Annotated in this window: 54 protein-coding genes (1 of these 54 cut by a window edge); 38 read left to right on the forward strand and 16 right to left on the reverse strand. The window is 38.7% G+C overall.

Translation table 11 applies throughout. The annotated features are described in order from the left end of the window. The 23 genes from B9T28_RS06405 to B9T28_RS06515 form a co-directional block, all read left to right on the forward strand. On the forward strand, positions 1-431 hold the 3' portion of the coding sequence (locus B9T28_RS06405; RefSeq protein WP_086203120.1) for a DUF2280 domain-containing protein. The gene continues 31 nt to the left of window position 1, outside the view; 431 of the gene's 462 nt are visible here — the last part of the coding sequence; its start codon lies beyond the left edge, outside the window; the stop codon is at positions 429-431. Further along, a complete protein-coding gene (locus B9T28_RS06410) occupies positions 431-1,885 on the forward strand; it encodes a phage terminase large subunit family protein (protein WP_086203121.1) in 1,455 nt (484 codons plus the stop codon). The genes B9T28_RS06405 and B9T28_RS06410 overlap by 1 nt, the downstream gene beginning before the upstream one ends. Next, the gene (locus B9T28_RS06415; RefSeq protein WP_086203122.1) at positions 1,882-4,110 is read left to right on the forward strand and encodes a portal protein; all 2,229 of its coding nucleotides are present in this window, start codon (positions 1,882-1,884) and stop codon (positions 4,108-4,110) included. The genes B9T28_RS06410 and B9T28_RS06415 overlap by 4 nt, the downstream gene beginning before the upstream one ends. Before the next feature lies 1 nt (position 4,111). Beyond that, positions 4,112-4,924, forward strand: coding sequence for a hypothetical protein (locus B9T28_RS06420; protein ID WP_086203123.1), 813 nt, complete (start codon positions 4,112-4,114; stop codon positions 4,922-4,924). Between the two features lie 12 nt (positions 4,925-4,936). Then, positions 4,937-6,169: a P22 phage major capsid protein family protein gene (locus B9T28_RS06425; protein WP_086203124.1), complete on the forward strand. Its 1,233-nt coding sequence runs from the start codon at positions 4,937-4,939 to the stop codon at positions 6,167-6,169. 63 nt (positions 6,170-6,232) lie between these two features. Then, positions 6,233-6,718, forward strand: a complete 486-nt coding sequence (locus tag B9T28_RS06430) for a hypothetical protein (RefSeq protein ID WP_086203125.1) — start codon at positions 6,233-6,235, stop codon at positions 6,716-6,718. A 2-nt stretch (positions 6,719-6,720) separates the two neighbouring features. Further along, on the forward strand, positions 6,721-7,335 hold the full coding sequence (locus tag B9T28_RS06435; protein ID WP_086203126.1) for a hypothetical protein: 615 nt from the start codon (positions 6,721-6,723) through the stop codon (positions 7,333-7,335). Next, a complete protein-coding gene (locus tag B9T28_RS06440) occupies positions 7,328-9,289 on the forward strand; it encodes a packaged DNA stabilization protein (protein WP_086203127.1) in 1,962 nt (653 codons plus the stop codon). Before B9T28_RS06435 ends, B9T28_RS06440 begins: the two co-directional genes overlap by 8 nt. 37 nt (positions 9,290-9,326) lie before the next feature. Further along, positions 9,327-9,527 carry a hypothetical protein gene (locus tag B9T28_RS15215; protein WP_086203128.1) on the forward strand — a complete coding sequence of 67 codons (201 nt, stop codon included), beginning with the start codon at positions 9,327-9,329 and terminating at the stop codon, positions 9,525-9,527. Continuing rightward, on the forward strand, positions 9,524-10,156 hold the full coding sequence (locus B9T28_RS06450; protein ID WP_086203129.1) for a hypothetical protein: 633 nt from the start codon (positions 9,524-9,526) through the stop codon (positions 10,154-10,156). The genes B9T28_RS15215 and B9T28_RS06450 overlap by 4 nt, the downstream gene beginning before the upstream one ends. After that, positions 10,153-11,121: a hypothetical protein gene (locus B9T28_RS06455; RefSeq protein WP_086203130.1), complete on the forward strand. Its 969-nt coding sequence runs from the start codon at positions 10,153-10,155 to the stop codon at positions 11,119-11,121. The genes B9T28_RS06450 and B9T28_RS06455 overlap by 4 nt, the downstream gene beginning before the upstream one ends. Before the next feature lie 115 nt (positions 11,122-11,236). Continuing rightward, on the forward strand, positions 11,237-11,707 hold the full coding sequence (locus B9T28_RS06460; RefSeq protein WP_086203133.1) for a hypothetical protein: 471 nt from the start codon (positions 11,237-11,239) through the stop codon (positions 11,705-11,707). Beyond that, positions 11,704-12,660: a hypothetical protein gene (locus tag B9T28_RS06465; RefSeq protein ID WP_086203135.1), complete on the forward strand. Its 957-nt coding sequence runs from the start codon at positions 11,704-11,706 to the stop codon at positions 12,658-12,660. The genes B9T28_RS06460 and B9T28_RS06465 overlap by 4 nt, the downstream gene beginning before the upstream one ends. A gap of 12 nt (positions 12,661-12,672) precedes the next feature. After that, on the forward strand, positions 12,673-14,082 hold the full coding sequence (locus tag B9T28_RS06470; RefSeq protein ID WP_086203138.1) for a hypothetical protein: 1,410 nt from the start codon (positions 12,673-12,675) through the stop codon (positions 14,080-14,082). A gap of 38 nt (positions 14,083-14,120) precedes the next feature. Beyond that, the gene (locus B9T28_RS06475) at positions 14,121-14,828 is read left to right on the forward strand and encodes a hypothetical protein (RefSeq protein WP_143222599.1); all 708 of its coding nucleotides are present in this window, start codon (positions 14,121-14,123) and stop codon (positions 14,826-14,828) included. Positions 14,829-14,946: 118 nt separating this feature from the next. Then, complete coding sequence (locus B9T28_RS06480) at positions 14,947-15,609, forward strand: glycoside hydrolase family 24 protein (RefSeq protein WP_086203142.1); 663 nt, start codon at positions 14,947-14,949, stop codon at positions 15,607-15,609. 2 nt (positions 15,610-15,611) lie between these two features. After that, complete coding sequence (locus B9T28_RS06485; protein WP_086203145.1) at positions 15,612-17,807, forward strand: hypothetical protein; 2,196 nt, start codon at positions 15,612-15,614, stop codon at positions 17,805-17,807. A gap of 34 nt (positions 17,808-17,841) precedes the next feature. Beyond that, positions 17,842-18,750, forward strand: coding sequence for a phage baseplate protein (locus B9T28_RS06490; protein WP_086203147.1), 909 nt, complete (start codon positions 17,842-17,844; stop codon positions 18,748-18,750). A gap of 43 nt (positions 18,751-18,793) precedes the next feature. Beyond that, complete coding sequence (locus B9T28_RS06495) at positions 18,794-19,072, forward strand: phage holin family protein (RefSeq protein ID WP_086203149.1); 279 nt, start codon at positions 18,794-18,796, stop codon at positions 19,070-19,072. Further along, the gene (locus B9T28_RS06500; protein ID WP_086203151.1) at positions 19,072-19,656 is read left to right on the forward strand and encodes a lysozyme; all 585 of its coding nucleotides are present in this window, start codon (positions 19,072-19,074) and stop codon (positions 19,654-19,656) included. The genes B9T28_RS06495 and B9T28_RS06500 overlap by 1 nt, the downstream gene beginning before the upstream one ends. A gap of 247 nt (positions 19,657-19,903) precedes the next feature. After that, positions 19,904-20,428 carry a Panacea domain-containing protein gene (locus B9T28_RS06505; protein WP_086203154.1) on the forward strand — a complete coding sequence of 175 codons (525 nt, stop codon included), beginning with the start codon at positions 19,904-19,906 and terminating at the stop codon, positions 20,426-20,428. A gap of 21 nt (positions 20,429-20,449) precedes the next feature. Next, positions 20,450-21,523: a hypothetical protein gene (locus B9T28_RS06510; RefSeq protein ID WP_086203156.1), complete on the forward strand. Its 1,074-nt coding sequence runs from the start codon at positions 20,450-20,452 to the stop codon at positions 21,521-21,523. Positions 21,524-22,115: 592 nt separating this feature from the next. Further along, positions 22,116-22,700, forward strand: coding sequence for a hypothetical protein (locus B9T28_RS06515; RefSeq protein ID WP_086203158.1), 585 nt, complete (start codon positions 22,116-22,118; stop codon positions 22,698-22,700). 149 nt (positions 22,701-22,849) lie between these two features. Here the strand turns inward: B9T28_RS06515 and ruvB are convergent, their stop codons facing one another. From ruvB to B9T28_RS06530, 3 genes are all read right to left on the reverse strand, one after another. Further along, entirely contained in the window at positions 22,850-23,854 is a 1,005-nt protein-coding gene (gene ruvB, locus B9T28_RS06520; RefSeq protein WP_086203160.1) for a Holliday junction branch migration DNA helicase RuvB, read from the reverse strand. An 18-nt stretch (positions 23,855-23,872) separates the two neighbouring features. Beyond that, positions 23,873-24,475, reverse strand: a complete 603-nt coding sequence (gene ruvA / locus B9T28_RS06525) for a Holliday junction branch migration protein RuvA (protein ID WP_086203162.1) — start codon at positions 24,473-24,475, stop codon at positions 23,873-23,875. A gap of 136 nt (positions 24,476-24,611) precedes the next feature. Beyond that, complete coding sequence (locus B9T28_RS06530) at positions 24,612-25,952, reverse strand: deoxyguanosinetriphosphate triphosphohydrolase (RefSeq protein WP_086203164.1); 1,341 nt, start codon at positions 25,950-25,952, stop codon at positions 24,612-24,614. Between the two features lie 240 nt (positions 25,953-26,192). Here B9T28_RS06530 and thiE point away from each other — a divergent pair, with 240 nt between their 5' ends. Both thiE and hemL read left to right on the forward strand, forming a co-directional pair. Next, on the forward strand, positions 26,193-26,813 hold the full coding sequence (gene thiE / locus B9T28_RS06535; protein WP_086203166.1) for a thiamine phosphate synthase: 621 nt from the start codon (positions 26,193-26,195) through the stop codon (positions 26,811-26,813). A 60-nt stretch (positions 26,814-26,873) separates the two neighbouring features. After that, the gene (gene hemL / locus B9T28_RS06540; RefSeq protein ID WP_086203169.1) at positions 26,874-28,172 is read left to right on the forward strand and encodes a glutamate-1-semialdehyde 2,1-aminomutase; all 1,299 of its coding nucleotides are present in this window, start codon (positions 26,874-26,876) and stop codon (positions 28,170-28,172) included. A gap of 285 nt (positions 28,173-28,457) precedes the next feature. Here the strand turns inward: hemL and B9T28_RS06545 are convergent, their stop codons facing one another. Next, positions 28,458-29,159 (reverse strand): YidX family protein, encoded by a 702-nt coding sequence (locus tag B9T28_RS06545; protein WP_086203171.1) that lies wholly within the window; start codon positions 29,157-29,159, stop codon positions 28,458-28,460. A 232-nt stretch (positions 29,160-29,391) separates the two neighbouring features. On the opposite strand from B9T28_RS06545, the gene B9T28_RS06550 reads away from it, so the two are divergent. Both B9T28_RS06550 and rapA read left to right on the forward strand, forming a co-directional pair. Then, a complete protein-coding gene (locus B9T28_RS06550; RefSeq protein ID WP_086203173.1) occupies positions 29,392-30,036 on the forward strand; it encodes an RluA family pseudouridine synthase in 645 nt (214 codons plus the stop codon). Between the two features lie 144 nt (positions 30,037-30,180). Continuing rightward, a complete protein-coding gene (gene rapA, locus B9T28_RS06555; protein WP_086203175.1) occupies positions 30,181-33,018 on the forward strand; it encodes an RNA polymerase-associated protein RapA in 2,838 nt (945 codons plus the stop codon). 67 nt (positions 33,019-33,085) lie between these two features. Here rapA and B9T28_RS06560 read toward each other — a convergent pair whose 3' ends face one another. The 3 genes from B9T28_RS06560 to fabR all read right to left on the reverse strand — a co-directional run bounded on the left by B9T28_RS06560 (position 33,086) and on the right by fabR (position 35,466). Beyond that, a complete protein-coding gene (locus tag B9T28_RS06560; protein ID WP_143222600.1) occupies positions 33,086-33,349 on the reverse strand; it encodes a hypothetical protein in 264 nt (87 codons plus the stop codon). A gap of 66 nt (positions 33,350-33,415) precedes the next feature. Further along, positions 33,416-34,432: an AI-2E family transporter gene (locus tag B9T28_RS06565; protein WP_086203430.1), complete on the reverse strand. Its 1,017-nt coding sequence runs from the start codon at positions 34,430-34,432 to the stop codon at positions 33,416-33,418. A 335-nt stretch (positions 34,433-34,767) separates the two neighbouring features. Then, positions 34,768-35,466 (reverse strand): HTH-type transcriptional repressor FabR, encoded by a 699-nt coding sequence (fabR, locus tag B9T28_RS06570; RefSeq protein ID WP_086203180.1) that lies wholly within the window; start codon positions 35,464-35,466, stop codon positions 34,768-34,770. 140 nt (positions 35,467-35,606) lie between these two features. Here fabR and B9T28_RS06575 point away from each other — a divergent pair, with 140 nt between their 5' ends. Both B9T28_RS06575 and B9T28_RS06580 read left to right on the forward strand, forming a co-directional pair. Continuing rightward, positions 35,607-36,671, forward strand: coding sequence for a ferredoxin reductase (locus B9T28_RS06575; RefSeq protein ID WP_086203183.1), 1,065 nt, complete (start codon positions 35,607-35,609; stop codon positions 36,669-36,671). A gap of 14 nt (positions 36,672-36,685) precedes the next feature. After that, positions 36,686-37,780: a fatty acid desaturase family protein gene (locus B9T28_RS06580; protein WP_086203185.1), complete on the forward strand. Its 1,095-nt coding sequence runs from the start codon at positions 36,686-36,688 to the stop codon at positions 37,778-37,780. 159 nt (positions 37,781-37,939) lie between these two features. Here B9T28_RS06580 and B9T28_RS06585 read toward each other — a convergent pair whose 3' ends face one another. Together B9T28_RS06585 and B9T28_RS06590 are read right to left on the reverse strand one after the other, a co-directional pair. Continuing rightward, positions 37,940-38,536 carry a phosphatase PAP2 family protein gene (locus B9T28_RS06585; RefSeq protein ID WP_086203431.1) on the reverse strand — a complete coding sequence of 199 codons (597 nt, stop codon included), beginning with the start codon at positions 38,534-38,536 and terminating at the stop codon, positions 37,940-37,942. Positions 38,537-38,672: 136 nt separating this feature from the next. Continuing rightward, a complete protein-coding gene (locus B9T28_RS06590) occupies positions 38,673-39,377 on the reverse strand; it encodes an SIMPL domain-containing protein (protein WP_086203187.1) in 705 nt (234 codons plus the stop codon). Between the two features lie 469 nt (positions 39,378-39,846). Between B9T28_RS06590 and B9T28_RS06595 the strand changes: the two genes are divergently transcribed. From B9T28_RS06595 to B9T28_RS06630, 8 genes are all read left to right on the forward strand, one after another. After that, positions 39,847-41,220, forward strand: coding sequence for a diaminobutyrate--2-oxoglutarate transaminase (locus tag B9T28_RS06595; RefSeq protein ID WP_086203190.1), 1,374 nt, complete (start codon positions 39,847-39,849; stop codon positions 41,218-41,220). After that, the gene (locus tag B9T28_RS06600) at positions 41,220-42,752 is read left to right on the forward strand and encodes a pyridoxal phosphate-dependent decarboxylase family protein (protein WP_086203192.1); all 1,533 of its coding nucleotides are present in this window, start codon (positions 41,220-41,222) and stop codon (positions 42,750-42,752) included. The genes B9T28_RS06595 and B9T28_RS06600 overlap by 1 nt, the downstream gene beginning before the upstream one ends. Positions 42,753-43,139: 387 nt before the next feature. Beyond that, complete coding sequence (locus B9T28_RS06605) at positions 43,140-44,156, forward strand: substrate-binding domain-containing protein (protein ID WP_086203194.1); 1,017 nt, start codon at positions 43,140-43,142, stop codon at positions 44,154-44,156. A 108-nt stretch (positions 44,157-44,264) separates the two neighbouring features. Further along, positions 44,265-45,644: a phosphate ABC transporter permease subunit PstC gene (pstC, locus tag B9T28_RS06610; RefSeq protein ID WP_086203197.1), complete on the forward strand. Its 1,380-nt coding sequence runs from the start codon at positions 44,265-44,267 to the stop codon at positions 45,642-45,644. Next, entirely contained in the window at positions 45,641-47,035 is a 1,395-nt protein-coding gene (gene pstA, locus B9T28_RS06615; protein ID WP_086203199.1) for a phosphate ABC transporter permease PstA, read from the forward strand. Before pstC ends, pstA begins: the two co-directional genes overlap by 4 nt. Positions 47,036-47,050: 15 nt before the next feature. After that, positions 47,051-47,962, forward strand: coding sequence for a phosphate ABC transporter ATP-binding protein PstB (gene pstB / locus B9T28_RS06620; protein ID WP_086203202.1), 912 nt, complete (start codon positions 47,051-47,053; stop codon positions 47,960-47,962). A gap of 167 nt (positions 47,963-48,129) precedes the next feature. Continuing rightward, the gene (sohB, locus tag B9T28_RS06625) at positions 48,130-49,092 is read left to right on the forward strand and encodes a protease SohB (protein WP_086203205.1); all 963 of its coding nucleotides are present in this window, start codon (positions 48,130-48,132) and stop codon (positions 49,090-49,092) included. Positions 49,093-49,242: 150 nt separating this feature from the next. Beyond that, complete coding sequence (locus B9T28_RS06630) at positions 49,243-49,761, forward strand: DinB family protein (protein ID WP_086203207.1); 519 nt, start codon at positions 49,243-49,245, stop codon at positions 49,759-49,761. A 42-nt stretch (positions 49,762-49,803) separates the two neighbouring features. Here B9T28_RS06630 and B9T28_RS06635 read toward each other — a convergent pair whose 3' ends face one another. The 7 genes from B9T28_RS06635 to B9T28_RS06665 form a co-directional block, all read right to left on the reverse strand. Continuing rightward, positions 49,804-50,847 (reverse strand): NAD(P)H-dependent flavin oxidoreductase, encoded by a 1,044-nt coding sequence (locus B9T28_RS06635; protein WP_086203210.1) that lies wholly within the window; start codon positions 50,845-50,847, stop codon positions 49,804-49,806. 263 nt (positions 50,848-51,110) lie between these two features. Beyond that, positions 51,111-51,812: a VIT1/CCC1 transporter family protein gene (locus B9T28_RS06640; protein ID WP_086203212.1), complete on the reverse strand. Its 702-nt coding sequence runs from the start codon at positions 51,810-51,812 to the stop codon at positions 51,111-51,113. 140 nt (positions 51,813-51,952) lie between these two features. Further along, a complete protein-coding gene (locus B9T28_RS06645) occupies positions 51,953-52,594 on the reverse strand; it encodes a DUF2238 domain-containing protein (RefSeq protein ID WP_086203215.1) in 642 nt (213 codons plus the stop codon). A 105-nt stretch (positions 52,595-52,699) separates the two neighbouring features. Next, positions 52,700-54,088, reverse strand: a complete 1,389-nt coding sequence (gene purB / locus B9T28_RS06650; RefSeq protein ID WP_086203216.1) for an adenylosuccinate lyase — start codon at positions 54,086-54,088, stop codon at positions 52,700-52,702. A gap of 56 nt (positions 54,089-54,144) precedes the next feature. Continuing rightward, positions 54,145-54,876, reverse strand: coding sequence for a high frequency lysogenization protein HflD (gene hflD / locus B9T28_RS06655; protein ID WP_086203217.1), 732 nt, complete (start codon positions 54,874-54,876; stop codon positions 54,145-54,147). A gap of 30 nt (positions 54,877-54,906) precedes the next feature. Continuing rightward, positions 54,907-56,043 (reverse strand): tRNA 2-thiouridine(34) synthase MnmA, encoded by a 1,137-nt coding sequence (gene mnmA, locus B9T28_RS06660; RefSeq protein WP_086203432.1) that lies wholly within the window; start codon positions 56,041-56,043, stop codon positions 54,907-54,909. A 4-nt stretch (positions 56,044-56,047) separates the two neighbouring features. Continuing rightward, the gene (locus B9T28_RS06665; protein ID WP_086203218.1) at positions 56,048-56,533 is read right to left on the reverse strand and encodes an NUDIX hydrolase; all 486 of its coding nucleotides are present in this window, start codon (positions 56,531-56,533) and stop codon (positions 56,048-56,050) included. 303 nt (positions 56,534-56,836) lie between these two features. Between B9T28_RS06665 and B9T28_RS06670 the strand changes: the two genes are divergently transcribed. Further along, on the forward strand, positions 56,837-57,052 hold the full coding sequence (locus tag B9T28_RS06670) for a hypothetical protein (RefSeq protein ID WP_086203219.1): 216 nt from the start codon (positions 56,837-56,839) through the stop codon (positions 57,050-57,052). The last annotated feature ends 619 nt before the right edge of the window (positions 57,053-57,671 follow it).

A 57,671-nucleotide genomic window follows, 5' to 3' on the forward strand; every position in this document is an offset into this window, starting at 1 on the left:
TTATAGTTCAAGCTCTTGCATGCCGTGACACCCCTCAAGAAGTTGCGGAACTTGTTAAGCAAGAATACGGAGTCAAAATTGAACGCTCACAAGTAGCTTTATACGATCCAACTAAAGCAGCAGGGAAAAATCTTTCTAAAAAATTCATTGAGCTTTTTAATGAAACACGTAAGAAATTTGATGAGGGTCTGATTGATATTCCAATCGCAAATAAACATTACCGCATGAGAAAGTACGACAAGCTCCTTGAAAAAAATGCAAAAAACACCGTGATGTCACTTAGTATTCTCAAACAGGCTGCTGAGGATATAGGTGGGAAGTATACCAATCGGCAAGAGATTACTGGTAAAGATGGTCAGCCATTAATGAGTATTTCTGATGCTGAATTGGACAAGAGAATTAAAGAGGCTGAAGCCAAAGCGAGACAATAATGACTAGAGAAGAAAAAATAGCTTATTTAGCATTATTGGAAGAAAAAAACCGCAGGGATGAAACGTATCAATACAAGCATTTTGGTGAAAAACTTTACCCATTTCAGCGCGATTTAGTTCAGTCCACATCTAATTATTCACAAGTCATGCTTATGGCTGCAAACCGTGTCGGCAAAACGATGACAGGCACGTACATCGATACGATGCATGCCCTTGGTCATTATCCAGATTGGTGGGATGGACACACGTTTAATCACGCGCCTTTAATTTGGTTGCTTGGTTATTCAGGTGAAAAGATTCGAGATTTATTACAAGCGCCTATCTTTGGTCGTCGTATCGAGAATGAGTGGAGAGGTGGGTTGATCCCGCCTGAGTATATTCTTGAGCATGAATCAATGACTGGCACACCGAATGCTATGCGTACCGTATATGTGCGTCATGGTGGTGGCGGTGATGTTCAATATCAAAGCTCTAAAGTTCAGTTATGGTCATATTCGCAAGGCCAACACGCTTTAATGGGTGACTCAGTTGATTGGTACCATATTGATGAAGAACCAAGAGATCAGCAGATTTTCCCACAAGTCTTAGTTCGTACAGCAACAGGTGATCAGGGGCTTGGTGGTCGGGGTATTTTGACATTTACACCTGAAAATGGTCGTACTGAGTTGGTTGTTCAATTCATGGATACACCATCAAAAGGGCAGAAGTTAATTACAGCAGGTTGGGATGATGCACCACACTTAACAACTGAAGTTAAAGAGACGCTTTTAGCTTCATTTCCTGTACATCAACGTGATATGCGAACCAAAGGTATTCCAATGCTCGGTCATGGTCGTATTTACGATCTGAGTGAGGATTTTGTGACATGCGATCCATTTGATATTCCTGACCATTGGAAGGTGATTGATGGTATGGACTTTGGTTGGGATCATCCTCAAGCGCAAATTCAGTTAGCTATTGATATGGATACTGAAACAATTTATGTGACACATGCATGGAAGCAAAGGCATGTATCTCCAAATGATGCTTGGGGCGCAACTAAGTTTTGGTCGAAAGATGTACCTACGGCATGGCCTTTGGACGGATTGCAAACTGAAAAAGGTTCAGGAAAACAGCAAAAGGCTTATTACAAAGATGCTGGGTTCAAAATGCTGAATGAGCATGCAACATGGCCAGATGGTTCAAATGGTGTAGAGGCGGGATTATTTGAAATACTTGACCTTATGCGAAAAGGTAAATTTAAGGTATTTAAAGGCTTGAGAGTTTGGCTTGATGAGTTTTTACAATATCACCGCGATGAAAAAGGGCGAATCTCCAAGACAGGCGATGATGTTTTGGATGCAACGCGCTATGCATACATGATGAGACGATTTGCGATTTCAAAAGGATTGGTTGGGAAATCAAAAACCAAATCTCCACCTCCACCACTTGCAACAAGGACAACATTGTCATGACAGATAAGACAGAAAAAGACACTGATATTCTTGAGCGTGTGCGTACGTTGTGCGACGAAGCGGAGGATTATTGGCAAGATAATTACAAAATGGGAAAGGATGATCGTCAGTTTGTGACCATTGATAAAGAGCAATGGAGCGAAAAAGACCGTAAATCTCGTGAAGCTGCAAACATCCCAACTTTGACCTTTAATGTGCTTCGGACGTATTGCAAACAGCAAATCAATTCAGCTCGACTCAATCGACAGCAAATCAAAGCTGAACCAGTCGATGATATTGCAGATCCAGCGGTTGCAAAAATCTTTAACGGATTACTCCGTGATACTGAAATTACCAGTGGTGCGGATAATGCTTATGATGCAGCGGTGGAGGGGGTGGTTTACGGTGGAATAGGTTTCGTCCGTATTCATGTTGATTATGTTTCTCCTGATAGCTTTCAGCAAGAACCTAAAATACTCACCATTCACAATCCAGACTCTGTTTTTCTAGATCCATTGAGTAAAGAATTAGACGGCTCTGATGCTCGTTATGTGGTTATTAAAACTTGGCTACCAAGAGCAGATATTATTGATCAGTATGGTGAGGATGCTGTAAGTGATTTTGATGATTCAACTCAAAATAGCGACTGGCTTAATCATGCTGATAAAACGGTATGTGTTGCTGAAATGTTTGAATTGCAACGTAAATCCAAAACACTATATTTGTTAGTGGATGGCACAACGACCTACGATGAACCCAAAGATCCATCACTGATTGAGAATCAAAGGGAGAGCTACGAGGAAAAATGCTGGTGGTATAAACTGACTGGCTCTAAGGTTTTAGAGAATCGTGAATTTATTGTACCGATGATACCTATCATCCCTGTATATGGTGATGTGACATGGGATGGTGAGAAACGCTATGTCTATTCAATGGTGCATTTTGCGAAAGATCCTCAAAAGCTTTATAACTTCTGGAAGTCGTCAGAAGCGCAACAAATTTTAGAAGGGTTGCGTAAGCAATATCTAATATCGGTTGAAGCTTCTCGTGATTTAACTGAATGGGCCAATCCTAACAATTATCAGGTATTGCGCTATAACCAAATTAATGATGAAAGTAATTTACCCTTAGCTCCACCTCAACAATTACCTGCATTGACTGCGCTCAACGGCATTTTAAATGCAGCAGATGGGGCAAAACAAAGCATTGAGCAGATTCTTAATATGCAACCTGCAGCGATGGGGAGCGATGAAAGAGGATTATCAGGTAAAGCAATTGGTATGTTGCAACAACGTGCAGATGTTAGTCATTTTCACATCACTGATAATTTGAATAAATCGCTTGCTCAAGTTGGGCGTGTGCTGATTGGGATTTATCAAAAAGCATATTCAGTGCAAATGGTAAAACGTATCACAGGTGAAGATAACAAGACGGAACGCGTGCAGATTAATGCGCCCGCACCGATGCAACAGGACGGCAAACAGATTGACGGCATTATTGATGGCATTTTGAATAACTTAACGGTTGGTCGTTATGATATTCGTATGTCGACTGGCCCAAGCTTTATTAGTCAACGTCAAGAGAATAAGCAAGCACTTACAGAGTTATTGCAATTTGTTCCACAGATCGGTCAAGTCGCACCAGACTTACTGCTTAAAGCGTTTGATGATGGCAATATGCTTGAAGATATTGTTGAGCGTATCAAAAAATCACTAGATCCTAGATTAACGCAAGAAGGTGAGGGTGATTCGCAAGTGCAAGCTGTTGTGCAACAGTATCAGCAACAAATGCAGCAGCTTCAGCAAGCATTACAACAAGCTCAAGCACAAGTTGAAGATAAGAACGCGGAACGTCAAGCTAAGTTTGAGATTGAGAAACTCAAAGCAGAAACAACACTTGCAGTAGCTCAAATCAATAATGTAGCTAAAGCTGAACTTGAAGAGCTAAAAGGTGCAATCAATTTGATTCTGCAACACATGCAACCACCTGAAGAATGGCTTGATACAAATTCCCAGAATCAGTCACCACCACCCGAACAACAGTTTCATGAAGAACCGCCACCAGGCGGTTTTTTTACGCCTGAAGAAGCGCAACAGCAAATGCCTGATCAGCAAATGTTGGGGCAACAGGCACAGCAACAAAATAACGCACCCAATGACGGCCAGTTTGGGATAGATGCGCAAAACATGGCTGTAGATGAACAAAATTCCGAACTTGACGGTTTTCAAGGCATAAGTGAGCAATGATATGGAAAATATAGAGCAATCAGCAGAACAGACCGAATCAACCGCAGCACCTATTGAAGCAGAGCAACCGCCTGAACAAACTGAAGGTAATGGTGAAGGTGGAAGTGAGGTTGAATTAACAGAAGAACAGCAAGCTGAAGCCACAAAAAAGGCTGAGGAAGAAAAAGCCGTTCATCGTCAAAAAACCATTGATCAGCGCTTTGCAAAACTGACTTGGGAGAAGAATGAAGCAATTCGTGAAGCCCAAACATTACGCGAAAAATACGGAACTGCTGAACATAAAGAGCTTAAAGCACCTGAACTGCATGATTTTGAGTCTGTTGAAGATTATGCGAATGCTTTGTCAAAGTATCAGCAAAGCAAAGCTGAGCAAGACTATAACAGTCGTTTTGAACGGCAACGTAGTGAACAGTTGCGTCAAGCTCAAGCATTGACGCTTTCTAACGCAGAAGCTGAATTTAAAAAGACGCATGCAGATTATGTGCAAGTCGTTCAGTCATTAGTGCATCTAAGCGGGGGAGAATTACCCGAACAGCTCAGTATTGCTGTATTAGAACTTGGTGATGCGGCACCTGCAGTGCTTTATGAAATTGGTAAAGACCCTGTTGATTTTGTTGAATTACTCAATATGTCACCTATGCATCAATTGATGAAAATTGGTGAAGTCCGTGCATCACTCAAAAACATTCCTAAAATCCCAAAAACCCCCAATGCTCCTGCGCCAGTGACTCCACCAAAAGGTGGGGCAAACTCAAAAAAAGATCCGTATAAAGGCTCTGATGATGAGTTTCTGCGTAGTCGTGGCTTAGCTTAAGGTAATTAAAATATGACTGGAAATAAAGTTTTAACTCATGATGTTGTAGCAAAAGAAGCTGCGGCAATGCTGATTGAAGAATCGGTATTTATCAAATCGATCAACCGTGGCCGTGAACAAGAATTCGAAAAAGATAAAGCCGGCTATAAAGTGGGTGAGTCAGTACGAATCAAGATTCCACCCATTCCTATTGTGACTGAAGGTAAAGAATATAGCAGTGAAGATGCGAGTTTAAACGCGCAAGAATCATCTCGCATTTTGAAAGTAGACACTCAAAAGCATGTCTCTTTGCAATTTGGGGCTGCTGAACAAGCCTTAAATTTGACTCAATTCAAAGACCGCTTTCTAAAGCCTGCAATTCAATCATTAGCCACGGATCTTGATGCAGACTTATTAAAACGTGCAATTGTGACCGTCAATAACGGTACTTTGATTGGCGCAAATGAAGCCTCACCTTTAGCTCCTTTTGGTCGCGCTCGTGAAATGCTTGCACGCTCATTAACACCTACAGCGGGTCGTATTGCATTACTGTCATCTGAATTTACCAATGGCATTGTTGATACCTCAGGTACTTTATTTAATCCCAATGCTGAAATCGCCAAGCAATATAAAGAAGGCTATGTGGGTCGTGCGCGTGGTTTTGACTTTGTGGAGTCAGAGCATATTTATCGTCAAGAAAATGGTAAGACATCTGGCATTACCGTGAATGGTGCAGGTCAAACAGGCGGTACATTGACCGTGGGTGGTTTGTCCAATGGTGATGAAATCAAAGCAGGTCAAGTATTTACATTGACAGGCGTTGAAATGTTGCATCCATTGACCCGTAAGTCTTACGGAAAATTGATGCAGTTTGTTGTACTTGAAGATGTGACTGCAGGTGGAGCGACAGCAACTTTAAAAATCTATCCTGAAATTACACCCAATGCGATTGGTGCTAATAAACAAGCCAATGCAAATGTATCCGCATCGGCATTGAATGGGGTTGCACTCGCGTTTATCGGTGGTGATGATGATGTAATTGATCAAGCGCTTTGTTATACCAAAGATGCATTTAGCGCTGCCTTTGTCCCGTTAAAGGTACTTGCAGGTTGTGAGGGCTATGCATTCAACACCGAAACCATGGCATTGCGTGTGCAAACAGGTGGTAACTGGGTCAGCGATTATGAAGGGACACGTATCGATGTTCTTTATGGTTTTACCATGGTCCGTGGTAATCATGCGGCTCGTATTGGTCGTATCGGCTAATCAATCAAATCGATGACAACACATGCCCCTGAAATGGGGCGTTGTCATTTTTGGAGTATATAAATGCGTGAATTTCCAAAAATGCTGTATTTGGGTACAACCCAAGCGCATCAGCATGAAGTTGCACAAAATCAGGATCATGAAGCTGAGTTACGTGAACTCGGTTTCGTTGATTTTGCTGAATTGGCAGATGAAGTAAATCAAACTGAAGACTACATCAAAGATATGAGAACAGGTAAGCCTAAAACTGTTCTTCAAGGCGACTATGATCAGGTGCTCGCAGAACGTGATCAATTCAAAGCTGAAAATGATGACCTCAAAGCCCAGTTACATCAAGAGCGTGAAGCTAATCAGCAGCTGCAGCAAATCATTGACTCTTATCAGCCTGAGCCAACAATACAAGCTCAAACAGTTGCAACAGATTATAAGGATCTAACCTCAGATCAACTTCGTGTAATGCTTGATGAAAAAAAGATTAAGTATTTAGCGCGTGACAATAAAGACACGCTGATTGATTTGTTGACTCAACCCACTAAGACAGAAGAATAATCATGAAAGTCCGTGAACTTGTCCACGCCTCCGCACGTATTATTGGCATCGTTGCTTCAGGTGAAAACATGACTGATGCCGAATTGAGTGATGCAGTATCTGCTTTAAATATGTTGTTGGGGCAATGGTCAGCTTCACGTGATTATGTGTATTCAACGCAAGACATCGTTGTTCAATTGGATAATGGCAATCACTTTTATGAAGTTGAAGCGAATCTAATTTCTAACGAAGCCAAGCTTGATGGCCAAGATATACGTATCTATCGTGATATTGCTCAGAATACACCTGCAAACGCTATCACCTTTAAGAAAATACTCAATGGTTATGAGCTAAATATTCCGCAAAAAATAACAGGGCAATTAACGATTCAATCTTTGATTTGTCCTCAATTTCCACTCAAAGCGCTTGATGATATTACAGTACCAGATGAGTATTTCCGCGCAATTAAATACGCTTTAGCAATTGAGCTTGCTCCTGAATATCAATTACCCATAACAGCAGATATTCAAATGCAGTATCAACAAGCCATGCGGATTATGCATCGGGCGCAATCAACTCCAACGCCTGTCAAACCTGATCCAGTCATTATGGGTATTAGTCGAGGACGCTATGATTAAACTTCCTTTGGTTGGTCCCGCATATAAAATGCAGTCTCAAAGCATTAGTTGCCAAAACTGCATTAATTGGTATCCGCAGACGATTGAATATCCAAACGGTTCAAGGGTGGCAGCATTGATGCCTACGCCTGGTCTAAAAAAGATATTTACGGGTGATGTAGCAGCGACTCGTTGCCTGTATGTTCTATCAAATGGTGCATTGCTGGCCGTGATAGGTAAAAAGCTATATCACAGTAAAACAAATAAATTTGATTTAACGGAAGTTGGGTCGATTAGTGCATTAGGCACTGTGCGAATTGCAGATAACGGTCAAGTGGCATTGATTGTAAATGGTACCTATGCTTATGTACTTGATCTAAAAAAATTAGAATTAACGCGTTTGTCGGGTTCAACCATTCCACGCTCAACCCATGTCTTATTCTTAGATGGGCGCTTTGTTGTGAATAAAGCCAATACAGGGCAATTTTATTGGTCTGATTTATACAGCACAAAAGTGAATGCATTATCTTATGCAACGGCTGAATCAACCCCTGACAACATTACTGCAATTATTAATTTTAATCGTGAGTTGTGGCTATTCGGTGCGCAAAGTATTGAGCGATATTATGGCACTGGATCAAGTAATTCACCTTTTTCTAGGCTATCAGGCGGTGCAATGTCTTTTGGTTGTCTTGCTCCTGACAGTATTGTTTCCTTAGCGACTGGTGTGATTTGGTTGGGGGTGAGTGAGTTTGGTGGCAATCAAATTGTGATGAGTGGAGGTGGTATTCCTGAGCGGATATCGACCCATGCACTGGAAGAAGAAATCTCTGCATTGACCAAGACTGCTGATGCTTTAGCTTATGCCTATCAAATTGAAGGGCACGTTTTCTATGTGATTTCGTTCCCGTCCGCTAATGTGACCTATTGTTTTGATGTATCGACAGGGCTTTGGCATCAACGCTCGTTTACCAATCCTCAAGGATTACATGAGCGTCATAGATCTCAGCATCATGCTTATTTTAATAATATGCATATCGTTGGAGATTATCGAAACGGCAAACTATACCAACTCGATAACAATACATTCACCGATGATGGTGAATTGATTTTAAGAGAAAGAACAGCTCAAGCGGTAATTACTGACAAAAAAATGACTCGTTTTAGTAAATTGGAAATTGTGTGCGAAACAGGGTTTGGTACTGAAGTGATTAAGAATATACCTAATCCTGAGCCCGTAGGATGTGAAGGTTCAATCTCAACATGCACAATTGGTACTCTTACAAATGGCGGTTATTACAAAATTTTTGTGAATGATGTTGAGATTTTAGAATCAAATAGGTTGTTTAGGGGGGGGGATTGGGCTAGGTCTTTATCTAAAATATTGAAAGATGAGTTTAATGTAGTTCTATTACCACTTAGATTAGATTTAAGTGTATCAACTGATCCTTTTTTTAATGATGTTGAAAATGGACGTTTTGAAAATAGAAATAATAGTTATGTCAAAATTAGAATTGTGACTATTGATGCTTCAGCTATTAATCAGCAATTTGAACCTTTAAACGGTTCAATGCAACTCACACCTAGACCAGAAGAAGGGGCTTCTTTTTGTTTATCTCCGTATAAATTTGTTCCGATTTCATGTACTGGCGCAACACAAAGCATTGTATTTAATCCTAGCCCCGAATTTACGGGGGAGATCGACTGGACAATTGAGTTTGATGGAAAAACATATAATTTAGGTAAGGTATGGCAAGGCGACATTATTGGTCAAATGCCTGATGATATTGCTAGTAAAATTAGAACGGATTGGGATGGTTTTTGGTCTTTAGATAATCTTACATCTGAGCCGCATCGTTTTAAATTAACGCCAATGCCTAAACCACCTTTTGATCCAGTACAAGGTTGGACCAATAATCAATCACTGGTGATTGAAGCAGATGGATCATTTTCTTTCTGTCTAGCAGGAATTTAGCCACCTTCGGGTGGTTTTTTATTGTCGGGAGAAAAGTATGGAACCACTTTTACAGCTGAATTGGTCAGATGATAACGGCCACACTTGGTCTGATACTCGCCTGATCCCACTGGGTAAAAAGGGAGAATATCGTAAGCGAGTTATAGCTCGTAGACTTGGCTCAGGTGTAGATCGTGTCTTTCGTATCCGTTGCTCAGAACCGATTAAGATCGTCATCATTGAGGGATTATTAGAATGAATCAAGGTATCCCTACACGTGACATGATGGTCAATCAAAATGGTCAGATTACTGCAATCTGGCTTATTTTTTTTGAACGACTCTATTCGATCTATTCGAATGCTAGTGAAGGCAATGCTGAAGCGTTTATACAGATCAAAGAAATCGCAAATCAGGCGCTTGAGCTTGCCCAACAAAATCAATCTACTCATGATTCTCAGCAGAAACAAATCGAAAAATTACATAAGCTCGTTACTGATTCGGTAGCTGGTTTTGCTACAACTCAGGATCTTGCAACGAGCAACAAGCGAATTGATCAAACTGAACATGATATTCAGCAATTGCAAAAAGCTTTGGAGAAGTTGAAAGCCACTTTGAAAGATTCTCAAAAAGAAACCAAAGATAAACTTTCAAACCTGCAAGAACAAATAAATAACATCACCCTGAACTATATTCTTGAAGCACCTATTGATGGCAAAACCTATGGGCGCAAGGACTCAGACTGGTCTGAAATCGTGGTAGTGAATCTATCATTTCCATTTTTTTTGTCTGATGGTGTACGTCAAAACATTCCACTCACAAGTGATTTTCAGTTGCCATTTTTCTTGTCTGACGGCACACAACAAAACATTCAAATGGTGGTAATATGACAATTCCCTTAAAACATAGACCCGATGGTTTAGGTGAGTTCGAGAACGGTGATAAATTAGCATATGAATTTGGGGGGACCAATTCAAACTCACTGGCTGAAGCTCAAGAAAATTTAGGGATCAATGCCAAAGCGAGTCTTGAGTATGTGGACAACGGCTTAGATACAAAGCTAGATAAAATTGATTATATTCAGCACTTTCGGGGGGTGTTTAGCAGCTTTGCCGCACTCACAGCAGCACTACCAATCGCACTCGATGGTGACTATGCTCATATTGACAGTGGTAGTGGTTTTGATCGAATGGTTGCTATATTTGATACCGATGATAGTACGTGGAAAGTCAGTGCTGCGAATGTTGGTGCGAACACAGACGAAGTGCCAGAAGGATCAATCAATTTATATTTTAAATCCAAACGTGTTTTAGATACTCCCTTAACGGGCTTAACTAATCAGCCTGCGATGGAGCTTGCTGCAACGGATAAAATTTTAGAAGCCATTGGAAAATTACAGGCTCAGATTCATACAAAAAGTAATGCAGGGCCAGTTGAGTGGGTTGATGCTGTAAATGTCTTTAAAGCAGGAACCTTAAATGCATTGGTTTTAAGTGCCACAGTGAATGGTACGGTTGTGCCTCTCCAATTTGCAAAAATAAATGGGATGCTTTGGATTAAGGGGTGTTTCACTACAAATACAACTGTGGATGCAAATAGGTACTACGGTGAATTAATAGATTCATACAAAATACAAGCATATAAAGTTGGATCGCAAACTGAAGCTGTACCCATTAACACAGAGAGTTTAACCACCACAAACACAGGGCGTATGTATATCCGTTCTTCTGCAGTTTTATTAAATAGTTCAGATGCGAGTTCAGTGACACAAGGGTTTAGATTGGCCACAGGTGATCTTGCGAACAACTTATCTTATAAAATCTTTGGATGCCTTGGGGTGTTAGTTACACTTTAAACACTTAGCCTGAACATATTTTATAAAGTGCCAATACCACTTAAATAACATACGAAATCGCCAACTTAATGCTGGCGATTTTTTATTTTCTAAAAGCAATAAGTAGGAGTTAACTGTGGATTTATTCAGTTCTTTAACTGGTTCAGATGTAGCTCAATCAACCCAAAATGAACCACTCGACTATTTCAAGAAGGCACTTGAACTGCAAAAACATCTGCTTGAATTTGAACAAGTGGATATTCCAGTAGAGCATCATTTTGCACCAGGTAATTATGCGCGTGAATGCTTTTTACCTGCAGGTTCAGTGGTAATTGGAAAGGTACATCGGCATGCACACGTGAATGTCATTTCCAAAGGCAAGGTAACGGTTGCAACGTCAGAGGGTATCCGTGATTACGAAGCGCCAATCACCTTTATTAGTGAACCCGGAACCAAGCGTGCTTTGATCGTTCATGAAGATACTGTTTGGACGACGGTACATCCAACAGATACGCAGGATCTCGCATTGATTGAATCTGATGTGATTGTCCCTGAAAGTGAAGTTGAAGCATTTATATTAAGCTTGAATCAGGAGAAAATCGCATGACATGGGTAGCAGCAGGAACAGCCGCGGTATCGATTGGTAGTAGTCTGTATAGTGGGAATAAGGCAAAAAAGGCGGCACAGCAAGCAGCTGCAGCCCAAGCTGCGGCAGCAAATAAAGCAGCAGGTCTTCAAAGCGAAGCATTCACTAACTCAGGAAAATTACAATCAGATGCAGCTTTAAAAGGCTCAGGGCTATTGAGTCAAGGGTATCAGGATTCAAACCGCAATTTAACAGAAGGGTATGGACAAGCTAACTCGACATTAACCAGTGGTTTAAATTCTGCACTAAAATTTCAACAACCTTATGCCAACTTGGGTACGCAGGCGAGTGGGTTGCTGTCAAAAGGTTTAGAGGATGGCAGTTTGACACGTGGTTTTAATATGTCAGATTTTAATGCTGATCCCGGTTATGCATTCAGAAAGCAGCAAGGTATGGATGGGATTCAATCGAGTGCTGCAGCAGGTGGTGGCTTGCTCAGTGGTGCAACCCTTAAAGCCTTAAACGGCTACAACAGTGATCTTGCAAGCCAAGAGTACCAAAACGCTTACAATCGCTTTGGTAATGATCAGGCGAATGCATTTAATCGATTATCTTCCACTACGCAAATAGGTCAAAGTGCAGCCAATAATATGAGCAATATGACGTATAACAATGCATCTAATATTGCTGGCAATCAAACCTCACTTTCCCAATTAATTTCGCAAGGTTTGCTCGGCTCTGCGAATGCCAATGCTGCAGGGATAACGTCATCGGCTGGATTTAATGCGGATGCACTGGTGAATTCAGCGAATGCAAAAGCGCAAGGCCTATATAACGCAGCAGGTGTCAAAGCGAATAGTACGATCCAACAAAGTAATATCAATAATCAGATGCTGAGTGATGTGATTAAAAGTGGATCATCTGGTATTGGTGCTTTAGTGGGTCGCTATGGTGGTGGTGGAAAAACTTCTTAAGGTGTATATATTATGGCGACTCACAATCCAATCCCGACTTATTTCAATCCTGAAATTGCACCAAGCTATAAAGGCACTTCCTTTGAAGAAATAGCCAACTCGTACAATAATGGTCAGCAGTTTAGCAATCAGATTCAGCAACAACAGCAACAAGGTATTCTTGCGCAGTTGCTCGCTAAGAACACTGGATCAAATGGCAGTGTAAACCTCGACAATGTTTTGCAAACTGTTCAATCCAACCCAAATCAATCTTATCAACCTGAAATGATCAATACGCTTTCGGGGTTAATTCAGCAAAAAAGAGCTGCAGAGATGAAAGCTCAGCAGGATTCTATTAAATTTGATGCGGATACAAACAAGACCTATGCTGAAACAGGGAAGATAAAACAAGAGGGATTGGGTAAAGGCCTTGAAAATAGTGAAAAGAAATTCGGTGCACTGAATCAAGTTTGGCAAAGTGCAGCATTAACAGGCAATAAAAGTAATGTCCTATTGGGGCTAAATGGAGCGGTTAAGGCAGGATTGATTGAGCCTGATGCATTTGATCAGCAACGCCAAATTATTGATTTAATGACCCCTGAGGAGATTAAATCTTACGCTTCAGGTATTAGTTTTGGTGGTGCTAAAGATCCTGCAGGTATACTTTACCAAACAGCCAATAATGCTGCGGATAATACGACAAGCTCTGCAAATAATGTTCGAACAACCAATGCATCCATTTATGGAACTAATGTCGGTGCAGATACAGCTGATAAAAACCGAGCGCAGCAGGGGCAGCAGTTTGAGCAGGACTATGCACTAAATCAGCAAAAAGCTTATTTTGAGCAAAACAAACCTATTGATTTTCAGACAGGTAATGATGGTTATCAGTATGCTGTTTATGCGAATGGTAAGGGGGTGCGTGTGCTTGGTGGTGATGGTCAGCCGATTAAAGTACAAGCTAAAGGTAATGGTGCAATGTCTGCAACAGCTCAAAAAGAATTATTTGAGACTGCTGATGCGGTAACCGCTGGAACCAATGCAATTTTGAATTTGCAAGATGCCCTGAAATATAGTGCAAAAGCTTATGATGGCCTTGGGGCTAAACAAAGAGCTTCAGCACGAGGAATGCTTGGTGGAGGTAGTGAAGAAGCAACAGCAACTGCAATGCTTGATAATATTGTAACTGGTAATGCTCTTGAGATGCTTAAAGCTACTTTTGGTGGTGCACCAACCGAGGGGGAGCGTGCTATTTTGCTGCAGCTTCAAGGTTCTGCGAATATGCCTAGGACGCAACGCGAGGCAATTTATACGCGTGCTCTACAAATGGCTGATGCTAGAGTTAAATCCAATCAAGGGAAAGCTGAGAGTTTGCGTAATGGCAGCTTCTTTAGGAGTTCAGTGCAAGCAGTGCCTCAAAATACATTCAATCTTTTTGATTAATTTGTATGCTATATTTCCCTCATTACGGTGGGGGATTTATGAAAAATATATCAGCTAAAAAATATCAGTTTTTATTGATTTTACTTTTATGTGGAGGTGCGCATGCAAATATTTATACACCCCACCAAACAAGTGTTTATATAGTTGAAAACCCAAATAAACTTGTGTATACAAGTCCAGATCTAGATAAAATTGGTGTTTCTCAGCAAGATTTAGCAAAGAGTTTTCAGGAAGGTCAGGAACTTTCAAATACCATTAATGCGCAAAGGCAAAGAAAATCTCTTGAAAAAATATTAGCAAAAAATACGTTATCAAATGGTGATGTTGATTTAGTTGCTGCTTTGGCAGACGCAAGAAAAAGTTCTAACGAGAATGTAAATATTATTGCTCGAATGATTAGAGAAGATACTTACAGCAAACAACAAAGTAAAATGCAAAGTGAAAAAATAGAAGCTGAAAGCAGATTAAATGAAGCTAAAATTAATTTGCAAAATGCAAAAAATGAGGAAGTACTAATTACAGCTCATTTACCACCAAAAATGAATAGTATTGCTGAAAGAAAAAAAGAAGAGAAAGTGTATATTGAACATATCTCTGATAATTTATATAAAATTGATGATGGTCGAATTATAAAAACACAATATTGCCACGAATATGTATATTCAGAAAAAGCCCTGATTATTAACACTAAGCTAATTTTTAAAAATGGAAAGAGTTGTGATATCGAAAAAATAGTCGATATGTAAATATAAAAAACATCATATGTTTTTTATATTTATTTGCTTGTAATACTATAAAATTTATTGATGCATATACAGCATAAAAAACCCACTTTGGTGGGTTTTTTATTGCATGGAGAAAAGCATGACAACACTCGCGGAACTACAACGAGCACTTGAAAATCCAAATGCTAGAAAAATGTTGAATCTTATTGCGGCTTCAGAAGGAGTTAAGCACGGCTACAACACGCTTTTTGGAAATCAACAATTCAATAATTTAGGTGCTCACCCAAACATACGTAAGGAATTTACACAAACCGACGGACGTAAAAATTACACCACAGCAGCGGGTCGCTATCAGTTTTTAAACGACACATGGGCAGGGTTAAGAAATCAGTATGGATTCCGTGATTTTTCACCTCAAAACCAAGATTTAGGCGCAATAGCTTTAATATCAGGGCGTGGTGCTTTAAATGATGTTTTAAAAGGAGATTATAGAAGTGCCATCCTAAAGTTAGGTCCTGAGTGGGCATCTCTACCATCCTCAACATACAAACAAGGTAAGCGGTCTTGGGATTTCGTGAATAAGCAATTAGGACGGGATGTTGGGGGTGCTAGACAAACGCAGCAGTCGAAACAACAATTTTCACCAAATTTTATAGATTTAAAAAGCGTAGGTATTCAACAGCAGAATAAAGAATACCAACCGCAAATGGTGGATCTAGAAGCTGTTGGGATCGGCAACAGTAAGCAAAATAATTCATTTCAACCTGAGTTAATTGATTTGAAATCAGTCGGGATTGGTTAAATATGTCTAGTGAACAATTAAAAGCATTTATCACAAAAGAGAGAAATGCAGGAACCTCAGATATTCAAATTTTTAATAAAATGCTCGATACGCCAGCTTTTAAAAAAGGTATTGAAAAAGGTAATAGTCATGGTCTATCAAACAGATCAATTGCAGAAGGTATAGGATTAAAACTACCTGAGCGCAAAGCGGTAGATTTAGAAGATACCAAACGACAAGGTACGCTTGCGGAGGCAAAAAAAGAGGGTAAAACCAAAGCATGGGAATCTGTGCTACTAGGATCATCTGACCTTGGTGCTGGTGTTTTGCAGGGTATTAATTATGCTGCTGATGGTTTGAGTGGTGCTATTAATAAAGCGACAGGTACAAATTTAGATACCAAGTCTTATGATCGTTTTACTAAACAACGTAAGGATATTGAGGATTTTCATAATGCAAGTCGTGAAGCAAACGACCAGGGTTTTGATTGGGCCCGACTCGGTGGTCAGATTGCATCAACAGCACCCATGGCAGCATTGGGGCGTGGTTATCAGGGAGCCAAAGTCTTATCGGCTGCAGGTGCAAAAGTTGCCAGTCAAAACGCTTTAGTAGGTGCTGGAATTGGTGGGGCTAGTTTCGCAAAAGATGCAGATCAACGTATTGCCAATACTGCTCTTGGTGCTGTAGGTGGTGCAGGCGGTGCTGCTATTGGAGAAAAAATTGGGCAAGGTGTGGTTAAAGTCGCTCAAGGTGTAAAAAATCAATCCGCAAAATTATCAATCGAACGCACCAATGAAATTCTACGCTCTATTGATAGCAAGCTCGATGGCGCTCTACAGCAAAGCGGTATGCGGTTGAGTGAGTTATCCGATGAAGTAGCTAATGGCTTACGAACAGAAGCTAAAAAAGCATTACTGTCTGGGAAAGTCTTAAACGCTGAAGCTGTTGCACGTAAAGCAGCCTTAGATCAGGTTGGTATTAAAGGCACACGCGCTCAAGTCACTGGCAATGCAAAGCAATGGCAACAAGAAGCTGAACTTGCAAAATTACAGGGTGCAGGAGACGATCTACGTGAAAAGCTTGTTTCTGACAATACCAAGCTAGTTGACTTGCTTGAGACGGAAGCTCAAAAAACGGGTGGTCGTTCAATTGATAACTATGGCGTAGGTCGTGATAGCGCTGAGTCACTTATGGGACAATATAAGCAGAATAAGCAATTTGTTCGTGAGGCTTATGCTGCTGCGAAAAATGCGAATGGCAATGATGTATTAATTAATGGTCAAGGCTTCTCAAACGATGTATTTACCGCATTAGATGATAAGGCCCTAGCATCTTTCCTACCTGCCGATATTCGAAATATTGTGAAGCAAATTAATGACAATCCTAGTTACTTCACGCTTCGAAAAGGCGAAGAATTAATCAAGGTGTTAAATGGTCACTACAAGACATCTATGCAAATGGGTGAGCCTACCGCAACAACGAATGCGCTTGGAGTGGTACGTCAAGCCTTACAAACTCGCCAAGATGAAGCTTTACAAGGATTGTTGTCAAATGGCGGTAATGATGCAGCTCAAGCATATAGTTTTGCTAGAGAAGCATATAAAGCTAATTCGAGCCTTAAAGCCCAGATACCAATGCTACAAGACGTTTTAAAGCAGCAGTCTAAAGGTAGTGTGAACTACGATGATTTGTATAAAAAGCACATATTAAACGGTAAAATTGAAGAGCTTGGCCAGACTTTTGATGTGCTTAAAAATACTAATCCACAGGCGATAGCAGATATTCAGCAAGAAGTGATTAAGGATATTTCTGCAAAAGCTATTAATTCGAATGGCAAATTTAGCCCAGCAGGAATGAAGAACGCACTTGATGCCCTAGGTGATCGAAAGCTGAATGTGATATTTAGCTCTGACCAAGTGAAGCGACTCAAAGATATTCGACAAGCTGCGGATTATTCAATCACTCAACCGCCACATTCTTATGTAAATAACTCTAATTCTGGGTCAGCTTTATATAACCATTTTATGAGTCTACTAAAACTTCCTGGTGCAAGAGTTCTTTTAAGTTCTGTAAAAGATATTCCTGACAGTATGGCCGTTTCTAAAGCAATGAAACCAACGATTGCAGGAGAAGCCATGCCTTCCCAAGGAAATCAAGACTTGATTGATAGATTGACGCGAGCAGGCTTAATAACTGGCTCAAATCTACCCAAACAATAGCCGCCGAAAGGCGGTTTTTTAATGCAGGTACAAAATGACAGCATACCCATTAACACCTGTGCGATTTCGAGCTTTTGATAAAAATGGACAACCATTAATTGGTGGTCAAGTTTTTGCTTATGAAGCTGGAAGCACAACCAATGAAAAAGATACCTACTTAGATAAGGGGATGGAAAGTTTAAATACATGGCCTGTCATTCTTGATGATACAGGCAGCGCATCGATCTATGTATCAGGCGATTACTTTTTTCAGATTTTGGATGCAGAGGGTAATTTAATTGAAGAGGGAGACGGTATTGCAGATGCTGAATCCATTGCACAAGCATTGATTGATGGTAATTCAGGAGGCGCAAACAATCTTGAGCAGCGAGTTACGGATCTAGAGTCAGCAAGAGATGAGCACACGGATCAAATAAATGAGCTTATTGATACAACTGATGACCTACAAGAACAAGTTAAAAATGAAGTCGAAAAAGATCGGGATGCAGCAATTAAAACAGCCGTTGATGCTGCTAAAAAAGCATTGGTAGAGGCATTCGATGAAAAGTTGACTGAGGTCGCTGAAAGCCTACAGATTCAAGTTGGCGATATTTATATAACGCTAAACTCTACGAGTCCAGATTCTAAGCTTGGGTATGGGACTTGGGAGCTAGTCTCGCAAGGCAAGGCAATTGTAGGATTATCGAATGCATCTATTGATCCAGCTTGGACAAAAATTCTAGGTGGTTCATTCGGAGAGTTTCAGCATACTTTAACTGTAAGCGAACTACCGCCACATAGTCACGCTGTTAGCTTTTCAACAAACTCAGCTGGCAGTGGCACCCTTGATGGTAAGTCTAGTGGTGCGAATGGGTCAAACCCGTCAGAAGAGACAGGGGGGGGAGAGCCGCATAATACCGTACAACCATCCATGGTTTTTGCCATTTGGAAAAGAATATCCTAAACACCGAAAGGTGTTTTTTTATTGCCAAAAATAAGGGGTTAATATGCAAGAGCATGAAAAAACAATACTTACATTAATTGCAATTGGGGGGCTCATTGGTATGAGTCGTCTGTTGGTTTCAAATGAGCCTTTATCCTGGAGAATGATTGTAGGTCGAACCATTTTAGGTTCAGCAACATCAACCATTGCAGGTATAGTGCTGATCCAATTTCCTGATTTAAGCCCTATTGCACTTGTGGCGATTGCCTGTGCATTGGGTATATTAGGCAGTACATTCATTGAAGAGTATTTAAAGAAAAATGCCAATAAGTGGGGTGGGTGATGAAGACTATATTTGATTTCTTAAGAAAGATCAGCGGTGGCAAGCTCACTCAAAAACAGGTGGATGCAGCTAATAGCGCAATCGCCACAGCTTCAGATACTGTAATTTCAAACATGCTGGGCATTGCCATAGATGAAATGTCGGTGAGTAAAGCCGGTATTGAAATGATCTGTGGCTTTGAGGGGAAGCGTCTCGTTGCCTATGACGATGGCGTGGGAGTCTGGACCATTGGTTTTGGCACCACGATTCATTCAAATGGGATCCGTGTTAAAAAAGGCGATACTTGCACTGAAGCACAAGCCAAAGCGTATATGGCGCATGATTTAAAGAAATTCGAACAAGCTGTAAATGATGCTGTGAATGTACCTTTAAATCAGAATCAATTTGATGCGTTAGTCTCACTGACTTATAACACTGGTGCAGGGGCATTTAAGGATTCGACTTTACTTAAAAGACTCAATGCAGGGGACTATCAAGCTGCTGCTAATCAGTTCGATGTGTGGGTGAAAGCTGGTGGTAAGACGATGCAGGGTTTGGTGAATCGACGTAAAGTTGAAAAGTTACTGTTTGGTAAACCTATTTAATAGGCTTTTAAACATAATCACTCCCATCAATGTTCTATTTTTGTGGAACTTTTATGTTCCACAGTGTTGCTTATTTATCGCAAATGCTATAATTTGAATAGTAATAAAAGGTAAGAATAGTCTTGCCTTTTGTCGTATCTATATTAAGGAATATAAAATGTACACCGTCACTGATTTTCGACAATGTTGATCCTTAGTTTTCTATTTCTAAGTTCTGTTGATTTAAGTGTTTTATGTGGGGTGCGCTATGAATAAAAAAATAACAGCAATGGATATTGCTAACTATATTGTAGAATTAGTAAACAATAATGCAGCTATGAAGGGTATTTTGACGCCTATTAAATTACAAAAAATTTTATATTATGTATATGTAAATTGCTTAGTTAATCGCAACGAAAAGCTGTTCGAACAACCAATTGAAAAATGGAAATTTGGACCAGTTGTTAGTTGTGTTTACCATAATTTTAAAATGTTTGGTACGGGGCATATAGACTCTACGATTTCAACATTTGAGCTTTCTGATCAAGAAAATGGTGGATTTTCTTTTAAGGAAATTAAGTTTAATTTAAATATCCTTGCTTTAAAGCCTGAAGTTCAAGAGGAAATTCATTCCACGGTCAAAGCCTTAATAAATGAAAAGCCTTTTGATTTGGTTGAAAAAACTCACAAGGAAGACCCTTGGAAGCTTTTAGAATCTCGCATTCTTGCTGGAGAAAGAGGTTTGGTTTATACAGATCAAGAAATCAAAGATCATTTTGTGAATAAATACTAATAATTTTAGGCAGGGTTAGTTTTGGATGCACAGACCGATATACTTAATATTTTTGTATTTCGTTTAATTTCTAGCCCTGCTAATGACGAAGCTATACAAAGTTTAATAAAAATTTTTGAAGAGGTTATTGTTCAAAAAAGATGCTTACCAAACTTTGATATTCCCTATGAAGATATTACTGAGCTAATTTATGACTATTCACAAGAGATTAATCTTGATGAATTAGATTTAATGATGGAGGAACTAGAGGGGCGTTATCAACAGCAGCATCCTTATTTAGAAGGTGGACAAAAACACCCTAATCACAAGTGTCTAAGTAAGTTCAGAAGACATATCTATTTAGCTGCAACTCAAAAAAATTACATTAAAAAAGTTACCCAAGAAGAAGCTAAAACTGCACGTAATATCGCACACTCTGCACAAGAAATAGCAAATAAAGCGGAAAAAGCATCAGGTAAAGCAGAAAAATTAGCACAAAAAGCAGAGGACTTAGCGAATGAAGCTGATGCACAAGCCAAATCAACTATTGCAAACTATATTTCTATTTTAGGTATTTTTGCTTCAATTATCTTTACTTTATTTGGTGGGGTGAATTTGATTGGTGCAACAGTTAAATTGCTAGAGGCTAACTCTAGATGGCCTTATTTAACATTTATCATTGCATTACTAATGATTTGCTTACTCACATTATTAAACATGATGGTGAAGTGGATTGGATCAATAAATAACCTTAAAGGAGCCTTGGATAGGTTTAAATCTGGTAACCTTATTAGTGATGGCAGTACTCCACCGAAACAAAATTTCTTCCAAAAATATATAGGATTTGGTTTTTATACCCGGTCAATCTTGATTTTATCCTGTGTTCTGGGGGGAAGTATGATTGGTATGTACAATGTCACAAAAGAGAATACTTTTAATTATTCGACAGAAACTACAACCAAAAACATACCTAAATCTGAAGTTCGGAACGATAAGAAATCTTTTGAAAAACCTGATCAAGATATTGATGATAACCCTGATATTGAAACGACTGTAGTTAGTAAATTTTCTCTATCAAATGCACCCAAAGATACTGATGATAAAAATAAAGATTAATTAAGCTTGATAACAAAATCCTCTTTCGGAGGCTGTTTTTCATGGACAAAATTTATGGATGAAAAAGACTATTTTTCAGTAACCAAAAAGAAGCTTTCTCATGCTGCGCAGCGCATCTGATTAATATCAATGTGAATGTAGGAATATGTGTGAAAGCTCTCTAGGTGAGAGATTTTTTATGAAAGTAGACTCATTGTAGACTTTATGCTTGTTGTTTATTGGTGTGAGTTATTGCGGATTATTGCATAATCTAAATAAAAACATTAATAATCAATTGTATGTATTGTTTGTTATGGTGTCTTATTGTCAGTTATTGCGAAATATTAATCATGCGGTAGAATTTGGAATTCAAATTTGTTCGCCATGATGCTGTTCCATTTCTTGCTTAGATTGTGTGATTTGAGCAGCTTGCTTGGCTAGTTTTGCAGGTGAATGCTTTTGAAAAATAGCTAAGAATCAAGTGCTGTAATGGCTTGCAGTTTATCACACTGTTTTTTTTGTTAATTGGCACAAGGTTTCAAATACAATTTGAAGCTATATAAAATTATTGATGAACTGGATACACTCTGCTTGTTCTAGGGGAGAACAAGCCATGAATCGATATATAAAGTGGTTAATCGCACTGGCAATAGGCTATGCGCTGTGGTCATATTGGGCTGTACCTCATTCGGGTATTCAGGATTCAACTGATTATCAAGTGGTCAATGGTGTTGTACAGCACAGTGATCAGTTTGTTCTGACCAGTTTGGCGCCGTATGCAGGTGAGTTTCGTGTTTTGTCCAAAGAAAACTATAGCTTTGGGCGTGAAGCTGAACTCAGTCCAGTCGATTTTGCTTTAGGCTGGGATCGGATGGCAGATCCTGCGGTTTATAAGCACTTGTCAATTCGACAGAGTAACCGTTGGTATTATTGGCGGTATGAAAATGCACCGCCTATTCCTGTGCAGGAAATTCAAAGCCAAAGTGCTAATACGCATTTAATTCCTGCAACCAAAACCATCGCCAAACAACTGGCTCAAATTGATCAAGACGATTTGATTTATTTAAAAGGGCGGTTGGTTGAAGTCAAGGCTCAAGACGGATGGACATGGCGTAGTTCTCTCAGCCGTGAAGATACGGGAAATGGTGCATGTGAGTTGATGTTGGTGGAAGAGGTAAGAGTGATTTCTAAGTTGTAATGGAATTCTCTCCGTTTATTAAAGTTAAAGGAAACGTGTTAGAGAGAGTTTTTTAATGGTTAAATTTAAATCAATAAAATTTTAGAAGAAGATCCAGCTTTGAATTCATTATTTGAAATAAGCTCGTTTTACGAGCTTATTTCAGGTTGTTAACTTTTCGGCTCAGGTGGTGTCATGCCAAACTGTAAATACGCTTGATTGGTCGCAATACGTCCACGTGCGGTCCGCATGGCATAACCTTGCTGGATTAAATAGGGTTCAATGACATCTTCCAGGGTACCAGAGTCTTCTGCCATCGCTGCAGCTAAAGCTTCTACACCAGCAGGGCCGCCATCAAAACGCTCTAATAGCATACTTAAATAACGACGGTCTAAAGTATCTAAGCCATCTTTGTCGACCTTGAGCATGTCTAAAGCACGTTGTGCCATATCTTGCGTGATTTCCCCCGTACCTTTGACTTGTGCATAGTCACGAACACGACGCAATAAACGGTTGGCAATACGCGGTGTGCCACGTGCGCGACGTGCAATTTCTAAAGCACCGTCTGGCGTTGTAGGAAGATCCATTAAAGAAGCAGAACGCGATACAATATGAGTCAGATCTTCAACCGAATAAAACTCTAAACGCTGAACAATACCAAAACGGTCACGTAAAGGAGATGTGAGTAAACCAGCACGCGTAGTGGCAGCGACGAGGGTAAAAGGCGGTAAATCTAATTTGATTGAACGTGCTGCGGGACCTTCACCAATCATAATATCGAGTTGGTAATCTTCCATCGCTGGATAAAGAATTTCCTCAATGACTGGGGACAGACGATGGATTTCATCAATAAATAAAACATCACCTTCTTCAAGGTTGGTGAGCATGGCAGCCAAATCACCCGCACGTTCCAATACAGGGCCGGAAGTAGATTTTAAATTGCCACCCATTTCACGCGCAATAATATTGGCTAAAGTGGTTTTTCCTAAACCCGGTGGACCAAAAATTAAAGTATGATCCAGTGCCTCGCCACGGCCACGTGCCGCACCAATAAAGATTTCCATTTGCTCACGAACCACAGGTTGACCAATATAGTCATCCAAAGATGTCGGGCGAATGGCACGATCAAAATGATCTTCAGGTTTTTCAGAACCACTGATGATACGGTCTTGCATAAGTGTTTTAATCTATCTTTATTTGTTCATTGATTTAAGAGAAGCACGGATAATGTCAGCCGCTTCGGTGTAATCACCTTTGGCAGCAGCCACAATTTTTTGTGCCTCTAAGGGTTTAAAGCCTAAAGATTGTAAAGCCGCTTCAGCCTCAGCAACCGCAGAGTTTCCAATAAATTGAATTTGCGGAGAAGTAGAGTTTGCCAGCGTTGAGCTTGTCGCCATAGCTTTAAAGCGGTCACGTAGTTCAATCATTAAACGTTCAGCGGTTTTTTTGCCGACACCTGGCACTTTCACCAGTGTATTAATATCTTCATGTTCAACAGTATGAATCAATAGGTCGACACTTAACGTGGATAAAATACCCAATGCCATACGTGGACCTACGCCGTTGACTTTGAGTAAAGTACGGAAAATGGTTTTATCTTGTGGTTGTGCAAAGCCAAACAGTTGCTGAGCATCTTCACGAACGACCAAATGCGTCCATAACGTGGTTTTTTGACCTTTTTGTAATTGGCAAAATGTTGAGAGTGGTGTGTCAATTTCATAACCTACACCATTTACATTTAAAAGTACCGTTGGTGCTTCTAATGCTAAAACTTCACCAATAAGACATCCGATCATTGCATTTATTCACTTCTATTAAAGTTAAATCATTGAGCTCAATTTATAAGATAATTAAAACTCATCTCTAAATAATTAATTTTGTTGAGGGTATAACGAAGCAAGTAAAATTACTAGTTCAGAACTTCTGAGCATTCTAAAAGAATCCAACTTTATTCCCTTGTAACTCTTGCGCCAAGTTATAGGCTTGATGGTCGGAAAATTTACTCACAATATCTAAGGTTTGCATAATATTGTCATAGTGACTGTCATTAAAACGCGCACCAAAACGATCTAGTATTGACATTAAACGTTGATCTTTAAAACTGAGTGTTTTGTTTGGGGTGGTCAGTGGAATAAAAGCATCCAAAATATGTTGTAAACTTTGATGAGCAATAATTTCTAAACCAGACTTCTGTGGATGCTCAAAGATTTTTTCACGTGCGAGATTTTTGGCTTTTTCTATGCCAACTTCAATGTCAGCAGTGCAATATTGCAATAAACTACCTTTGAGTTGTCCTGATAAAATTTCAAAATGATGCTTGGCAAAAGCGGTGGTAACTTCTTCTACCAGGCGCTTCATCACACGGCCACGGAGTGCTGCAATTTTTTGCTGCCATGTGGTATTAGGTGTAGTTAGTTCAGTAGGTCGAGCATATTCACCAATCAAATCTAAAAATATCGGTTCTACTTCTTCATAGCTCAGCATATTTAAAATGATGCCATCTTCAAGATCAATGAGGGCATAACACATATCATCGGCAGCTTCGAGTAAGTAGGTGAGTGGATGACGACAATAGTGATACTCACCGAGTTTAATCAACCCTAATTGCTCGGCAATTTCTTTTAAAATTTCTTTCTCCGCTTGATAACAACCAAATTTAGCACGGTTGCTTGCTGGTGTATCACCTTGAGACTCAATGGTTTTAGACAGCCAAGGGTATTTTAAATAGGCACCTAAAGTCGCATATGTTAAACGCATACCGCCGTCATTTGGGTGGTAATCAATTTTAGTGAGTAAACGTAAGCCTTGTGCATTACCTTCAAACTGACGGACATCAGCTTGTTGCTCGGGACTTAAATCTTGTAAGAATCCCGTATGTGAGACATTGTCAAACCATTCTCGAATAGCATATTCACCGGCATGTCCAAAAGGGGGATTACCAATATCATGTGCTAAACAGGCGGCTTGAATAATCGCACCCACATCCGCAGGAGAAATCCATACAGGAAGTTCATTTTTGATTTTTTCAGCTGCAAGCATACCCAATGAACGTCCAATACAAGACACTTCTAAAGAGTGGGTTAAACGAGTATGAATACCATCATGCTGGGTGAGTGGATGGACTTGGGTTTTTCGGTTTAATTGTCGAAAACTTTGCGAAAATATAATGCGGTCATAATCTTTATGAAAAGGACTACGTGCCTGTTCTGAGTTTTGTTTTTTACTGCCCATACGAACTGTTGCAAGTAGTTCTAACCAACGCATTTGAGTCATTTATCATTATTCACTTATCACTTGAAGACATCATGCCAAAAAAGTCACAGCAGCACTAGAGTCAGACGACATAAGTTGTCTTATCAATTTTATTGAACATAAGCCCATTTTAAAATTTAAATGCTGCATCCAATTTCCTTCGTGCTTATATCCAGTATATTGCTTGGTTTTTATGGTTAGATCAGAATTACAAATAGAACTATATTATAATTTAACAAATATTTTGATTTTGGAAGTTTAATGCGCGGCTTATATTTAATTACGAATGATGATCCTTTAGAACTTTTACTCGCTAAATTAGAAGGTGCAATGGCAACACGTGAAGTGGCTATTTTGCAGTACCGTCGTAAAAAAGTTGCCAAAGAAGATCAGTACTATGAAGTTGAATATATGAAAGCGATGTGTGCCGAATATCGTATTCCTTTTGTGATCAATGATGACTTGGAGCTTGCAGAAAAATATGGTTTAGGAGTGCATTTAGGACAAAGTGATGGCTCGATTGCAGACGCTGTAGCACGTTTACCTCAAGGTGTGGTGATTGGTAGTACGTGTGCTAACTCTATTGAATTGGCAGAAAAAGCGATTACTGAAGGTGCCACTTATGTGGCATTTGGTGCAATTTATGCCACTGAAACTAAACCTGAAGCAGGCAATATTGGTTTAGAGACTCTAAAAAAAGCCAAAGCTCAATTGAATGTGCCTATTTGCGCTATTGGTGGATTAACTGTTGAAAACTCAAAAGAAGTGATTGAAGCAGGTGCTGATCTTTGTGCGGTGATCAGTGATATATTGGGGCTGCCAATGAATGCAATTCCAGATCGACTGAATGCTTGGACTGAATTATTTGAGAAAACCGCTTAATTGTAGTTTTTGTTTTTAATGTTGTATTGATTAATTATTTTATTTGAGTAGAGAGAATTCATGAGCTTATCTCCAAAGCAAGAGCAATTATTTAAACAAGCCAGTAAACATATTCCAGGTGGCGTGAATTCTCCAGTACGTGCGTTTAATGGTGTCGGTGGTACACCAGTCTTTATTGAAAAAGCTAAAGGCGCTTATTTATTTGATGTTGATGGTAAGCGTTATGTGGATTATGTCGGTTCATGGGGACCGATGATTCTTGGACATGCGCATCCTGCGATTATTCAAGCGGTACAAGATGCCGCAGTTGATGGCCTAAGTTTTGGTGCACCAACGGTTCATGAGACGACACTTGCTGATATTATTTGCGAAATCATGCCTTCGATTGAAATGGTACGGATGACCAATTCCGGTACAGAAGCGACTATGACTGCGATTCGTCTTGCACGTGGTTATACCGGGCGTGACAAAATTGTAAAATTTGAAGGCTGCTACCATGGTCATTCTGACTCGCTTTTAGTCAAAGCCGGTTCAGGCATGTTGACCAATGGCGAAGGCGAGGCGACGTCTGCGGGTGTACCAGCCGATTTTGCCAAACATACTTTAACGCTTCCATATAATGATATTGCCACTTTAAAAGAATGTTTTGCGAAGTTTGGTTCAGAAATTGCTGGGGTAATTGTAGAACCTGTTGCGGGTAACATGAACTTGGTTAAACCAATTGACGGTTTCCTTCAAGCCATTCGTGATGTCTGTGATGAGCATGGTTCAGTGTTTATTATTGATGAAGTGATGACGGGTTTCCGTGTCGGCTTAGGTGGTGCTCAAGCACATTATGGTGTAACACCTGACTTGACCACTTTAGGTAAAATTATTGGTGCTGGCTTACCTGTAGGTGCTTTTGGTGGTAAACGTGAAGTCATGCAATGTATTGCACCTCTAGGAAAAGTTTACCAAGCGGGTACTTTGTCGGGTAATCCTTTGGCAATGCGAGCGGGCATTGAAATGTTTAAGCATTTACGTGTCGAAGGTTTTTATGATCAGTTAACAGCGCAATTGTCTAAACTTCTAGCAGGCTTACAAACTGCTGCGGATGAAGCCGGAATTGCATTTAAAACCCAACAGGTGGGTGGAATGTTTGGTTTGTATTTTACAGATCAAGCAGACATTACCAGCTTTGATTCAATGTTGAAATGTGATGTTGATGCTTTTCGTAAGTTTTTCCATGGCATGTTAAAGCGTGGGGTAAATCTTGCACCATCAGCATTTGAAGCAGGCTTTATTTCAAGTGCACATAGTGATGAAGATATTGAGTTTACCGTGCAAATGGCCAAAGAAACATTTGCAGAAATGAAATAAAGTTGAGCTCAAAGTTTATTTAAATAGTTATGTAGTTAAAAGGCGCATTATTGAAAAATGATGCGCCTTTTAGTTTTTATCAGGAGGATTGAGTATGCGTATCATCACAAATTAATATAAATATAAACTCAGTTAAATCACCATATATAAAATTTATAGAATCGAAAAAAGATTGTGCTAAAACTGATGATTAAGATTCTAATCAACTATAGCTATACGATACATTTATTATCAATTTAACAAGACTCAAGTCTGAATCTTGTTGTGTATTTCACTGTTTGGCTTTTAATCAAAAATTTTATGCACGGCTTGAAATGGTAAGGTGACTACATCAAAAGCTACAGCAAAAGGGAAAAGCATTAATTTATCAGCAGTTTTAGAAGAGGCTTTTGAGTAATCTTTGACTTGTTTATGCGTATAAATACTGACTCGGTAAGGTTTGCTTAATGCTTTAAATGAAGTGCTATTACTGGCGACTGGATAGACTACACCAGCGAGTTTTAGATTAAAGCAAAAGCGTTGTGCTTTTAATCTGTGATCACTTGAATTGGTACATTCCTCCGCACCATTTTCAATAAAAAACTCACGATCGGCTTTGGTTACATCCTCAGAAAGTTTGACATAGGCAAGCGGCAATGAACCAGTAAAATTGCCATCATTATTGGCAGAATAAAAAGTTAAGTCTTTTGTAATTTGAATGTTTTTAGCATCTAATGATGAAATGAGTTTTGCAAAACGTGCGCCACCTTGCGTCAGGACATAACTATTTTTCTCGCCAACAATAACAATACTGTCATTGGGTAAGTTTGAAACCGCTTGAGCCGGTTTAGCAAAGGCAAGTACATTATCTTCAATTAACGTGGTTTGTACATTTTGAGTGCGGACACCATTATCTTTTTTTAACAGTGTCGCCGTGGCACAACCCGTCAAAACGGTTGAGCTTATTATGAGTGTACTGATGATTGAATTCTTAAATATTTTAGTCATTTAGATACTCATTAATTAATTTTGACTGCTTTATAGCATTTTAAAATTTTAAGGTTATGTTGGGATGTGGGTGAAAAGCCTAAAATACTGAGGTTAATATTTTATGCATACACACTCAGCGTTATAACTGAAATATCGATATAAATGCGATAAAACTGATAATTTCCATTGTAATTTTATGCCAAGATTCATATCATTGCTCGCTTGTTTGCACGATCAGCGGATTTGAACCTTGAGTAATTTTCTAACCGAACACCTGATACATCGTGATGAAGATTTTATGGTAATCCATAAACCCGCAGGTGTACTCACAGTTCCAGGTAAAACCGAAGATTTACAAGATTGTGTTATTAATAGATTATTAAAAATAGAACCTAAAACCTTACTCATTCATCGTTTAGATCGTGATACTTCAGGTATTTTGGTCTTTGCTTTAACGAAATGGGGACAAAAAAGTATTTCACGTCAGTTTCAAGAACGACAAACTTCAAAAACTTATCAAGCTTTAGTCGCAGGACACTTAGAAGGTGAGGGTACCATTGATGTACCTGTCATTTATGATCCTGCTCGACCACCCCTACATATCGCAGATCCAGAGCATAATAAACCTGCGTTAACGCATTGGAAAGCAACCGAACATTTTGAAATTCAAGGACAACCAGTAACACGGGTCGAACTGACGCCGATTACAGGACGTTCACATCAGTTACGTGTGCATATGCAATATTTAGGTCATCCCATTGTTGGTGATACCTTATATGCAACACTGGAACAACAACAGTTGATGGATCGTTTGTGTCTACATGCAGAACAGCTGAGTTTTTCTCATCCTCAAACAGAGGAGCTAGTACAATTTATTTGTCCTGTTCCGTTTTAGTTCAAAATTATTTTTAACAAAGATTGTAGAAGTCCATTTTTTAGTGGGCTTTATGTCAAAAAGTATTGCGTAAAGGTGTGAAACTTTGTTCAAATATTCTCCTGATTTGAACATTCGTTTTTCAGTCCTCATTTGAGATAAAAGGTGGAAAAATTGCAACAATTTGCTATAGGTCAGCGTTGGTTATCAGATACAGAAACTGAACTTGGACTAGGTGTCTTGATTGATGTCGATGAACGATCAATCAGTATCTTGTTCCCTAAAAGTGATGAAACGCGTGTTTATGCACGTAACAACGCACCTCTATCTCGAATTGTCTTTAATGTAAATGATGAAGTGCAAGATCAAGAAGGCCAGACGTGGGCGGTTGAATCGTTTGATGATCGTCATGGTGTGATTCGTTATAACGTCATTCGTACCTTAGAAGATGGTACACAAGAACGTAAAGCTTTGAATGAAACCCGTATAGGTGCTTCCATTCAGTTGTCTAAACCTTTAGATCGTTTGCTGGCGAGCCAAATTGATTATAAAGAATGGTATGACTTGCGTATTGAAGCAATGCAAATGCAAGCCAATATGCAAAATAGTCCTTTACGTGGCATGATTGGTGCGCGTGTTGGTCTCATTCCACACCAGTTATATATTGCGCATGAAGTGGGTAAGCGATTTGCACCACGTGTCCTGCTTGCCGATGAAGTGGGTTTAGGTAAAACGATTGAAGCTGGTTTAATTATTCATCAACAATTGAAAACTGGTCGTTCTGAGCGAATTTTAATTTTAGTTCCAGATTCACTGCAATATCAGTGGATGATTGAAATGCGTCGTCGTTTCAATTTGCAATTCTCATTGTTTGATTTAACCCGTACTGCATCGATTAAAGAACATGATCCTGAGTTGAATCCATTCTTGACTGAGCAATGTATTATTGCATCTGTGGATTTGATGATTGACCATGATGATTTACGTGAACAAGCAATTGAAGCTGGCTTTGATTTACTTGTTGTAGATGAAGCACATCACTTGATGTGGTCTGAAGAAGACGGCGGTAACGATCGTTATGACCTAGTTGAAGAACTTGCTGAAAAAACTGCGGGTGTGTTACTGCTGACAGCAACACCTGAACAATTGGGTGTAGAAAGTCACTTTGCACGGTTACGTTTACTTGATCCACAACGTTTTAGTTCACTTGAACGCTTCTTGAATGAAGAAGAACAATATCATCACACTGCAAAAATTGCAGAAGCATTGATGTCTGATTTTCCACTTGAAACAGAACATTTAGATGCTGTTGAAAAGTTATTGGGTCATAAAATTGATGATGAACCAGAACAACGTTTCCGCGCCATTCACGAATTATTAGATCGTCATGGTACAGGTCGTATTTTATTCCGTAATACCCGTGAAGCGATTCAAGGCTTCCCAGGTCGTGACTGTCAACCAGCACCTTTACCAGCATCAGCAAATTGGTCGAAAGACGGTAAGTTGCGTGAGCAAATGTGGCCTGAAGAGGCGCAGTTAGATGGTGCTTGGATGGAAACAGATCCGCGTGTATCGTGGATTATGGAAATGTTGCGTACTCAGTTAAAACATAAAAAAGTGTTATTAATTGCGCGTAGTGGACCAGTGGTTGAAGCCTTAGAAAATGCATTGCGTATTCATGCAGGTATTCGTACAGCCATGTTCCATGAAGGGATGAGCTTACTTGAGCGTGACCAAGCGGCAGCGTATTTTGCTGAAGACTCGTATGGTGCACAAATTTTACTGTGCTCTGAAATTGGTTCGGAAGGACGTAATTTTCAGTTTGCATCTGATTTAATTTTATTTGATTTACCTGCGAATCCTGACGTACTTGAACAACGTATTGGTCGTTTAGATCGTATTGGTCAAGAGAACAGAATTCAAATTCATGTGCCTTATTTAGTGGGAACGGCACAAGAGCGTATGTTCCGTTGGTACAATGAAGCTTTAAATATTTTTAGTAATATTTCTCCAACGGCACAAACCCTTCAAGAAAATTTTATTCTTGATCTTAAAGAATGTTTATTAACCGATTTTGGTCAAAAATTTGAAGATTTACTTGACGCTGTAAACGTACAACGTCAAGCGCTTGAAAATGAATTACAAGCTGGACGTGACCGTTTGCTTGAGTACAATTCATGTCGTCCAATCGTGGCGCAGGAAATTGTACAAGCGCTTGAAGAGTATGATGACAATACCACTTTGCCAATGTTTATGAAGCGCTTTATGGCGTCGACCAATATTGATTTTGATGAGCAAAGTAACGGCACAGTGATTATTAAACCGACTGACCAAATGCAAGTTCAAGGTTTAACTTTGGATGAAGATGGTATGACGGTCACTTTCTACCGTGATCAAGCGCAAATTCGTGAAGATGCGCAATACATCACTTTAGAGCATCCATTTACTGAAAGTGTCATGGAAATGATTCGGACTCAGTCTTTTGGTAGTACCAATGTTGCTATTCTTAAAACCAGTGCACTAAAACAAGGTTCTGTGTTATTGGAAGTTTGGTTTAAAGTAGATGTGATTGCACCAAAAGCATTGAACTTGCCATCAAGTTTACCTACCCAATTGATTCGTGTGTTGTTGAATGAAAATGGCCAAGATTTATCTGCCAAGATTGATCCTGAAATTATCAAACCTTATATTCATCACTTAGATAGCAATAGTTGCCGTCAGGTTGTTAAAGCACGCCGTGATGTGGTTGAACAACGTTATACACAAGCATTGGATATTGCCAAAGCAGCGTTACCTGAATTGAAACAACAAGCCAAAGAAATTTATGGCAGTAAATGGCAATATGAAATTGATCGTTTAACTTACTTGAAACAATTTAACCCAAGTATTCGTACTGATGAAATTGAACGCTTACAGAAATTCCAGAAAGAAGGTTTAGATCTTTTGAATGGCTTATCTGTCACACCTGAAGCGATTCAAATTTTGGTGGTGGTTAAACCGTAATCGTTTGATTGTTTTGTGAGTTATAACAAAAAAAGTACCTTAGGGTACTTTTTTGAATGCGCAATAATTAGTGGTTAGCGGAGATATGTAAAGTCCAAAGCGATTGGGTCGTGGTCGCTCGGCGACGTTTATTTTGTTCACTATAAGCATTTAAACTCATTTGTTCTCGTTCAACTTCTTCGAGATAATTGGAGAGTTGTTCTTGAGTAGCTTTAGTGTCATCTAATATTTCAGTAATTGGTGCGCAATATGCGTCATATTCATCATTTAGTACTTCGGCAACTTCAATCGGATCCCAATCTCGATTGAGTATTTTTTGGACAGTATTCATAAGGTGTCGATGATCTATGTGTTTCTCCATTTCATCACTCTTTGTTTTATTGATGTAGGTCACATTTTATATCATATTTGCGACTTTTAACTCTAACTTTATGTAAGCATAAAATATTGGAGCAACAATAAGGCCTGTTAAGCCGAAGATTGATTCAAAAATAAGCATCGCCAAAAGTACTTCCCATGAGGCAGCATGAATTTTTGTCCCAATAATTTTGGCATTCACAAAATATTCTAATTTATGAATCAAAATAAGATAGGTCAAAGCAATACCTGCTGTTGTCACTGAAATGGTCAGTCCAGTCAGGACAATGATGGTATTGGAGATGAGATTTCCGACGATGGGAATGAGTCCAAAAACAAACGTTAAAATGGTGAGTGTTTTGGCAAAAGGTAAATGCACACCAAAAATGGGTAGCGCAATATGCGCAAAGATCATAAATAGGAGGGTGTTAATCAGTGAAATTTTAACTTGCGCAAATACCACATTTTTAAAAGAAATAGATAGATTTTGAATGCGATGAATAAGTGCTAATTTGAAAGCAGGTTGCTTAATATTCGTTTCAGTATGATGTAGAGATACTAGAACACCAATAATAGCGGCAATAATCATGGTGGCAAAATTATGTACAATGTCTGTACCTGTATTTTTAAGGATAGACAAATTATCTTTAATTAAAATTAAGGTCTGATCTTTAAGCTCAGTCAGACTATAAGGAATGAATCCTGGGAGAAAATGGACAATTTCATTTTGTAATTTTTGTAATGTAGCATCGATATCACCATTCAGTTCGTCTAAGCCAGCGCCTTGTAAATCATGCTGTACAAAACTAATTAAGCCAGTAATACCCAGTCCGATACAGGTGACAATAATGACGCCAATAATAACGCTAATGGTTAAGCGTGCTCGTTGACCATCAATATATTTTTCGGTCACCGAGCCTAGACTATTTATAATTTCAAAAACAATAAAACCTGCAAAGAAGCTCACCATTAAATGCAAGGGAATGAGTGCAATTAAAAAAATGAACATGAGCAGATAACTGGCAATGAGACTTTGTTTGTCATTTAATAATTGCATATCAACAATACCCAAACGATGCGTTTTAAAGCATATAAAAAAGTGTTTAGCCACATCAAAGTCAGCGTTAAGTTAGATTATCCATCTAAGCTTTGACTTATTTTTACACCTATAATCTTAATTCTATGTGAAAAGTAGCAGAGTAATTTTAGTGTGGTATATCTCATTCTAACTAATGAATAGTTTATTGCATCATAGGATAATTTGAGTGACAGATGATATTGTACTTTGAACTCAATATCATCCAATGGCAGTAGTGATTAAATAATAGCGCTTGATTAATTATTGATATATCAAAATTTAAAGCAAATTGGTTAAGTATTAATTATATGATCTCATTTTTCGGGATGAGCTTCACTCAAATGACGTGCGCCTTCTAATAACATGCGAATCATGATCATGGTTTGTTCTGCAACTTCTTTGCGTTCATCTATTGGGAGATCAATGACTTTAGCACCCATATTAAAGACCAATTGGGTAATGGCTTTTGCAACTAAATCAGGATGAGCCAGTTTGCTCTGATTTATATGTTCTAAACGAATTAAGTCATCTTTTAATTCTTGTTGGAAATAGTTTAGTTGCTTTTCCACTGCGGTTTTATAAGAGTTTGAACCCGTATAACCTTCACGTAGTAATAAACTTAAATTGCCTTCATCCGCATCCAGTTGTTCAATAAATACTTCAACCGAAGTGCGAATAATGCTGTTTTGTTTCGAAGCTTTAACACGAGCTTCATGTAAAATTTGACGTAATACAATCCCCGAACGATCAATCAGTTCAATGGCGAGTTCATCTATATCTTTAAAATGACGATAAAAACTATTCGGTGCAATACCTGCTTCACGCGCAACTTCTCTTAAACTCAAAGCAGCAATACTTTTTTGCGGACCAATCAAATTCAGCGCTGCTTGGAAAAGTTCATCTTTAGTAATGGTTGCTTTTCTACCTACCGTACGAACAACCACTTTTTCGAGTGCATGATGATGTTCTTGATTTTCTAAATCGGTGTAAGGTGTAGCAGAAGGCTGATTCATAGATATCAAGTAAAAAGTAATTAAGATCTATTATAGCCTTTGCAATTACACAATTGAAATGTCTAGATACAATACAAGCGTATATACAAATATATATACACATGTATAATAATTAAAATCAACTGTATCTTGAGTGGCATATGCTGACGATTGAAAAACGTAAATCACTGTTAAGTAGTTTGGCTGAGAATATCTTAGACCAAAATGCTGCGAATTTTTGGTTGCAAAAAATCAATCCACTTTGGTCTGTGCATCAGGCTCTAGGTAAAGTTGTACAAAAAGAATATACCGCGACAGATACCGTCTGCTTAACCTTACAAACGAATCGTTATTTTAATCAGGGGCAAGCAGGACAACATCATCCAGTGATTGTTGAGTATAAAGGTCGTCGTTATGAACGGACTTATAGTTTAACGACATTAGATGCCAATCATGTGTTGCTTACTGTAAAAAAAGTTGAACAAGGCATTGTGAGTCAATACCTGACTGAACAAGCCAAAGTGGGTGATGTGATTGAGTTTGGTCAACCTTATGGCGATATGTTAATCACGCCTGATCAACCTATTTTACTTTTAGCGGCAGGCAGCGGCATCACGCCAATGTTTAGTTTGATCAAAGCATTAACCAACACCAAGAAAAAATCGGCACAACCGATTCAACTGATGTATTGGGTAAAAAAACATGCTGATGTTGCATTTAAACAATACTTTAAACAGCTTGCAGAGCAAAACTCCAACTTCAAATTCCATGTTTTTTATACACAAGAAGAACGTGGAGATACTCGGTTGAATGAACAACATGTCGATTTAATTCAAGATTTAGCCAGCCATACTGTTTATGCATGTGGCCCATCTGGTTTTGTTAGTAAAGCAGAAGTGTTATTTACAGATGCTCAGATCTTTAAAAGTGAAGCATTTAGTTTAACGCCGATGATTTCGGATGATGTTGGTTTTATTCAAGTGACCTTAACGAAATCGAATAAAAGTATCAGTATTCCCAAAGGTCAATCTATTCTCGCAGGTTTAGAGCAACAAAATATTAAACCTGAATATGGCTGTCGTATGGGGATTTGCAATAAATGCGTATGTAACAAGGCCCAAGGGGCAACTAAAAATTTAGTGAATGGCAGTGAAAATACTGAGCCAGGTAATCCGCTCAAAATTTGTGTAAATACTGCCCAAACTAATTTAGTGATTGATCTTTAAGCGAGTACGTCGAAATGAATATGCCAGTTAAATTCCAATATTTTAAAAATAGTAAAAATCGTGAGTTAACACAGACTGAGCTTGATGCATTAGCACGTGAACTCGATGCGATCAAGCAAGAAGTTTTAGATGATATTGGTGAAAAAGATGCCAAATATATTAAACGTGTCTATTCTGCGGTTCGTTATAGCAGTATTTTAGGCCGTGCTTGCTTATTTGCGGGTTGGTTTCCACCGGCATGGTTGTTAGGTACGGGGTTACTTGGTTTTTCAAAGATTATGGAAAATATGGAACTGGGTCATAATGTCATGCATGGTCAGTATGACTGGATGAATGATTCCCGTTTCAATGGTCAAACCTATGAGTGGGATATCGTGGGTACCGCTGACAACTGGCGTGAAACACATAACTATAAACATCATACCTATACCAATATTAAAGGTATGGATGATGATATTGGTTATGGCTTGTTGCGTTTATTCCCTGAACAACGTTGGAAACCAGGATTTTTGTTGCAACCATTGTATAGCATCCCATTTTGCTTGTTATTTCAATGGGGCGTTGCGATTCAAAATTTAGAAATTGGTAAAGTAATTTATAAACGTAAGACCTTTGCTCAATTTGTTCAAGAATGGAAACCCACTCAAAAGAAAATTGCGAAACAATTTTTTAAAGATTATGTCTTCTTTCCATTGATTGCAGGCCCTGCGGCATTACCCGTATTGGCTGGGAATTTAGTCGCCAATGGTATTCGCAATGTCTGGACCTTTAGTATTATTTTTTGTGGCCATTTCACCAAAGATGTTGAAGTTTTTCCGAAAACGGTTTTAGAGGATGAAAGTCGTGGGCATTGGTATATGCGTCAAATTCGTGGTTCTTCCAACTTAACCGGTTCAGAGGCTTTTCATATTTTGACAGGGCATCTTAGTCATCAAATTGAACATCATTTGTTCCCCGATATTCCAGCACGACGTTACCGTAAAATGGCGCCAAAAGTTCAGGCAGTGTGTGAAAAATATGGTTTGAATTATAACAATGCCAGTTTGTTTAAACAGTATGGGCAAGTGTTAAGTCGGATTGTGAAATATGCTTTTCCATTTAAAAAGTAAGTCACTATATTTTGGATAGTCACTATCCATGTGTTTTGTTGATTAAGCAAAACGTCTGAAAAAAAATAAAAACCGCATATTCAGTATGCGGTTTTTAAGTGAATGGCTGAATCAAATAATTTACTTAGCTAGCTTTGTCTGTAGCTGTTTTAAGCCTGATTATTTGATATAGCCTTTTTTAATCCAGATCTTAAATAGTGTCTGATGAAGCGATAAGATCCACTGCATCATAATATTTTGGTATGTATTCCATAGTTTTAAGCCGAATACATTGATGGCGAAAGCAAGGAAAAATGCACCCAGCATATCGATCGGGAAATGCACACCAAGATACACTCTTGACCATGCTACGCTCCATGCAAGCAACATTAATATGACACCAAGTTTTCGCTGTGAAGAAAAATAATAGGCGAAGGCAATGCTGCTAAAAATCAGCATGTGAGTGCTTGGAAAGGAGGCATTTGGCACATGCTCTATCAATGTCCGTCCGACCTGCATCACAAAAGGACGTGGTTGGTAGAAAAAGTATGAAATAACTTCGCCAATCACGATAGCTGTACTGGTAAAGATAAAAGCTTTAATAATTTGTTGTTTAACGACATAACTACCACGCAACCAAAAGTATGCAAAAATCAGAAGCATTAAATACAATGTATCGTTGGCGATAAAAATGGCCAAATTAATTAACCATTCACTGGCATTTATAGGTGCATTAATATCATTAAAAAGGGATAAATTGAGTTCAGACAGCGACATCATAATCCAATCAAAGCATGTTCAAAAATAGCCGATTAATCTAGCAGAATATTTCACGGTAAAATAATAAAAGACGACAATAATTGTAGTCTTTTATTACAGCTATTTATGCCTTTAATTAACATAACCTCAATGCTTATTTAAATTGAATAGTCCCATTGGCATTTACCGTAATTTTGGATTCACCCGATGAAACGGCTTGTGCATCGGACATTTCTGCACTCGCAAATTTTGCCATACTTGAACGTTGCATCATCGGTTGTGGATAATTACTACTGGTATTTAAGTTTAAACTAACCAAGTTATAACCTGACTTATTCCATGCTTGGCTAATGACTTGTGCACGTTGTTGAAAGTTTTTAGATGCTTCAAGTATCAGCTCATTTTCAACCAGTTTGCGTTGTTCATCTGAAACACTGAAGTTGATCGATTGGGTTTGAAAGGATTGCTGTAATTCGCTAATTAATAAGCTAGCGGCTTTAAAATCTTTACTTTCAATTTGAATTTCAGCACGACCACGCCATTCCTTTAATTTTTTGTTGTCATTGTCATAAAGCGGATAGGTACTTTGTGAGCCTGTTTTGATTTTAACTTGCGGATATTTTTTGCCTATAGTCATGGCTTGATTCATGAGTTGCGTAATTTGCGTTGAAAGTTGTGCGGGTTGTTTATTATTTTGTTCAATATATAAAATCGCATACATTTCGTCATTAGATACTTGACGCGTTGCTTCGGCTTGAATATTGGCAATATTATAGTTCAAAGCTTCAACTGAGCTTGCAAATGACATTGTACTTACTGCAGTACCTAAAAGAAAAGCAGAAGGGGTTAAAAAGCGCATGTATTTATCCTTTGAATGAAAATAATTAGAAAGTGAATAGATGAATTAAGCTAACCATAACCTATGCAGGAGTGATGCAAAATTTGTGGTAAGTTTGTAGTGAATAAATATTTTTTTGCAAATTAATCTGATAAATAAATGCATTAAAAACAAATCTTTGGCTAAATTTTAATTCTATTAATCATAAATATAGCAAGTAATGAGGCGGTTTTAAAATAAACAGGCTTTTCTTTATGTTGTCACAGAGTATGATAATAATTCAAAAGAATAGTGTGATGAATGTTTTTTTCGATAAACAGATTGTCGATAAGTACATAAAAGATATTTATTTTATTTGAAAAAACTGTATTATCGCGCTCCTAGTTTATTCAAGATCTTTGTCTAACTAGATTCTATAAAGCACCGAGTCAAAGGACCGCAAGTCACCCGACTTATTTCTTTCAACCCATATCAGAGATGGTAATTCGATATGAGCGTTTCTTCTGTAAATCCTGCCCCTAATTCTACTAACGAATACTATTTGGCTCGCCAAAGTCAGATGGAGTCTAATGTTCGTAGCTACCCACGTAAATTACCGTTGGCGATAGCAAAAGCTTTAGGATGCTGGGTTACTGATGTTGAAGGTACAGAGTACCTCGATTGTTTAGCTGGGGCAGGAACATTGGCTTTAGGCCATAATCATCCTGCGGTGATTCAAAGTATTCAAGACACTTTAGCGAGTGGACTTCCATTACATACTTTAGATTTAACCACGCCTTTAAAAGATGCATTTACTGAAGCATTACTTGAGCAATTACCTGGCGGTAAGGCTGAATATTGTCTACAGTTCTGTGGTCCATCTGGTGCAGATGGCACGGAAGCAGCTATTAAATTGGCAAAAACCTACACTGGCCGTAGTACGGTTATTAGTTTCTCTGGTGGCTATCATGGTATGACCCATGGTGCATTAGCGATGACTGGTAATCTATCTGCTAAAAATGCAGTGAATGGTTTAATGCCAGGCGTACAGTTTATGCCATATCCACATGAATACCGTTGCCCATTAGGCATTGGTGGTGAAGCTGGCGTAGATGCTTTGACCTATTTCTTTGAAAATTTTATTGAAGATGTAGAAAGTGGTGTAACTAAACCAGCAGCTGTAATTCTTGAAGCAATTCAAGGTGAAGGCGGCGTGGTTACAGCGCCAACCAAATGGTTGAAAAAAATCCGTGAAGTCACTGAAAAACACAATATCGTGTTGATTCTGGATGAAGTTCAAGCTGGTTTTGCCCGTTCAGGCAAAATGTTTGCATTTGAACACGCAGGAATTGAGCCTGATGTGATTGTCATGTCGAAAGCGGTAGGTGGTAGCTTGCCACTAGCAGTATTAGGTATTAAACGTAAGTTTGATGCTTGGCAGCCTGCAGGTCACACCGGTACTTTCCGTGGTAACCAGCTTGCAATGGGTACTGGTCTAGCAACGATCAAAACTATCCAAGAGCAAAATCTTGCGCAAAATGCACAAGAACGTGGTGATTTCTTACAAGCTGAATTTAAAAAATTAGCAGTAGAATTCCCATGTATCGGTAACGTACGTGGCCGTGGCTTGATGTTGGGTGTTGAGATTGTAGATGAACGTCAAACAGCAGATCACATGGGTTCATTACCAGGTGATTCTCAATTGGCAGCAGCGATTCAAACGGCATGTTTCGATAACAAATTATTGTTAGAGAAAGGTGGTCGTAATGGTACTGTAATTCGTTTACTTTGCCCATTGATCATTACACATGATGAGTGTGTTGAAGCAGTTTCTCGCTTTAAGAAAGCAATTGCTGAAGCACTTGTTGCAGTTCGAGGCGCATAATGGTTGATTTTGCAGAACATCGTAAAGCGTTACTCTGCAATGATGCTCAATCCATTGCTGACTATGAGTCAGCAATGGGTGAGGCTACAAAAGCTGTAGCAGCATGGTTGCAAAATGACAAGATGTACACGGGCGGCAGCATTAAAGAGCTACGCAGTGTAATTGCATTTAATCCTTCAAAAGAAGGTTTAGGTGTACAGAAGTCACTTGAGCGTATGGTCGAGCTTTTCCTCAATAAAAGCTTAAAAGTACATCATCCGCATTCTTTAGCGCATTTGCATTGCCCAACGATGGTCACCAGTCAAATTGCTGAAGTGTTGATTAATGCAACTAACCAATCGATGGACTCATGGGATCAAAGCCCTGCAGGTTCTTTGATGGAAGTTCAACTCATTGATTGGCTTCGTCAAAAAATTGGCTATGGTGCAGGTCAAGCAGGTGTGTTCACTTCAGGTGGTACACAATCTAACTTGATGGGTGTATTGCTTGCACGTGATGCCTGTATTGCTAAAAACTGGAAAGACGAAAACGGTAAACCGTGGTCTGTTCAGCGTGATGGTATCCCTGCGGATGCAATGCGTAACGTTAAAGTCATTTGTTCTGAAAATGCACATTTTTCTGTGCAAAAGAACATGGCAATGATGGGCATGGGCTTCCAATCTGTAGTGACTGTTCCTGTGAATGAAAATGCACAGATGGACGTTGTTGCGTTGGAAAAAACTATGGCACACCTTCGCGCGACAGGTAAAATTGTGGCATGTGTGGTCGCAACTGCGGGTACAACCGATGCTGGTGCGATTGATCCATTAAAAGCAATACGTGATGTTACTAACAAGTATGGCACGTGGATGCATATTGATGCGGCGTGGGGTGGTGCACTCATTCTATCGAATGATTACCGTGATATGTTAGATGGTATTGAATTGTCAGATTCTGTGACACTTGATTTCCATAAGCATTATTTCCAAACCATTTCATGTGGTGCATTTTTGTTGAAAGACGAAGCGAACTACCGTTTCATGCATTATGAAGCTGAGTACTTAAACTCGGCTTATGATGAAGAGCATGGCGTACCAAACCTTGTGTCGAAGTCACTACAAACAACGCGTCGTTTCGATGCATTGAAATTGTGGATGACTGTTGAATCATTAGGTGAAGAGCTTTACGGTTCAATGATCGATCATGGTGTGAAACTTACCCGTGAAGTTGCAGATTATATTACTGCGACCAACGGTTTAGAAATGTTAGTTGATCCACAATTTGCTTCGGTACTGTTCCGTGTAATTCCTGAAGGTTATCCAACAGAATTGCTTGATACACTGAATCAAAACGTCGCAGATGAATTGTTTGCGTGTGGTGAAGCGAATATTGGGGTGACTAAAGTTGGTCAAAATCAATCTTTGAAAATGACCACTTTAAGCCCAGTAGCGACTTTAGATAACGTGAAGAACTTGCTTAACCTTGTGTTAGCAGAAGCAGATCGTATTAAAGATGCTATTGCTGATGGTAGCTATGTAACAGCGCTGGATTAATTAGATCTAAGTGTTAAAAAAGAGGTCTGTCACAGACCTCTTTTTTATATGTTCAGTATTTTGAAAAATGTACATCTCATTTCGTAGCAGTTAGTGTTATTTCTATTCTGAAAAATAATAAAATAAGATGATATTGATGACATTAACATAAAGTCTTACATTTATAACAATAAATTTAGACCAAAAATATATTTTATAAATATTCTCAAGTATTTGAATTATATTTAAATAATTTTAATTTTTAGTTGTTGTATTAAATATCATAAAAGCGTCATAAAGCTGTAACCTCTTTGTCATATTTTAAAATCAAAATGCTCATATCGAAAAAGTACAAAACTTCATAACAAAGTGGCGTACTCCAAATTGATTCAATTAAGAGAGAAACGAATGCGCTTAAATCACATTGCACTTGCATTAGCAGTTTCAGGAGCAGTTGTTGCTACAACAGCAAATGCAGCTCGTGACACAATTCAAATTGCTGGTTCATCGACGGTATTACCTTATGCAAGTATTGTTGCAGAAGAATTTGGTAATACTTTTCCACAATTTAAAGCACCAGTTGTGGGTTCTGGCGGTTCATCTGCAGGTTTAAAGCAGTTTTGTTCAGGTGTAGGTGATAACACCATTGATATTGCAAATGCATCACGTAAAATTAAAGATACAGAAATCGCTGCGTGTAAAAAAGCGGGCGTAAATAAAATTCAAGAAATTAAAATTGGTTACGATGGTATCGTATTTGCTTCAAATTCAAGCAAAGCAGCTTATAAGCTTCGCCCACAACATGTATTTGCAGCATTGGCAGCAGAATTACCATCAAATGGTAAATTAGTACCCAACCCATATACACGTTGGAACCAAATTGATAAATCACTTCCAAATGAACCGATTACTTTAGTTGTTCCAGCCTCTAACCATGGTACACGTGAAGTGTTCCAAGAAAAAATGGTTGAAGCAGGCTGTGAAACTTATGATTACTTTAAAAAGTTAGACAAAGATGCACAAAAGAAAGCATGCTCTAATTTCCGTAAAGACGGTAAAGTAATTGAAATTGCAGGTGACTATACTGAAACATTGGCACGCTTAAAAACTTCCCCGAGTGCTGTAGGTGTATTTGGTTTAGGTTTTTATGATCAAAACCGTGACAAATTACGAGTTGCAACAGTTAACAATGTAACACCGTCTGAAAAAACGATTTTGAATGGCACTTATCCTGTTTCTCGTCCATTGTATTTCTATGTGAAAGGCGAGCACATTCAATCAATTAAAGGGTTGAAAGAATACACTGAATACTTTTTAAATAAAAAAGTATCTGGTAAAGGTTCTAAACTAGATAAAGCAGGTTTAATTTCACTGTCTGATGCTGAACGTGCCAAAGTACTTGCAGCATTCAAGGCTGGTAAATAAGCGTAAGAATAGATGAAATGAGGGGTTGATGGTAAGAAATGACCATCAGCCTTTTGGTTAAGCAGCGTTTTTTCAAAGACTTAAAATTGGAAAAACAGTGGAGAATACATGAATCTGCTACTCATTGGCGTGTTATTAGCACTCGTGGCTATCGCATATCAAATCGGATTACGTAAAAGCCGAAGCCTAGCAGGTAAGGGGAATAACTCAGCGACATTGCATTCGCGACCAGGCTATTATGGTGCTTTGGTGGCATTGTGGTGTGGTATCCCTGCTTTCTTGATTTTAATGATTTGGAATTTAGTTGAACCAAATGTTTTACAATATTTAATTTTACAAAATGTGCCTGCAAATATTACAGCCAATTTAGATGTCGCTGGTATAGATGTATTGGTAGATCGAATTAAAGCCATTGCTTCAGGTTTTGGGGTGAGTGATACCCCAGCAGCTTATGAAGTTGCAGCTGCAGAGCATTTGGCCAAGTTTGAAAAAGTAGGTGAATTAGCAAAATTTGCCGTGGTCATTTGTGCTGCGATGTTGGGCTTAGTTTGGGCGAAAAAAAGAGTCAGTCAAAACTATCGTGCACGTAACCAAGTCGAACGTACCATTAATGTTATTTTAATTTTATGTTCTGGGGTAGCGATTCTAACGACGATTGGTATCGTCATGTCGATGTTTAAAGAAGCGGTGCATTTTTTCCACTTTGTTTCCCCAGTCGATTTTTTCTTTGGTACTGAATGGAATCCCGGATTTAGTACTTCAGGTAATGCTGAAGGCAGCTATGGTTTATTGCCATTGCTTTGGGGAACATTAATGGTCAGCGGCATCGCATTGTTGGTGGCAGTACCATTGGGTTTAATGATTGCCATTTATTTGGCTGAATATGCTTCGCCAAAATTTAGATCTTGGGCGAAGCCAGCCATTGAAGTACTCGCAGGTATTCCGACCATTGTTTATGGTGTATTTGCACTGATGGTCATTGGGCCTGTATTTAAGTTAATGGGCGAAGCAGTTGGTTTGGAAATTAATGCGACCAGTGCTTTAACTGCTGGTTTTGCTATGGGAATTATGATTATTCCTTTCGTGTCATCACTCTCAGATGACATTATTACTCAAGTACCACGTTCATTACGGGATGGTTCTTTAGGTCTGGGTGCGACAAAATCTGAAACGATTCGTCAAGTGGTGTTGCCAGCAGCCTTACCGGGAATTACCGGTGCATTTTTATTGGCTGTGTCTCGTGCAGTAGGTGAAACCATGATTGTGGTACTTGCTGCAGGGAATAGCCCTTTATTACATGTCAATCCATTTGAAGCAGTCTCAACAGTCACCGTGACCATTGTAAAACAATTAACTGGTGACACAGATTTTGCAAGTCCACAGGCACTGGTTGCATTTGCACTCGGTTTGACTTTGTTTGTAATTACCCTGTGTCTTAATATTGTTGCACTTTATATTGTGCGTAAATATCGTGAGCAATACGAATGAGTAGATCAAATACATCTCCAGTGGATCAAACTGTATTTGATCCTCAGGCCGCGGCGGAGTTACGTGACAAACGTAAAGCCAAAATTGCCAGTTCATTATCAAAACGTCATCGGAAAGAAAAAATATTTCGTTGGACAGGCTTTTCTTCAGTGATTATTGGACTGGCTTTTGTTGCCTTATTATTTGGTAGCATCATGTATAAGGGGCTTCCTGCATTTTGGCAAGCCAGTATCACGGTTCCAGTTTATTTTGATCCGACTCTGATTGATGCAGGTCCTCGACCAACGCAAAAAGTGGGAGAATCTCCAGCACACTTTCAAGAACGATATATCGAGTGGCAAACTAAAATGGGAATGGTGGATTGGGATGCCATAATCGCCAATGCTTTAATTGCCAAAGATCCAGCACTGGTTACTCATCGTGATGACTTAAGTAGTTTATATACCAGCTCAGAAGCGTATCGAATCCGTGATATGGTCTTTAAAGATTCAGCTTTAATTGGAAAAACGGTAGAATTAAACTTTTTAACCGATGCTAACATTGATGTCTGGTTAGCGGGGAATATTGATCGCTCTCTACCAGATGAGCAACAACAGCTCAGTCCGGAGATACGTCAGCTTTCTGATCAGCTTGCTGCGAAAGGTATTATCCAACGGACATTTAATACCCAACTTTTTACCAACCCAGATTCGCGTAGTTCGCCTGCAACAGCTGGTTTGGCGGGTGCATTCATGGGTTCATTGTTCATGATGATCATTGTCATCTTCATCTCTATTCCATTAGGGGTAGCGAGTGCCATTTATCTTGAAGAATTCGCACCTAAGAACTTTATTACGGATATTATTGAAGTCAATATTAATAATCTTGCAGCCGTACCCTCAATTGTATTTGGTTTGTTGGGAGCAGCCATCTTTATTGGTTGGATGCATTTACCCATTTCTGCACCATTGGTCGGTGGTTTAGTGCTTAGCTTAATGACGTTACCCACCGTAATCATTACTACTCGTGCATCATTAAAAGCAGTACCACCCTCTATTCGTCAAGCCGCTTTGGGTATAGGTGCATCACGAATCCAAACTGTTTTTCATCATGTCTTACCTTTAGCATTACCTGGAATTATGACGGGTTCTATTATTGGTGTTGCACATGCGTTAGGTGAAACCGCACCTTTATTATTAATTGGAATGAGTGCATTTGTCGCCAATATTCCAGTATCACCGTTAGATCAATCCACTGCATTACCTGTCCAAGTTTACTTATGGCAAGGCAATGAATTACGTAATTTCTTTGAAGGACGTACAGCCGCTGCAATTATTGTATTACTTGCTCTTATGGTGAGCTTAAATAGCTTTGCAATTTGGGTACGTAAGAAACTTGAAGTTCGTTGGTAAAATAGGACAGAATAGATGAATACGACAGAACTTAAAAATTCCTTAGAACAGGATAAGACCGTGAATTCAGAACACTCGCAATTTACTTCAACAAGTACAGAGCAAAAGCGTCAGACGACTTCTTTTGTTTCTCAGTTTGAATCATCGCCATCGAAAAAAGAAAAAAACAGCACCGTAAAAATTAGTGCTGAAGATGTCCATGTTTATTATGGTGAAGCTGAAGCCATCAAAGGTATTGATCTTCAAGTTTATGAAAATGAAGTGATTGCATTTATTGGACCATCGGGTTGTGGTAAATCGACTTTTTTACGTACCTTGAATCGTATGAATGATACGATTGATAGCTGCCGTGTGACTGGTAAAGTTTGTCTAGATAACCAAGATATTTATGATCCAAATCTAGATGTGGTTTTGTTGCGAGCACAAGTGGGTATGGTATTTCAAAAACCAAATCCATTTCCAAAGTCAATTTTTGACAACGTGGCTTATGGTCCAAAGCTACATGGTTTAGCGCGTGATAAGTATGATTTAGAAGAAATTGTTGAAAATAGTTTGCATAAAGCGGGTCTTTGGAATGAAGTGAAAGATCGTTTAAATCAGCCGGGTACAGGTTTGTCTGGTGGCCAACAGCAGCGTTTATGTATCGCACGTACCATTGCAGTCAGTCCTGAAGTGATTCTGATGGATGAACCATGTTCCGCACTTGATCCAATTGCAACAGCAAAAATTGAAGAATTGATTTCTGAACTTTCTCATCAATATACCATTGCCATCGTAACGCACTCTATGCAGCAAGCCGCTCGTGTTTCTGACCGTACTGCATATTTTCACTTAGGTGATTTAATTGAAGTGAATGCGACCGAAAAAGTCTTTACCCAGCCAGATCATCAATTAACAGAAGCTTATATTACAGGTCGTTTTGGTTAATCCTATGATTGCATGAGAAAGAGCCGAAAGGCTCTTTTTTTTATGCGTTATGCAAAAGGAGGCTTGAGGCGATTTAGCTTGAAGAAAATACAGTTGTGCTATTGAATTTTTCCTTAATAGACCACATCTTAAAGACATAAATATGAATATATGAGTTTGATGCCTTTATGTTATTTCACTTACCCAAAGTTCCTGCTGAGATTCGTGTTAGCCATTTAAATGCACGAATTAATGAGCAGAGAAAGAAAATTGCACAAACTACAGCCTCTACATTTGAACTCTTACAGTTATCACAACAATTATCCAAAGAGGCGCGTAACCGAAAGAAAAATAATCAAAAAATTTATGTTTTAGATTTTAAAGGTGATGTTCAGGCATCCGCAGTAGAAAATATCCGTGAGGAAATTACGCTTATTTTAGCAACAGCCAAAGCAGGGCGTGATCGTGTTGTTGTACGTTTGGAGAGTCCAGGTGGTATGGTGCATGGCTATGGTTTAGCTGCTGCACAATTGGTACGCCTGCGTGATGCTGGATTCCATTTAACCATTTGTGTCGACAAAGTTGCTGCAAGTGGTGGTTATATGATGGCGTGCATTGCCAGTGAAATTATTTCTGCCCCATTTGCTATAGTCGGTTCAATTGGTGTGGTCGCTCAAGTTCCAAACTTTAACCGCTTGTTGAAAGAACATCATGTTGATTTTGAACTGTATACCGCAGGTGAGTTTAAACGTACTGTAACCATGTTTGGTGAAAATACCGTTGAAGGTAAAGCAAAGTTTGAAGAAGAGTTACAACAAACTCATAATTTATTTAAGCATTTTGTTGAGAAGTATCGTCCGCAATTAAATATCGAAAAAGTGGCAACAGGTGAGCATTGGTATGGTCAAGATGCAATTGATTTAAACTTAGTAGATAAATTACAAACTTCAGATGAATATATTTTGGCTTTGTTGGCTCAGCATGACGTGTATGTAATTCAAACACGCCGTAAACCGACATTGGGTGAAAAGTTAGGTTTACAAGCTGCACAAATGGCAGATGCTTTTATTCCCGCTGTAATGAATAAATTGGTGAATGAAGTGGTCAAACTGAATAGCTCTTTACCGATGTTTAGAGATAACCGTTTTTAATTCGATTTCTTTCTAGCAACCAAAAAGCCGATACTCAAAGTATTGGCTTTTTAAATTTAATATATTGAATAGTGAATGTCTTGGTAAAGTCATCGGCTTTAATGGTATATATTTAATCAATTCAATATTCTTAATAAAAATGATCGAATGATGTGTAAACAACAATTATTACTGATGGCTCAATACAATATTTGGGCAACTGAACGATTAGTACAGCATCTTAAAACCGTTACAGATGAAGATTTATATCGTGATGTGGGCTTATTTTTTAAAAGTATTTTTGGAACGCTAAATCACCTTCTTTTAGGGGAACACTATTTATGGTATCGGCGTTTTACCGAAGGAGTTTCACCCGCAATTGCATTGTCTACACCTATAGAATCGGACTGTTTACAATGCTTAGAACAGTTGAATACAAAATCACGGCATTGGATTGATTTTATTCATACTTTGACAGATGAGCGACTTGCTGGATCTTTAAGTTATAAGCGTGTTAATGGGGAAGCACTTTGTCTACCATTTACCGCAACTTTACTGCATGTGTTTAATCATGGAACCCATCATCGTGGGCAAATAACTGCTGCACTCACAGCTTTAGGCTATGAATGCCCAGAATTGGATTTGGTATATATGTTAGTAGAGCAGAGTCGAGATCATATTAAAAAATAAACAGTATGACCTGATTGATAAATTAGAAATAGGTTATTTGGATTAACATTGGTTCATTTCTAAAACTAACTGATTAATTAAATCAGGAGCCTCTAACTTTCGAATTTGTGCAACATTACTGCCTGCCCAAAATGCACCATAACCATTATCCCCATTTTTTAAGGCTAATAAATTCAGTTGTTTTGCTAAGTCATATGCATAAGGATAAGCTGCAACGTGTGGTCGGTTGGGTAAATCAACTTGAGTATGCCAGTGGTTAATTAAACCACGTGCAGGGCGTCCTGAAATACTGGCTGTAATTTGAGTTAATGGATGATTAAAAAGTGCCTGACGATAAGCTACATTGGCACTAGAAGTTTTACACTGTACGAATGCAGTACCAAGTTGTACGGCTTCAGCACCAAAATTCAGCATGGTCTTCGCTTGTTGACCGTTCATGATGCCACCCGCAGCAACAATCGGTAATGAGCAATGTTGTTTGATTAATTGCACTAAATCAGCTGTTTTAATTGCAGCATCAAAGGTTTGATTGAAAATACCACGATGTCCACCAGCTTCAATACCTTGAGCAATAATAATATCGATGCCTGCAGCTTCAATTGCGAGTGCTTCAGCTAAATTAGTGGCGGAAACCATGGTTATGATGTCAGCATCTTTTAATTGTTGAATTTGATAGGCATGAGGAATACCGAAGTGAAAACTGACGGCCTTCGGTTGGGTCTCTAACACTAAATTGAGAAACTCATCATCATCTAAAAAGCTTGGATAAATACATTTTAATTCACGTGGAGGAACAGCCCCAAATTTTTCAAAATGAGGAGTAATATTTTGAATCCATGCCGTGTTTTCACTTATGTTTAATTCGGTCGGTGCATGACAAAAAAAGTTGAGTTGGAAAGCACCATCCGTGAGTTGTTTTGTTCTCAAAATTTGTGTTCGGGCAGATTCAATTGAGCTTGCGCCAATACCTAAGGAACCGAGTCCACCTTGGTTTGTAACTTCAGCCGCCAGTTCTGGTGTAGAAACTCCCGCCATTGGTGCTAAAAAAATAGGATGTTTGATATTTAATCGATCTAATAAAATCATAAGGAGGTTCCTTCTTCTTGTTATAAAGTAGCCATGCTACTGCAAACATGCAAATAATATTCATTATTTATTCTCAAAATATAAAAGTAAAATTTTTAAGTAATGGTGAATTAAGAGGCTCAAACACCTGATGGTTTTATAAAACTGCATGTCTAGATAAAATATTTTAATTCAAATACTTAAGTTTTATTTTCGCCTTCTATCCTATGAAGAGAAAGTACATTCAGTATTTTTACAATACTCTGTTGTGGATAGTGATGACATTAAAGGGGATTCACTTGGAATAATGAACCAATCCAACTAGAAAAAGCCATCGCGGCAATGCCCCAAACAGTGACCCTTAAACTCCCTTTGGCTAAAGATGTTCCAGCATAATAACTCGATACAGCCCCTAATGCGGCTAACGAAAGAATTCCTACAATCAAGACCATCATTTCTAAATGTTGGTCAGGGCTGATGAGAATGGAGATCATTGGAAATAGTGCCCCAGCTGAAAAAGATATGGCTGATGAAAGTGCCGCTTGAACCGGTTTTGCCGCGGTTATTTCATTAATGCCAATTTCATCACGTGCATGGGCTTCAAGCGCATCTTTTGCAGTCAGTTGGATGGCGACTTCATGGGCCAGTTCAGGCGTTAATCCTCTAAGAATATAAATTTGTGTGAGTTCTTTGAGTTCTAAATGTGGATTTTTTGCTAATTCTTTGGCCTCAAATTTTAAATCCGCTTTTTCAATATCGGATTGGGATTTAACCGAGATATATTCACCAGCAGCCATTGAGGTTGCCCCTGAAATTAAACCAGCAATACAGGTGATCAGGAGCATATGCGTAGAAGCCCCACTGGCAGCCATTCCCATAACTAAGCTGGTGACAGAGATAATTCCATCATTTGCACCTAGTACAGAGGCACGTAACCAACCAGTGCGATGAATATAATGTTGTTCTGCATGATGTGAATAAGTCATATGCTTAAATTGTTTTAATACTGTTTAATTTAAGCATAGTTGAAATGTACAATTTTGTCATGACATGATTCATTTAGAGATAGAATTTTGAATGACAAAGCCGAAAATTAGAGCTTTAGAGTAAAACTATAAATAATAAATTAATCGGATTTAATTGGCTTCGGTATGAAGCATAGTTGTATGAGTCCAGTCATGATTGCTCCTATCGTTGCCAAGAGCATGTCTTGATGAGCATCCCAAATATCACCTTGTTGACCATTATAGTTTTCGGCTTGTTCTGGTGAGAGACTAATAGCAATCCACCATTCAATCCATTCATAAAATAAACTGCTCGCCATGACAAATTGAATCACCAAAATAAATAATATCTTTGGCTTTAATGTTGGTAACCATACTTGGAATAAACGATAAAAGAAGGGGTAGAGAAATAAACCATAGACAAAATGCACCAAGCGATCATACATATTGCGTGTCCAGCCCATGGCTTGGTTTAAATCAAAATGAAAAATTGATTTTATCCAATCGTTGTAAGGGACGTAGGAGTATACGTAGTGTGCAGCAGAAACATGAATGAGTAAGAATAAAATATAGAACAGAAATGCTGTATAGCTTAACCCGAGCTTTTTTTGACAGAAGAATAGTGCAATTAACATCAACAATGTACCCACTTGATGCAACAAATAAGATTCCATTTCAAGTGGCTGGATGCTTGCAAGAATAATTGAAAATCCTAAAATGGCGAGTAAAAGCCAATGTTTTAAAGTCAGTTTATAATAAATCACTGCATTTTTATCTGTAATTATAATTCACGCATTGTAATTAAAAAGTATAAAAAATGCGAAGCCAAAGCTCCGCATTTTTACATTCAATACATCACTGTATGATGATTAAATTTTAGTAATTAAATCTTTAATCTGTTTCGCTTGATCAGCTGCATTACCAGTATAGGTTGCAGGTGTCATTTCAGCTAAACGCGCACGGTCAGCAGCAGGAACAGCCACAAGTTCATTACCGTTAACAAAATCAACCATCATGTCACGTGTCATAGCTTGACCACGAGTCAAAGCTTTAAGCTTTTCATATGGTTTTTCAACGTTATAACGACGCATAACAGTTTGAATTGGTTCAGCTAATACTTCTTGAGCATTGTCTAAGTCATCATTGATACGTGCTGCATTTAACTCAAGTTTACCCACACCTTTTAAGCATGCCTCAAAAGCGATTAAGCTTTGTGCAAAACCAACACCCATGTTACGAAGCACAGTTGAGTCGGTTAAGTCACGCTGCCAGCGCGAGATCGGTAATTTTTCGCCTAAGTGTGCCAATACTGCATTGGCTAAACCTAAGTTACCTTCAGAGTTTTCAAAGTCAATTGGGTTAACTTTATGTGGCATGGTTGAAGAACCAACTTCGCCATCTTTTAAGCGTTGTTTGAAGAAACCTAAAGAGATATAGCCCCAAACGTCACGGTTAAAGTCGATCAAAATCGTATTGAAACGACGTAATGCATCAAAAAGTTCCGCCATGTAATCATGTGGTTCAATTTGCGTGGTGTACGGGTTGAAATCTAAGCCTAAAGATTCAACAAATGCTTGTGAATGCGCAGGCCAATTGATGTCTGGATAAGCAGAATAATGTGCGTTGTAGTTACCTACAGCGCCATTGATTTTACCCAAAAGTTCAACATTGTTGAATTGCTTGATTTGGCGTGCAAGGCGATATGCCACGTTTGCCATTTCTTTACCCAAAGTGGTTGGGCTTGCGGTTTGACCATGAGTACGAGACAACATTGGTTGATCAGCATGTTGTTCAGCTAATGCTACAATGGCATCAATCAATTTTTGCATAGATTCAACAAGAACATCACGGCCATTTTTCAACATTAAAGCGTGAGATAAGTTGTTGATGTCTTCAGATGTACAAGCAAAGTGAATAAATTCACCTGCATCTTTTAATTCAGCAATCGGTGCAATTTTTTCTTTAAGAAAATATTCAACTGCTTTCACGTCATGATTGGTGGTGCGTTCAATTTCTTTAATACGGTTAGCATCATCTTCAGAGAATTCTGTAACAATTGCATCTAAAGCAGCATTGGTTGCTGCACTAAAAGCAGGAACTTCAGTAATTTCAGGACGATTTGCAAGCGCTTGTAACCAACGCACTTCAACAGTCACACGAGCATGGATTAAACCAAACTCAGAGAGAAAAGGGCGTAGAGCATCACATTTGCTCGCATAACGTCCATCTAATGGAGAAAGTGCGGTTAAAGCGTTCATATAGATTCCTTAAATTTTGGAATTAAACCGAAACGGAAGCTCGTTACAAAGTAGATTTAAACCACCTGATACTGTAATCGAGCGAGATCTTGAATATCTTGAAGTAACTTGCGCTTACTGAAAATCATATTCCATGAGCTACCGCCCAATTGACGCCATAAATGTGCCATTTGTAAGCCGGTAAATAAGCAAGCGCGAATTCGGTTGGTATGCGAAGCATCTTTAAAGGCTTCTGCATTACCACGAACTAAAATACGGGGATTAATCTGTCCTGCAGTTTCGACATAGGTTTGCGCTAAGTTGGCAATTATACTGGGATGTAGATAGTCATTATCGAAGAAAGATAACTGCTTAAGAATTTTTTGTTGAGATTTTTCAATAATTTCAACATATTCGGGTTTGCTATATACTTTTTTTTCTAAGGCCAATAAAGCCATCGCATAGGTCATAGGCAATTTTGCATTTGCCATTTTCGGAATGCGAGATTTGGGTGAGGTATTGAATGGTTGGGTAATACTACTTTCGAGGGTTTTTAAACCTAATGAGATATCGGCCAGCTGACTAAAAAAATCTAAAGTTTGATTCGAGGTATTGTCAGCAGGACGAATATTTAAACTGGCTTTAATCAGTTGCTCAAAATAAAAATGACCACTTTCACCAATGCTTTGTCGTCCTGACACTGCATTCATATGCGTGAGCTGTGTTGCTTGGAACACAGCTGCTAATGCCAACGCACGATTTTGACGTTGATTCAAAGTACGAGGCTGTTGAAAGGGTAACTCAACCATGCCTAAATTCCTTTAAACAATTTTGAAACTTTAATTAATAAAGTCTGGTTTTGGTGCATTGGTATGGTGAATCACACCACCACCTAAACACGTTTCACCCACATAGAACACTACACTTTGACCTGGTGTAACTGCTCGTTGTGGCTCATCAAATTCTACACGTACACCATTTGGTGTGGCATCATCTTTAAAAATTGTACACGTTTGATCGGGTTGGCGATATCGAGTTTTGGCCGTGCATCGGAAACCCATTTCAGGAATCGCTTGTTCGCCGGCAACCCAGTCAATATTTTCACTCCATAATGTGGTACTGAGCATTAATGGGTGTTCATGACCTTGGCCAACCACTAGGCGATTTCCTTCGATATCTTTATGTAGAACAAACCATGCGCCTTCAGCGACATCTTTAATTCCACCTAAGCCGATACCACCACGCTGACCGAGCGTATAGTACATTAAGCCGTGATGTTCACCAACCTCTTTTCCTGTATCTAGAACAATTTTACCAGGTTGAGCGGGTAAATATTGTTTAAGGAAATCGTTGAAGCGGCGTTCACCAATAAAGCAAATACCAGTTGAGTCTTTTTTCTTGGCTGTGGCTAAACCAAGTTCTTCCGCAATTCGACGGACTTCTGGTTTTTCAATTTCACCGACAGGGAACAAGGTCTTATTAATTTCGCGACCGTGTACCGCATGTAAAAAATAGGTTTGGTCTTTATTGTTATCTACACCACGCAGTAAAGGAGCGTATTGATCACCTTTGGAATTGGTCATGGTTTCACCACGACGACAATAATGTCCAGTCGCAATAAAATCTGCACCTAAATTAACCGCATGATCTAAGAATGCACGAAATTTAATTTCTTTATTGCATAAAATATCTGGATTAGGCGTACGACCCGCAGCATATTCTGCAAGGAAATGCTCAAACACACGATCCCAATATTCCATGGCAAAGTTGGCAGTATGTAATTTAATCCCAATTTTATCGCAAACCGCTTGCGCATCGGCAAGATCATCCATTGCCGTGCAATATTCCGTGCCGTCATCTTCTTCCCAGTTTTTCATGAAAAGTCCTTCAACTTGATATCCTTGTTGAAGGAGGAGCGCTGCAGAAACAGAAGAATCTACACCACCAGACATACCGACGATGACACGTTGTTGCATAGGATTAGGCATCCAAATTTGAAATTAAGGGAGAATTTTGATGCTCATAAACGAGCGATAAAGGGTATTTTTGACCAGAAAGTGCATCTTGTACAGCTTTAATCACCAGTGGGCTACGCGCACGGGCAGATTCTAACAGTTCTTCTAAGGTCATCCAAGCAGGACCAATGATTCCTGTGTCTAACGGAGCTTCTGGAAAATACTCAAGCACATGCGCTAAAAAGCAAAATCTATAGTAAGTACGATCTGGAAACATCGGTGGCGTATAGGTATAGATTCCCAATAATGAATCTACTTCTACAGCATAACCAGTTTCTTCCATGGTTTCACGTATAGCTGCCTGAATGATGGTTTCACCAGCCTCTACATGTCCAGCAGGTTGATTGAATACGGTATGGGTAACGCCTTCTGAATGTTCTTCTACAAACAGAAATTTTCCGTCTTTTTCAACAACTGTTGCAACAGTAACGTGCGGAGTCCAAGTGGTCATTCAGTAACACCATGGGAGTAAAGCCATATTCTACAAAATTTAGGGCGTGGTGGCTATGTTGAAAGATTTTTTCTTTGATAGTATGAAATAGATGATAACTCGCTATAAATATTCGCTTATAATCTTGTGAAATAATGGTTACATAATAGGTGTGGAATGTGAAGAGTCGCCAGAAAATCAAAATAGGGTAGGTGTTAGATTTTTTAAAACCTTAAGTGATTGGTTTATATTGATATAAAAATAAAATGCGTATAAGTATATGATGTTAATTTTAGAAATTATTAAAAGTAGAGGGCTATAAATTTGTCTATCCCACTAAGTGAAATTGCAAAATTTACTAATAATCCAGATCTTCAAAAGAACATTCAGGTTTGGGGCGAAGTCTTAGAAAAAGCCCATAAAGGCTTAAATAATTTATTTAATAGTTCGGAAATGCAACAGGCCTTAATTGCTTTAAATAAGATGGTTATAGCTTTTCACAATTATATCAATGATCCAGTTGTTTTCAAAAATCATTAGTCAACATTGTCAATACTAAAGAATTTCAAGAAAAATTTAATGAGAAATTAAAGTAGGAAGTAGACTTTGATCAAGAATTAAAAGTTTTCGAAGAGCTTGTTTCTGAAAAAATTAATCTAAATAAATATTTTCCAACTATTCCCAAAAACGTAGATAAAAGAGAGTTAATTTGGCGAACGCTAGAAGTAATTTTAGTTATTTATAGTCTGTATTTTGGTCAACTAGATCAATTTAATAATTATGAGGAAGCGTATATATTTTATATCAATGGTATTGAATCTAAAGCTGTCACAACTTCTGCAATACATCTAAGATCAGCTCCTGATTTAGCAAGTGAGTCGAAATTAATCATTCCTCAAGGGAATTTTTTGAAAGTCTATGAGGAAAATCATAATGGCTGGGTAAAAATTTCTATCAATTTAAATGGCTTAGGTGCTGATGGATACGTTTGTAAAGACTATATAAAACCTCTTTAATTATTTTTTATCAACCGCTAAATGACTTTCCATTTAACATAAGCGCTTATTAGACGAAACACAACATTCCAAATCGTTAAAATATAAGTGTTATGTTTCATTTTCCAATATAAGCTCAACTTGTGACATGTACTTAACTGAAT

The organism is Acinetobacter silvestris (assembly GCF_002135235.1).
Classification (GTDB): Bacteria; Pseudomonadota; Gammaproteobacteria; order Pseudomonadales; family Moraxellaceae; genus Acinetobacter; species Acinetobacter silvestris.

Excerpts from the sequence above, each read along its gene's own strand:
- ruvB (WP_086203160.1), bottom strand. The coding sequence starts at position 23,854 with ATGCAAGACCGTATCATCAGTGGTTCTGAAAAACCTGAAGATCATTTT.
- B9T28_RS06595 (WP_086203190.1), top strand. The coding sequence starts at position 39,847 with ATGAGCGTTTCTTCTGTAAATCCTGCCCCTAATTCTACTAACGAATAC.
- pstB (WP_086203202.1), top strand. The coding sequence starts at position 47,051 with ATGAATACGACAGAACTTAAAAATTCCTTAGAACAGGATAAGACCGTG.
- B9T28_RS06470 (WP_086203138.1), top strand. The coding sequence starts at position 12,673 with ATGGCGACTCACAATCCAATCCCGACTTATTTCAATCCTGAAATTGCA.
- B9T28_RS06665 (WP_086203218.1), bottom strand. The coding sequence starts at position 56,533 with ATGACCACTTGGACTCCGCACGTTACTGTTGCAACAGTTGTTGAAAAA.
- B9T28_RS06590 (WP_086203187.1), bottom strand. The coding sequence starts at position 39,377 with ATGCGCTTTTTAACCCCTTCTGCTTTTCTTTTAGGTACTGCAGTAAGT.
- B9T28_RS06635 (WP_086203210.1), bottom strand. The coding sequence starts at position 50,847 with ATGATTTTATTAGATCGATTAAATATCAAACATCCTATTTTTTTAGCA.
- purB (WP_086203216.1), bottom strand. The coding sequence starts at position 54,088 with ATGAACGCTTTAACCGCACTTTCTCCATTAGATGGACGTTATGCGAGC.
- B9T28_RS06425 (WP_086203124.1), top strand. The coding sequence starts at position 4,937 with ATGACTGGAAATAAAGTTTTAACTCATGATGTTGTAGCAAAAGAAGCT.
- B9T28_RS06505 (WP_086203154.1), top strand. The coding sequence starts at position 19,904 with ATGAATAAAAAAATAACAGCAATGGATATTGCTAACTATATTGTAGAA.
- ruvA (WP_086203162.1), bottom strand. The coding sequence starts at position 24,475 with ATGATCGGATGTCTTATTGGTGAAGTTTTAGCATTAGAAGCACCAACG.
- sohB (WP_086203205.1), top strand. The coding sequence starts at position 48,130 with ATGTTATTTCACTTACCCAAAGTTCCTGCTGAGATTCGTGTTAGCCAT.
- B9T28_RS06640 (WP_086203212.1), bottom strand. The coding sequence starts at position 51,812 with ATGACTTATTCACATCATGCAGAACAACATTATATTCATCGCACTGGT.
- B9T28_RS06545 (WP_086203171.1), bottom strand. The coding sequence starts at position 29,159 with ATGACTAAAATATTTAAGAATTCAATCATCAGTACACTCATAATAAGC.
- B9T28_RS06495 (WP_086203149.1), top strand. The coding sequence starts at position 18,794 with ATGCAAGAGCATGAAAAAACAATACTTACATTAATTGCAATTGGGGGG.
- hemL (WP_086203169.1), top strand. The coding sequence starts at position 26,874 with ATGAGCTTATCTCCAAAGCAAGAGCAATTATTTAAACAAGCCAGTAAA.
- B9T28_RS06585 (WP_086203431.1), bottom strand. The coding sequence starts at position 38,536 with ATGTCGCTGTCTGAACTCAATTTATCCCTTTTTAATGATATTAATGCA.
- B9T28_RS06575 (WP_086203183.1), top strand. The coding sequence starts at position 35,607 with ATGCTGACGATTGAAAAACGTAAATCACTGTTAAGTAGTTTGGCTGAG.
- B9T28_RS06530 (WP_086203164.1), bottom strand. The coding sequence starts at position 25,952 with ATGACTCAAATGCGTTGGTTAGAACTACTTGCAACAGTTCGTATGGGC.
- B9T28_RS06490 (WP_086203147.1), top strand. The coding sequence starts at position 17,842 with ATGACAGCATACCCATTAACACCTGTGCGATTTCGAGCTTTTGATAAA.
- B9T28_RS06565 (WP_086203430.1), bottom strand. The coding sequence starts at position 34,432 with ATGCAATTATTAAATGACAAACAAAGTCTCATTGCCAGTTATCTGCTC.
- B9T28_RS06455 (WP_086203130.1), top strand. The coding sequence starts at position 10,153 with ATGACAATTCCCTTAAAACATAGACCCGATGGTTTAGGTGAGTTCGAG.
- B9T28_RS06440 (WP_086203127.1), top strand. The coding sequence starts at position 7,328 with ATGATTAAACTTCCTTTGGTTGGTCCCGCATATAAAATGCAGTCTCAA.
- B9T28_RS06485 (WP_086203145.1), top strand. The coding sequence starts at position 15,612 with ATGTCTAGTGAACAATTAAAAGCATTTATCACAAAAGAGAGAAATGCA.
- B9T28_RS06465 (WP_086203135.1), top strand. The coding sequence starts at position 11,704 with ATGACATGGGTAGCAGCAGGAACAGCCGCGGTATCGATTGGTAGTAGT.
- B9T28_RS06415 (WP_086203122.1), top strand. The coding sequence starts at position 1,882 with ATGACAGATAAGACAGAAAAAGACACTGATATTCTTGAGCGTGTGCGT.
- hflD (WP_086203217.1), bottom strand. The coding sequence starts at position 54,876 with ATGGTTGAGTTACCCTTTCAACAGCCTCGTACTTTGAATCAACGTCAA.
- B9T28_RS06630 (WP_086203207.1), top strand. The coding sequence starts at position 49,243 with ATGTGTAAACAACAATTATTACTGATGGCTCAATACAATATTTGGGCA.
- B9T28_RS15215 (WP_086203128.1), top strand. The coding sequence starts at position 9,327 with ATGGAACCACTTTTACAGCTGAATTGGTCAGATGATAACGGCCACACT.
- B9T28_RS06600 (WP_086203192.1), top strand. The coding sequence starts at position 41,220 with ATGGTTGATTTTGCAGAACATCGTAAAGCGTTACTCTGCAATGATGCT.
- B9T28_RS06480 (WP_086203142.1), top strand. The coding sequence starts at position 14,947 with ATGACAACACTCGCGGAACTACAACGAGCACTTGAAAATCCAAATGCT.
- B9T28_RS06450 (WP_086203129.1), top strand. The coding sequence starts at position 9,524 with ATGAATCAAGGTATCCCTACACGTGACATGATGGTCAATCAAAATGGT.
- B9T28_RS06475 (WP_143222599.1), top strand. The coding sequence starts at position 14,121 with ATGAAAAATATATCAGCTAAAAAATATCAGTTTTTATTGATTTTACTT.
- B9T28_RS06430 (WP_086203125.1), top strand. The coding sequence starts at position 6,233 with ATGCGTGAATTTCCAAAAATGCTGTATTTGGGTACAACCCAAGCGCAT.
- B9T28_RS06500 (WP_086203151.1), top strand. The coding sequence starts at position 19,072 with ATGAAGACTATATTTGATTTCTTAAGAAAGATCAGCGGTGGCAAGCTC.
- B9T28_RS06515 (WP_086203158.1), top strand. The coding sequence starts at position 22,116 with ATGAATCGATATATAAAGTGGTTAATCGCACTGGCAATAGGCTATGCG.
- pstC (WP_086203197.1), top strand. The coding sequence starts at position 44,265 with ATGAATCTGCTACTCATTGGCGTGTTATTAGCACTCGTGGCTATCGCA.
- mnmA (WP_086203432.1), bottom strand. The coding sequence starts at position 56,043 with ATGCAACAACGTGTCATCGTCGGTATGTCTGGTGGTGTAGATTCTTCT.
- B9T28_RS06410 (WP_086203121.1), top strand. The coding sequence starts at position 431 with ATGACTAGAGAAGAAAAAATAGCTTATTTAGCATTATTGGAAGAAAAA.
- B9T28_RS06580 (WP_086203185.1), top strand. The coding sequence starts at position 36,686 with ATGAATATGCCAGTTAAATTCCAATATTTTAAAAATAGTAAAAATCGT.
- thiE (WP_086203166.1), top strand. The coding sequence starts at position 26,193 with ATGCGCGGCTTATATTTAATTACGAATGATGATCCTTTAGAACTTTTA.
- B9T28_RS06605 (WP_086203194.1), top strand. The coding sequence starts at position 43,140 with ATGCGCTTAAATCACATTGCACTTGCATTAGCAGTTTCAGGAGCAGTT.
- fabR (WP_086203180.1), bottom strand. The coding sequence starts at position 35,466 with ATGAATCAGCCTTCTGCTACACCTTACACCGATTTAGAAAATCAAGAA.
- B9T28_RS06435 (WP_086203126.1), top strand. The coding sequence starts at position 6,721 with ATGAAAGTCCGTGAACTTGTCCACGCCTCCGCACGTATTATTGGCATC.
- B9T28_RS06560 (WP_143222600.1), bottom strand. The coding sequence starts at position 33,349 with ATGAATACTGTCCAAAAAATACTCAATCGAGATTGGGATCCGATTGAA.
- B9T28_RS06420 (WP_086203123.1), top strand. The coding sequence starts at position 4,112 with ATGGAAAATATAGAGCAATCAGCAGAACAGACCGAATCAACCGCAGCA.
- pstA (WP_086203199.1), top strand. The coding sequence starts at position 45,641 with ATGAGTAGATCAAATACATCTCCAGTGGATCAAACTGTATTTGATCCT.